The sequence below is a fragment of the Ciceribacter ferrooxidans genome (genome assembly GCF_004137355.1).
GTDB lineage: Bacteria > Pseudomonadota > Alphaproteobacteria > Rhizobiales > Rhizobiaceae > Allorhizobium > Allorhizobium ferrooxidans.
Map to the genome: position 1 here is coordinate 56,210 of NZ_SDVB01000391.1, position 55,742 is coordinate 111,951.

Genomic DNA, 55,742 nt, shown 5'->3' on the forward strand with positions numbered 1-55,742 from the left:
AAGTGACAGAGGGGGGTGAAGCTCAAAGCCTCTCGTTGTCCGTCGCGCCTGGAGTCGAGCCATGACCGTCTTTCACCGCAACGAGAAGAAGAAGCCCCTGCCGGAGAAGCTGAAGGGCGGCGTAATCGCCATCGGCAATTTCGACGGCGTGCATCGCGGCCATCAGAGCGTCTTGAGCCGCGCGCTCGAGCTGGCGAAGAGCCGCCACGTGCCGGCGCTGGTGCTGACGTTCGAGCCACATCCGCGCACCGTGTTCAACCCGGAGAAACCGGTCTTCCGGCTGACGCCCGCGCCGCTGCGCGCCCGTATCCTCGAAGCCATGGGCTTCCACTCGGTCATCGAATATCCCTTCGACCGCGAGTTTTCCCAGCGTTCCGCCGACGATTTCGTGCACTCGATCCTGATCGGCTGGCTCGGTGCGAGCGAGGTCGTGACCGGCTTCGACTTCCATTTCGGCAAGGGCAGGGAAGGCGGCCCGGCCTTCCTGATGGAGGCGGGACGGACGAACGGTTTCGGCGTCACCCTGATCGATGCCTTCCGCGACGAGAACGCCGAAGTCGTCTCCTCGAGCCGCATCCGCGCCCGCCTCGGCGAGGGGGACGTCTCTGAGGCGGCGGGCCTCCTCGGCTACCGCTACACCGTCGAGGCCGAGGTGATCGGCGGCCAGAAGCTCGGCCGCACCCTCGGCTATCCGACCGCCAACATGGCGCTGCCGCCGGAAACGGAACTGAAACCCGGCATCTATGCCGTTCGCCTGCGCCGCGCCGACGGTTCGCTGCACGACGGCGTGGCGAGTTTCGGCTACCGCCCCACCGTCACCGAGAACGGCGCGGCTCTGCTCGAAACCTTCGTCTTCGACTTCTCCGCCGATCTCTACGGCGAGGTCTGCTCCGTCTCCTTCTTCGGGCGCCTCCGGGACGAACTGAAGTTCGCCGGCCTCGAACCGCTGGTGGCGCAGATCCGCCGCGACGAGGAGGAGGCGCGGGCGCTGCTTGCCGGCGTCCAGCCGATCAGCGCGCTCGACCGCAAGATCGCGTTCTGAAATCGCTTCTTTTCTTCGCTTTGCCCGGGAGCCGCAAAAGCGTTTCCGCCTGAACGGCGGAAATATAAGGAAATTTCTATATCACGGCCGCCGCGGCCGATAGACTCCGACCAATCCCGCCGCGCTTTCCAGGATCGACCGCATGACCGAATTCACCCCCTTTCTCTCCTTTGCCGGAGGCCTGCTGATCGGCCTTGCCGCCGTGCTGCTGATGGCGTTCTGGGGGCGGATCGCCGGCATGTCGGCGATCGTCATCGGTGTCGTGCCGCCGCTTTCCGCCGACTGGGGCTGGCGGGCCGCCTTCCTTGCCGGCGCGATCGGCGCGCCGGCGCTTTTGCAGGCGACCGGTCACACGGTGAGCTTCTCGGCGCCGCTCTCGCTTGCCGCCCTCGTCGTCGGCGGTGTGGTGACGGGCCTCGGCGTCACCTTCGGCTCCGGCTGCACCTCAGGCCACGGCGTCTGCGGGCTGGCAAGGCTTTCGCCGCGCTCGATCGCAGCGACGGCGAGCTTCATGGCCGCCGCCTTCGTCACCGTCTTCCTGCTCCGGCACGTATTCTGAGGATCGCCGCCATGAAATATCTCGCCGCACTCCTCATCGGCGCCGTCTTCGGCCTCGGCATCGTGCTTTCCGGCATGGCCGACCCGTCCAAGGTCATGAACTTCTTCGACATCGCCGGTACCTGGGACCCGAGCCTCGCCTTCGTCATGGCGGGGGCTCTCCTCGTCACCGCTCCCGGCTATGCGGTCCTGCAGCGCCGGCGCAAGAAGCCGGTCTTCGACGCGCGCTTCCATATCCCGGCCCGCGGCCGTATCGACGGGCGGCTGATCGGCGGCTCCGTCCTCTTCGGCATCGGCTGGGGGATCGCCGGTTTCTGCCCCGGTGGTTCCATTCCGGCGCTCGGCCTCGGCCATCGGGAAGCCTACATTTTCCTTGCCGCGATGGTCGCCGGCATGCTGATTGCGCGCCGTCTCCTCGACATGAAGGTCTTCACGCTCGCCGAGCGGCCGGCGTGAAGCATTTGCCACGGCGGGCCTCTTCCTTTTCTCGGCAAAAACGCTTAAACAGCGCCCCATGACCAGGGTACGGCTGACCATGTCCCTTCGAATTATTGGCCCGGCCTTCCGCGCGCTTTGAAAGCTGCCGGAGGGTCCGGGTTTTCGGCGCTTGCAAAAGCGCCTTTTTCGTTTCCGCCTTTTCCAGGAACTTGGCGCCGCCCTTTGCCGGCGCATCTCTCGATGGCAAGATCATGACCGATACCGCAGAAAAGCAAGACTATTCCTCGACCCTCTACCTTCCCCAGACCGAATTCCCGATGCGTGCAGGCCTGCCGCAGAAGGAGCCGGAAATGGTGGCGCGCTGGCAGGAAATGGGCCTCTACAAGAAGCTCCGCGCCTCCGCCGCCGGCCGCGAGAAGTTCGTCCTCCACGACGGCCCGCCCTATGCCAACGGCAACATCCATATCGGTCACGCGCTCAACAAGATCCTGAAGGACGTCATCACCCGCTCGTTCCAGATGCGCGGCTACGACGCCAATTACGTTCCGGGCTGGGACTGCCATGGCCTGCCGATCGAATGGAAGATCGAGGAAGAGAACTACCGCGCGAAGGGCAAGGAAAAGCCGGATCTCAAGCAGCCCTCGGCGATGATCGAATTCCGCAAGGAATGCCGCGCCTATGCCGAAAAGTGGATCGGCGTGCAGTCCGGTGAGTTCAAGCGGCTCGGCATCGAGGGCGATTTCGAAAACCCGTATACGACGATGAACTTCCACGCCGAAGCGCGCATCGCCGGCGAGCTTCTGAAATTCGCCACCTCCGGCCAGCTCTACCGCGGCTCGAAGCCGGTCATGTGGTCGGTGGTCGAGCGCACGGCGCTCGCCGAAGCGGAAGTCGAGTATCACGAGGTCGAGAGCGACACGATCTGGGTCAAGTTCCCGGTGCAGCATGCCGGCGAACGGTCGGGCGACCTTCTCCACACCTTCGTCGTCATCTGGACCACCACGCCCTGGACCATCCCGGGCAACCGCGCGATCTCGTTCTCCTCGCGCTTCCCCTACGGTCTCTACGAGGTGACGGCCGCGCAGAACGACTTCGGTCCGCAGCCCGGCGAAAAGCTCATCTTCGCGACCCGCCTCGCCGAGGAGTGCGCCGCCAAGGCCAAGGTGACGCTGAAGCTCGTCCGTGACGTCGAAGGCGATGAACTTTCGACCGTCATCTGCGCACATCCGCTCGAAGCCCTCGGCTACACCTTCCAGGTTCCGCTTCTCGACGGCGACCACGTCACGGACGATGCCGGTACCGGCTTCGTGCACACCGCGCCGTCCCACGGTCGCGAGGACTTTGACGCCTGGATGGACAATGTTCGGGCGCTGGAAGCCCGCGGCATCTCGACGAAGATCCCGTTCACGGTCGGTGATGACGGCTACTACACCGATGAAGCGCCCGGCTTCGGTCCCTCGGCCGAAGGCGGCCCCGCCCGCGTCATGGACGACAACGGCAAGAAGGGCGACGCCAACAAGCGCGTCATCGAGGCGCTGATCGCGGCGAACCACCTCTTCGCCCGCGGCCGCATCAAGCACGACTATCCGCATTCCTGGCGCTCCAAGAAGCCGGTCATCTTCCGCAACACGCCGCAATGGTTCGTGTATATGGACAAGGACCTCGGCGACGGCTCGACGCTGCGCTCGCGGGCACTCGGGGCGATCGACGAAACCCGCTTCGTTCCGGCCATGGGCCAGAACCGCCTTCGCGGCATGATCGAGCAGCGTCCGGACTGGGTGCTGTCGCGCCAGCGCGCCTGGGGCGTGCCGATCTGCGTCTTCGCCGACAAGGACGGGAACGTGCTGGTCGATGACGAGGTCAACGCCCGCATCCTCGACGCCTTCGAGAAGGAAGGCGCCGATGCCTGGTTCGCGCCGGGTGCCAAGGAGCGCTTCCTCGGCAACGCCCACAATCCGGACATCTGGAACCAGGTCATGGACATCCTCGATGTCTGGTTTGACTCCGGTTGCACCCACGCCTTCACGCTGGAGGACCGCCCGGATCTGAAATGGCCGGCCGACGTCTATCTCGAAGGTTCGGACCAGCATCGCGGCTGGTTCCATTCGTCCCTGCTCGAAAGCTGCGGCACGCGCGGCCGTGCGCCCTATAACGCCGTCATCACCCATGGCTTCACCATGGCCGAAGACGGCCGCAAGATGTCGAAGTCGCTCGGCAACCAGGTCTTCCCGCAGGACGTGATGAAGGAATCGGGCGCCGACATCCTGCGCCTCTGGGTCATGACCACCGACTATTGGGAAGACCAGCGCCTCGGCAAGTCGATCATCCAGACCAACATCGACGCCTATCGCAAGCTCAGAAACACCATCCGCTGGATGCTCGGCACGCTCGCCCACGACAAGGGCGAGGAGATCGCCTATGCCGACATGCCGGAACTCGAAAAGCTGATGCTGCATCGCCTCGCCGAGCTCGACAAGGTGGTGCGCGAAGGCTACGACGCCTTCGATTTCAAGAAGATCACTCGCTCGCTGATCGACTTCTCCAACATCGAGCTGTCGGCCTTCTACTTCGACGTCCGCAAGGATGCGCTCTATTGCGACGCGCCGTCCTCGCTGCGCCGCCGTGCATCGCTCGCGGTCATCCGCAAGCTCTTCGACTGCCTCGTCACCTGGATGGCGCCGATGCTGCCCTTCACCACCGAGGAAGCCTGGCTGTCGCGCAATCCGCAGGCGGCGTCGGTGCATCTCGAACAGTTCCCGGAAATCCCGGCCGAATGGCTGAACCCGGCGCTCGACGAGAAGTGGGGCAAGATCCGGCAGGTTCGTACCGTCGTCACCGGCGCGCTGGAGATCGAGCGCAAGGACAAGCGCATCGGCTCCTCGCTCGAAGCGGCCCCGGTCGTCCATGTCGGCGATCCGGCGCTCTTTCAGGCGCTCGAAGGCCAGGACTTCGCCGAAATCTGCATCACATCCGATATCGCGGTCGTTGCCGACGAGGGACCGGCGGACGCCTTCCGCCTGCCGGAAGTCGGCAAGGTTTCGGTCGAGCCGAAGCTCGCCGAGGGCCGCAAGTGCGCCCGCTCCTGGCGCATCACAACGGATGTCGGGTCCGATCCGGACTACCCGGATGTCTCTGCCCGCGATGCCGCTGCCCTGCGCGAGCTTGCTGCGCTGCGTTAAGCAAAAGTTACCGGGTGATTTGCGCTTTTGCCTGTCATCCGGTAAAACCTGCCTGAAATTGGCCGAAATCCTCGTTCAGGCGAAGGTTGAATGGGTATTGCCGGCCGGATAGACTGTGCCGGCGAGGCTGGAAGGGCGTTTATGAAAGCGGCTGATGTGTTCAGAGTGGGTGCCGGGGCGACGGGCATCATTGCGGTTTGCCTGAGCCTGACGGGTTGCGTCGGGAGCCCGACATACGGCACCGACAAGACGGCGATGGAACAGCTCGTCGACGACGTCGGATCGGCGGTGTCGATCGGGTCGAACCCGAACAAGAACGCCGGCACCAAGTACAATCCGCGTCCCGCGCTGGTCATGCCGCCGGAAACCGCCAGGAACACGCTTGCCGAGCCGCAGCAGTCACTCGCCAGCAAGGAAAATCCCGAATGGCTGGAATCGCCGGAAGAAGCGCGTGAGCGTCTCGTCGCCGAGGCCGATGCCAACAAGGACAATCCGCGTTACCGCTCGCCGCTGCTCGCCGGCTACGGCACCGCCGGCACGATGACCGAGAGCCAGAAGTGGGCCGCCTTCCGCGAAGCGCGCCAGCTGCAGAAGGGCGCCTATCTCGACCAGCGCCGTTTCCTCTCCGATCCGCCGACCGAGTATCGTCAGGTCGCCTCCGCGACGACCCTCGACGATTTGGGCGAGCCGGAGCTCAAGAAGGAAAAGCGCCGCAAGAAGGAAGCCAAGGCCGCGCGCCAGACGTCTTCCTGGTGGATGCCCTTCCAATAAGGGTGCGCTCCCTCACAGTTTCGTAGCATGTCGCAGGCCGGAAACGGCCTGCAGCTCTGTTTGGCCCTTGAGATTTCCATGACCAGCTTCACCATCCGGAATGCCACGCCGGCGGATGTCGGTTCGATCCTGCGCTTCATCACCGAACTCGCCATCTACGAGAAGGCCGAGCATGAGGTCGAGGCGACGGAAGAAAGCCTGACCCGGACGCTCTTCGGGCCGGGCTCCGTCACGGGGGCCGCGATCCTCGAGGCGGACGGCGTTCCGGCCGGTTTCGCCATCTGGTTCTACAGCTATTCCACCTGGCAGGCGCGCAAGGGTCTTTATCTCGAAGATCTCTACGTCTCGCCCGACCATCGTGGTTCCGGCGCCGGCAAGCTCCTGCTGCGCCATCTTGCCAAGACTGCCGTTGAAGAAGGTTGTGGGCGCTTTGAATGGAGCGTGCTCGACTGGAACACCCCGGCGATCCGCGTCTACGAGGCCGTCGGCGCCGAGCCGCAGTCGGAATGGATCCGCTACCGCCTTTCCGGCGACCGGCTCAGGGATTTCGCAGCCGGTTGACGTGTTTCTATCCGGGATTTTGCCACCCCGGCGTCACATCCCGTTAACCGGACGGACCATAGTGTCCGGCCATGTTCAAGATCAGCAGGCAGACGGCGACCAAGGCGGCTGTCGTGACGGCACTGTCCGTCGCGGCCTCGGTTTCGATCGTGCTGCTGCTCGTGCCGATGCTCGGCGGCCATCCCGACGGGCCCGGCTTCTGGATGAGCGTCCTGTGCCCGCTCGTCATCGCCGCACCGGCGAGTGCCTGGCAGTTCCACCAGAAGGAGACGATCGAGCGCCAGCGCGACGAGATCGCGCGCATGCACGTCGAACTGGAGGACATGCATGCGGAACTCTCCGCGCTGCATGCGGACCTCAAGCAGCGGTCGCGGATCGATTCCCTCACCGGTGGATTGAACCGCGAGACCTTCTTCGCCACCCTCGACGCCGCGGCATCCGGGCCGCAGTCGTCCGCGCTGCTGATCGCCGACGCCGACCATTTCAAGAAGATCAACGATACCTTCGGTCATCTCGTCGGTGACGAGGCATTGCGGGTGATCGGCAGGACGATCGCCGCGACGCTCGGCTCCCGCGACTTCTGGGGCCGGATCGGCGGCGAGGAATTCGTGCTGTTCCTCGACGGAGCCGATCGGGCGAAGGCGCTGGCCGTCGCCGAGGCACTCCGCGGCGCCGTAGCCGGCAGCAAGGTCCTCGTCGAGGGCGCGCGCGTACCGCTGTCCGTCAGCATCGGCGCACGGTGTTCCTCCGGGCGCTTCGATCCGACGGAACTCTTCCGGCAGGCTGACGAAGACCTCTACCGGGCCAAGAAAGCCGGTCGCAACCGCATCGTCATCGATGGCGAGGAGGCCGGAACGGTCGTCGCCTGAGAGGTGCCGCTCAGAGCTCCTCGCGCCGTTCCCGGAAAAAGGCCTTGAGAATCTCCGCGGCCGGCCGCTCGCCGATACCGGAATAGACCTCCGGCGCGTGGTGGCAGGTCGGCTGCGCGTAGAAGCGCACGCCATTGTCGACGCCGCCGCCCTTCGGGTCCTCGGCACCGTAATAGAGTCGGCGGATGCGGGCGAAGGAAATTGCCGCCGCGCACATCGTGCAGGGTTCCAGCGTGACGTAGAGATCGGCGCCGGAGAGCCGCTCGTCGCCGACGCGCTGCGCGGCGAGCCGGATCGCGGCGATCTCGGCGTGCGCCGTCACGTCGTGCAGTTCGCGGGTGCGGTTCCCGGCGCTCGCGACCACCTCGCCGTCGAGCACGACCACGGCGCCGATGGGCACTTCGCCGCGTTTCCCGGCCGCTTCGGCCTCCGCCAGCGCAAGCTCCATGAAACGATTCGCCGGCGGCATGTGACATTTCCTCTTAACCAAGGCCCCGCGACCTGATAGGACACGGCCAAACCACAGGCAAACAACAAATGACATCCAAAGACAAGCCTAAGCGTCCCGGCGCCAAATCGTCCGAACGCGGCGCAAAGCCGTCGCCCCGCAAATTCACCCGTTCCGCCGAGAAGGGCGCGCCGAAATCGGCCGACAAGGCGGCACCGAAGGCTGCACCGAGACCCAGCAAGCCGGTGCCTGCCGTCGCGGCCGGCGCCGAAGCGGTCGTTCCCGAGCGCATTTCCAAGCTTCTCGCCCGCGCGGGCGTCGCCTCGCGCCGCGATGTCGAGCGCATGATCATGGAAGGCCGCGTCAGCCTCAATGGCAAGGTGCTCGACACGCCGGTCGTCAATGCGACCTTCGCCGACCAGATCGAGGTCGACGGCCTGCCGATCCGCGGCATCGAGCGTACCCGTCTCTGGCTCTACCACAAGCCGGCGGGGCTGGTGACCACCAATTCCGATCCGGAAGGCCGCCCGACGGTGTTCGAGAACCTGCCGGACGACCTGCCGCGCGTCATGTCCATCGGCCGCCTCGACATCAACACCGAAGGCCTGCTGCTTCTGACCAATGACGGCGGCCTCGCCCGCGTGCTCGAACTGCCGACCACCGGCTGGCTGCGTCGCTACCGCGTCCGCGCCCATGGCGACATCGACCAGGACCGTCTCGACAAGCTGAAGGAAGGCATCGCCGTCGAAGGCGTGCTTTACGGCGCGATCGACGCGACCCTCGATCGCAAGCAGGGCCACAATGTCTGGCTCACCATGGGTCTGCGCGAGGGCAAGAACCGCGAGATCAAGAACGTGCTCGGCGCGCTCGGCCTCGAGGTCAACCGCCTGATCCGCATATCCTACGGGCCCTTCCAGCTTGGCGATCTGCCGGAAGGCCAGGTCCAGGAGGTCCGCGGCCGGATGCTGCGCGACCAGCTCGGACCGCGCCTCATCGAGGATGCGAAGGCAAATTTCGACGCGCCGATCTATTCCCGCGATCGCGACGAGGACGAGGGCGAGACCGCCGAGAAGCCCTCCGAAAAGCCGCAGCGTGGCAAGCGTGAAAAGCCCGAAGATCGCCGCGAACGTGCGCTCGACAGGCTCGACACCCGCCGCTCCGGCCCGGCGTCCAAGGGAGCGCGCGGCGACAGGCGGGAGGACGGCGACTTTGCCGACCGCCCAAAGCGCAAGCCGATGGGACAGAGCCGCACTGCCAATGTATGGATGGCGCCGGGTGCCCGTCCGCTCGGCGAGAAGGCTGCTGCCCGCAAGGCGGCCTCCGGTGCCGGCAAGCCGGGCGGCCGCCCGCGCTTCGAGGACGCCTCGCGGAGCGGAAAGCCGGCGTTCGGCCAGCCCGACGCCCGCTCGCGCGTGACGATCAGCAAGACCCGCGACGAGGAAGGCGAATGGATTCGCGCCGAGGCGCCGCCGCGCCGCAAGGACGAGGACGAGGGTTTCGGCGGCAGGCGCAGTGCCGGTGGCCGGCCGGATCGCGGCGATCGTCCCCGCGAAGGACGCTCTTTCGAAGGTCGGTCGTTCGAGGACAGGCCTCGCCGCGAGCGTCCGCAGGAGGCGCGCGACCGCAGCGATCGTCCCCGTGGGGACAAGCCCTACGGCGATCGCCCACGCAGCGACAAGCCTTACGGTGATCGGCCCCGCAGCGGCGGCAAGCCTTCCGGCGACAGGCCGTTTTCGGGCAAGCCCGAGGGCAAGGGCGGCAAGAGCTTTGGCGACAAGCGTTTCGGCGGCAAACCCGGTGGCAGCAAGCCTGCGGGTGGAGGCGACAAGCCGCGGGGCGGCCGTCCGGGTGGCGGAAAGCCTTTCGGGGGCAAGCCTTCCGGCGGTGGCCGGGGTCCTTCGAAGGGCCGGAGGTAAGGCGCGGTGCGGATCGTCGGCGGTGAGTTTCGCGGTCGCAATCTGGCCACCCCGAAATCGAACGCGATCCGGCCGACCATCGACCGGACGCGCGAGAGCCTGTTCAACATCCTGACCCACGCGCATCCGGGCTGTCTCAATGGCACGCGCGTGCTCGACCTCTTCGCCGGCACAGGTGCTGTCGGACTGGAGGCGCTGTCGCGCGGCTGCCGTGCCGCGCTCTTCGTTGAAAACAGCGTCGAGGGCCGCAGCCTTCTCTGGGAGAACATCGATGCGCTCGGCCTGCACGGCCGGGCGAAGATCCTGCGGCGCGACGCCACCCTGCTCGGTCCCGCCGCCAATATCGAGCCCTTTCATCTGTTGTTCGCAGACCCGCCCTACAACAAGGGGCTCGGGGAGAAGGCGTTCGCTGCCGCCCATGAAGGCGGCTGGCTGGTGCCGGGCGCGCTCGCAATCCTGGAGGAGAAGGCCGAGGCGGTGATAAACATGCACCCGGCCTTCCGCCTCATCGAGGAGCGGACCTTCGGCGACACGAAGATGTATTTCTACGAATACCGTCCCGCCTGACGGTGACGGGCAAACGAGGACTGCCGGTGGAAAGCGAAACGACGCCAGCGATGCTCCCGGCTCCGGTCTCTTCCGGCGGACCCACGCTGGCGCTTGCGCTCGGGGCGGGCGGCGCCCGCGGACTTGCCCACATCCCGGTCGTCGAGGCGCTCGACGAGATGGGCATTCGGCCGGCGGCGATCGCCGGTTCCTCGATCGGCGCGATCATCGGCGCGGGCATGGCCGCCGGCATGACCGGCCGCGACATCCGCGATTATACGCTGGAGACGGTCGGCAAGCGTTCGGCGCTGGCAAACCGCCTCTGGAGTCTCGGGCCGGCGACCATGCGCGATGCGCTCGGCGGGTTCCGGCTCGGCCAGTTCAATCTCGAACGCATCCTCACGGCCTTTCTGCCGGAGCGCCTGCCGGAGCATTTTTCCGGCCTCGAAATCCCGCTCAAGGTCGTCGCGACCGACTATTTCGGCCAGACCGAGGTCGTCTGCGAGAGCGGCGATCTCCTGAATGCGCTGGCAGCGTCGGCGGCAATCCCCGCGCTCTTCATGCCGGTGCGCCTCGGCGGCCGCTTCATGATCGACGGCGGCATCTACAACCCCGTTCCCTATGACCACCTCGCCGGCACGGCCGACATCGTGATCGGCGTCGATGTGATCGGCGGGCCCGTCGGCGACGACGGCGAGCCGCCGAACCGCATCGACAGTCTGTTCGGCGCAAGCCAGCTGATGATGCAGGCCAATCTGACGCTCAAGCAGAAGCTCTCGCCGCCCGACATCCTGCTGCGGCCGGACGTCAACTCCTACCGCGTGCTCGACTTCCTGAAGGCGCGGCAGATCCTCGACACGGCAGAAGCCCTCAAAGACGACCTCAAGCGCCGGATCGAGGCACGGATGGAGGACGTCGTCCGCAGCTGACGGCGCTCAGGAATCCTCCGTTCCCGAATGCGCGCGAACGGCGGCCTCGACGTCGTCCGGCGTCGCGCGCTTCGGCTTCACCAGCGGTTCCGGCCGGACCGGACGATTGTGCAGCATGTGCCGTCCGGCATGCAGACCGTCCGTCAGCTGGATGCGCAGCCGTTCCTCGTCGCGGCGGCGGATATCCTCGCCAATCGCCAGCGCGTCCTCCTCGCTCATGCCGAGGGCTTCCAGGGTCTTGCGACCGAAGAGCAGGCCCGATTCCAGCGTCTCGCGCAGCTCGTATTCGACGTTGCGCGCTCTGAGCGACAGGCTGTGGATGCGATCGTAGGAGCGCACGAAGAGCCGCACGTCGGGGCATTCGGCGAGAATGAGGTCGACGATCCGGTCGGTCGTCTCCTTCTTCTGCGTGCAGACCGCGACGATCTTCGCCCGCTTCAACCCCGCCGCACGGAGCACGTCGAGCCGGTTGCCGTCGCCGTAATAGATGCGGAACCCGAAGGAGGCCGCCTGACGGATGCGGTCGGCGGAATCGTCGATGATCGTCACGTCGCGACCGCTTGCAAGCAGGATCTGTGCAGCGATCTGGGCGAAACGCGAAAACCCGATGATCAGCACGTCCGAGCCGGCGCCCTCGAAGTCCTCGTCGAGCTCCTCGCGGCTATCGCCGGAGAGCAGACGGCGCGAGAGCGCCGCACCGATCGGCGTCAGCGCCATGGTCAGCGTGACGATCGAAATCAGCAGCGAGGCGGTACCGTTCGAAAGCAACTGCTGAGCGGTCGCGGTGGTGAACAGCACGAAACCGAACTCGCCGCCCTGCGGCAACAGAAAGGCGATCCGAACGGCGTCGTCATGCGAAGAACCGGACGTCCGGCAGAGCGTGTAGAGGATCGCGGCCTTGATCACGATCACCGCCGGCACGGCGACCAGCACGAGAACGAAGTTGTCGAGGATGACGTTCAGATCGAGCGACAGCCCGACGGCCATGAAAAACAGCCCGAGCAGGATGCCGCGGAAGGGCTCGATATCGGCCTCGAGTTCGTGACGATAGGAGGATTCGGCGAGCATCACGCCGGACAGGAATGCGCCCATGGCCATGGAGAGCCCGGCGAGCTGCATCAGCACCGCCGATCCGAGCACGACCAGCAGCGCCGCGGCGATCATCACCTCCCGCGCGCCGGTGCGGGCAATGATCTGGAAGAGCGGCGTCAGAAGGTAGCGGCCGGCCATCACCATCGCGACGACGGCGAGCACCGCGACGATCGAATCGACGAGCACCGAGCCGTTCGCCGTCTCATGACCGCTCGAAAGGATCGAGACCATGGCGAGCAACGGCACGATCGCAAGGTCCTGCAGCAGCAGGATCGAGAAGGAACGCTGGCCGTAGCGGGTGTTCATATCGCCGGCGTCGTTCAGGAGCTGTAGCGCGAAGGCGGTCGAGGAGAGCGCGAGCCCGAAGCCTGCGACCAGGCCGCCGCGCCAGTCGACGAGGCCGGAAAAGACGGCGGCGCCCGTGAGCGCGAGGCCGGTCAGCAGCACTTGCGCCGTTCCGAGGCCGAAGATGTCGGCGCGCATGCGCCAGAGCCGCGACGGATTGAGTTCGAGGCCGATGATGAAGAGCAGGAACACCACACCGAGTTCGGCGACCGCGAGAATTTCGCCCGCACCCGTCAGCAGGTGAAGGATCGGGCCGATGACCACACCGGCGGCAAGATAGCCGAGCACGGTTCCGAGCCCGAGCTTGCGGAAGATCGGCGCCGCCACGACGGCGCCCCCGAGCAGAAGCAAGGTTTCCGTGAAGAGCGCGTCCGGTGCCGTCGTCAAGCCGTTATTCTCCCTTTTTGTCTGTCGTGACGGCTCTCGGGGAATCGGTGCCACGGCCCTTGATGCCTGTTGTAATGCACAATACATGGAGCCGTAATGAAAGGCCAAATCATGACCTCTGAAATCGATTCCGCCAGTCTTCTTTCCCGCGCCGGCCAGCTCGTCGATCTCGCCCTGAAGGCGGGCGCCGACAGTGCGGATGCGGTCGTCGTCCGGTCGCGCTCGAAGTCGGTCGGCGTTCGCCTCGGCAAGGTGGAGACGACGGAGTCTTCCGAAAGCGACGACTTCTCGCTGCGGGTCTTCATCGGCAGGCAGGTCGCGAGCGTCTCGGCCAATCCCGGCTTCGACCTGAAGGCACTCGCCGAGCGCGCGGTCGCGATGGCGAAGGTGTCACCGGAAGACCCCTTCGCCGGTCTCGCCGACGCGGCCGACCTCGCGCGGTCCTACCCCGATCTCGACCTTTTCGATCCGACCGAGGTGTCGAGCGATGCCTTGCGGGATGCGGCGCTCGCGGCGGAAGAGGCGGCCCTTGCGGTCAAGGGGGTCTCCAACTCGGTCGGGGCGGGTGCTTCGGCCGGCATGGGCGGTCTTGTGCTCGTCACATCCCACGGATTTTCCGGCAGTTTCCAGTCCTCTCGCTTCGGCTGCTCCGTCGGCGTCATCGCCGGCGAAGGTACGCGGATGGAGCGTGACCACGATTTCGACAGCCGGCTCTTCCATGCCGATCTCGATCCTGCCGCCGAAATCGGGCGACGGGCCGGCGAGCGGGCGGTCCGCCGTCTCGACCCCCGCCAGGTCGAAACCGGCCAGAACGTCACCGTCGTGTTCGACCCGCGCGTGGCGCGCGGCTTCATCGGCCACATCGCCGGCGCGATCAATGGCGCGGCGGTCGCCCGCAAGACCTCCTTCCTGCGCGATCGCATGGGAACGGAGGTGCTGAAGTCCGGGTTGAACATCACGGACGATCCGCTGAAGGTGCGCGGCTCCGGCTCGCGGCCCTTCGACGGCGAGGGCGTGAAGGGCGAGAAGCTGGTGATGATCGAGGACGGCGTGCTGAAGCACTGGTTCCTGTCTTCCTCGGCCGCCCGTGAACTCGGCCTCCATACCAACGGACGCGGCTCGCGCGGCGGAACGGCGGTGTCTCCGACCTCGACCAACCTGGCGCTCGAGCCGGGCAGTGTCGCGCCGGAGGATCTGATCCGTTCGGTCGGAACCGGCTTCTACGTCACCGAGCTGATCGGCCAGGGCGTCAACATGGTGACGGGTGAATACAGCCGCGGCGCCACCGGCTTCTGGATCGAGAACGGCGAGCTTGCCTACCCGGTTTCCGGCGTGACGATCGCCTCGAACCTGAAAGACATGTTCATGCGGCTGACCGCGGCGAATGACATCGACCGCAAGTTTGCCGTCGCCGCCCCGACCATTGCCATCGAGGGCATGACGATCGCCGGCCGTTGACGTGAGCCGCAAAACGCAGAGGATGGTGCCATCATGACCGCCGCTCTCATTTCCGACTGGCAGGCGGATCTCGACCTGATCGCCGCTGCGGCGCGCGAGGCGGCGGCCGTCGCGCTCACCTTTTTCGGCCAGTCGCCGCAGGTCTGGTGGAAGAACGAGGGCCGCTCGCCGGTCAGCGCCGCCGATCATGCCGCAAACGAGTGCCTCGAAGAGCGGCTGCGCACCGCCCGTCCGTCCTACGGCTGGCTCTCGGAAGAGACCGACGACGATCTCGGCCGGCTGAAGTCCGATACCCTGTTCGTCGTCGACCCGATCGACGGCACCCGCGCCTTCATCGCCAGCAAGCCGACCTGGTGTGTCAGCGTCGCCGTCGTCCATCGCGGCAAGCCGGTGGCCGGCGTTCTCGTCGCACCGGCGCTCGGCGAGGAGTATTCGACGGTCGAAGGCGGACCGGCGCTCAAGAACGGCAAGCCGATCATGGTCGCCGCCTTCGATCCGGTGAAGAAATTGCGCGTCGCGACCCCGATGGACATCGTCAATGTATTCGATGCTCCGTTGAGAGGACGTATCGAGCGTGTCGAGCATGTCCCGTCTCTCGCGTACCGGATCGCAATGGTTGCCGAAGGCCGCATCGACGCGACATTCGTCAAGCCGAACTCCCATGACTGGGACATCGCCGCCGCCGATCTCATCCTGCAGCAGGCCGGAGGGCGGCTGACCGATCTCGGTGGAAACGCGCTTGTTTACAACCGTCCAGAGGTTACCCACGGCGTCCTGTGTGCGGCGGTTGAAGGTGAGCTTCCGGGTCTCCTAGAGAGGCTCGCCGCCGTCCCGCGCGGTTGACGTTTCCGTCAAAATCGATCACAGGAAAAGGGGAGGCGAACACGAATGGAAAGAAACGTAGAATGACCGAATCCAGCGATCAGAAGCAGCTCCTCCACCTCGTCTTCGGCGGTGAGCTGACGAGCCTCAAGGACGTACACTTCAAGGATCTGAACGATCTCGACATCGTCGGCATCTTCCCCGATTATGCAAGCGCGCTTGCGGCATGGAAGGGCAAGGCCCAGGCTACTGTCGACAACGCCCATATGCGCTATTTCATCGTGCACATGCACCGCCTTTTGACCCCGGGCGAAAAGGTCGTGGGTCAGGACTGATGAATTTCGACCGGGCCGCATCCGGACTTTTCGATCGGATGCGGTGGCGGGACGTCAATTTTTGAACGCAGTTTTGCAGCATCGACAGTTTGAGCTTGGCCAGCCTGATCGAAAGGGCGTCATGGCACCGAAAGCTAAGAGAAGCGGTCTTTATTGATGGCGATGATCGACGGTTTCGCATCGATGGCGATTACCGGCTACAGCTGGGCGGGCATCGCTGCCTACCCGCTCGCCGGACCGCTGCTGGCATTGCGGACCGCCAAGGGCAAGGAAGACCGTGCGCGTCGCCTGGAGCGTTTCGGCTATCCCTCGGTCGATCGTCCGCACGGGCCGCTCGTCTGGATCCATGCCGCGAGCGTGGGAGAGACGCTCGCCGTCGTGGGCCTGATGCGCGAGCTGCGCCGCCGCGACATCAACGTCCTTTTGACCACCGGAACCGTCACCTCCGCCGAACTCGTGCGGCTGCGTCTCGACGGAGAGATCATTCACCAGTATGTGCCCCTCGACCTGAGGCCGGCGGTCCGCCGTTTCCTCGACTATTGGGGGCCGGACATCGCGATTTCCGTCGAGTCTGAGATATGGCCGACGACGCTCGGCGAGCTCGATCGGCGCCACATCCCACAGATCCTCGTCAACGCCCGTATGTCTGACCGCTCCTTCGATCGCTGGCACCGCCATAACTCGATTGCCGAGGCGCTGTTTTCCAAGCTGTCGCTGGTGATTGCGCAATCGGATGTCGACGCCGAGCGCTTCCGCGATCTCGGCGCATGGCCGGTCTCCGTCTCCGGCAATCTCAAGGTCGACGGTGATGCTCCACCCTGCGACGCGGCTGTGCTTGCGCGTTACCGCGAGCAGATCGGCCATCGCAAGACCTGGGCGGCCATCTCCACCTTCGAGGGTGAGGAAAAGATCGCCGTCATGGTGCACCGGGCGCTGAAGGCCCATGTCGGACTGTTGACCATCGTCGTGCCGCGTCATCCGGAACGCTGCGACGAGCTCGAGGCGATGATGGTCGAGAAAGGGCTGAAGGTCGCGCGCCGCACCCGCGACGACGCGATCACGCCGGATACCGATGTCTTTCTCGGCGACACGATCGGCGAGATGGGCCTCTATCTGCGGCTGACGGAGATCGCCTTCGTCGGACGCTCGATCACCGGACAGGGCGGCCAGAACCCGCTGGAGCCGGCGATGCTGGGCTGCGCCGTGCTGACTGGCCCGAACGTCGAGAATTTCCGCGACAGCTATCAGCGGCTGGTGCGCAACGGTAATGCCCGGATCGTGCGCGATGCCGAAATGCTGGCGAAGGCCGTGCACTTCCTCTCCGTCAACGACCTCGCGCGCCACAAGATGATCGACGCGGGCACCGAGACGCTGCAGGAAATGCGCGGCGCACTCGTCGCGACGATCAAGGGGCTGGAGCCGTACATCAATCCTCTCACCGTCAAGGCGCGGCTGGAGCCGCGTGCTGCACGGCAGCGCTGAAGAAAAGAGAACACGACATGGACCGGGGTGCGGGGATCGCTGGGATCCTCTTCGACAAGGACGGAACGCTTCTCGATTTCGATGCGAGCTGGGCGCCGGTCAATCGCAAGCTGGCGCTGCTGGCGGCCGACGGCGACCCGTCGCTCGCCGATCGCCTATTGCTCGCCTGCGGCATGGATCCGGTGACCGGTCACATCGTGCCGGACAGCCTGTTTGCCGCCGGCAACACGCGTGAAATCGCCGACGGTCTCGTCGCCGCAGGCTCGCCGATGACGAGCGAGGTGCTGGTCCCGGTCCTCGACGAACTCTTCGCCGATGCCGCCGATCTTTCGGTGCCGGTGATCGAACTGGCGCCGCTCTTCTCCCGCCTCCACGGGCGTGGCCTGAAGCTCGGCATTGCCTCCAGCGACAACGAGAGGTCGATCCGCCGCATCGTCGAGCGTTTCGGCATCACCGACTACGTCGATTTCGTCGCCGGCTACGACAGCGGTCACGGCTCGAAACCGGAGGCGGGCATGGTGCTCGGCTTCTGCCTCGCGACGGGCCTCGCGCCCGATGCGGTTGCAGTGGTCGGCGACAACAATCACGACATGCACATGGGGCACAACGCCGGCGCCGGCCTCAAGGTCGCGGTGCTGAGCGGGACCGGCTCGCAGGCGACGCTCGCCGGGGCCTGCGACGTCTGCCTGAACGACATCAGCGAGCTCGAAGCCCTGCTCGCCTGAAGGCGGTGGCGGCATCGCCCACGAGACGGGTTGACGAAGGCCATCCGCCTGCGGTCTGTTGCATCGTCGTAAACAGATGCTTTCCGTCAGGCGGGAGGCGCAGCGGGAGGACGTGATGGTATCGGAAGCCCCACCCTTCTGGTGGACGAAACCGGATTGGCGCGCCTGGGCGCTGTCGCCGTTCTCGTTTCTCTACGGTCAGATCGCCGGCCGGCGGATGGCGAAGGGCAAGCGTCTCTCCTCACCTGTTCCTGTGGTCTGCGTCGGCAATTTCACTGTCGGCGGTGCCGGCAAGACGCCGACCGTGCTGGCTCTGGTGCGCGCGGCCTGCGCGCAGGGCCTGAAGCCCGGCATCCTCAGCCGCGGCTATGGCGGCTCACTCGACGTGACGACCGTCGTCGATCCGGAGCACCATCGCTCGACCGACGTCGGCGACGAGCCGCTGCTGCTCGCCCGCCACGCGCTCACCGTCATCTCGCGCAAGCGTTTCGCCGGCGCCCGCCGTCTCGTGGACGAGGGGGTCGACCTGATCATCATGGATGACGGCTTCCAGAGCGCCCGCCTTGCTGTCGATTTCGCGCTGATCGTCGTCGACAGCGTCCGCGGCATCGGCAATGGCCATCTCGTGCCCGGCGGACCGGTGCGGGCACCGATCCGCGTGCAGATGCGCTATGTCGACGGATTGCTGAAGGTCGGCAACGGCACCGCCGCCGATCGCCTCGTGCGCCAGGCGGCGCGGGCCGGCAAGCCGATTTACGTCGCTTCGCTGACGCCGCGGGGCGATGCCGGCATCTCCGGCAAGCGCGTGCTCGCCTTTGCCGGCATTGCCGATCCGGGGAAGTTCTTCCGCACCGTCGAGGAACTGGGTGCGGAGCTCGTCGAGCGCCGAGCCTTGCCCGATCATCACCATATGGGCGAGGACGAGATCGACGACCTCCTCGACAAGGCGGCGGCGAACGATCTGGAGTTGGTGACCACGGCGAAGGATTTCGTGCGACTGCGCGCCGGGTCGGGACGGGCGGAGGAACTGGCGCGCAAGTGCAAGGTCGTGGAGGTGGAAATGATGTTCGACGACCCGAATGCGCCCGGAAAGATCATCGAGCGGGCGATCGAGGTGCACCGCGCCCGGCGCCTGAAGGAAGGTCGCTACTAGAGAAAAGGCCGGGCTTGCGGCTCAGCGCGTCTGGACGGGAAGGGCGCCTGCCCGCTTTTCCGCCTCGAACGAGGCGGCCGCATCCACATAGGGCTCCTGCCGGGCGACGCTCCAGTAGCGCAACTCGTCGATCAGGATCGGCTGGCCGGTGACGGCGCAAACCACGTAGGAGCCGGGGGACAGGATCTGGAAGTCGGCGTCGAGATACCGGATCTTGGCTTCCCGGTTGCCGCTGCCTTCGAAACGGTTCATGTCACACTGCTCCTTCGCACGTCATTGCCCTGCCATACTCCGCGACGCGCGGAAATTCCAGAAATATCAGCTGCGGCCGAATAGCCTTTCGATGTCGGAGAGCTTGAGCTCGACATAGGTCGGCCGTCCGTGGTTGCACTGGCCCGAACCCGGAGTCGCCTCCATCTGGCGCAACAGCGCGTTCATTTCCTCGACCCTCAGCACCCGGCCGGACCGCACCGAGCCGTGGCAGGCCATGGTCGCGGCGACATATTCCAGCCGCGCGGCGAGCCCGCCGGCCGTGTCCCATTCGGCGATCTCGTCGGCAAGCTCGCGAACGAGCGCCTGGACGTCCATTTCGCCGAGCATGGCCGGCGTCTCGCGAACGGCGACCGCACCAGGACCGAAGCGCTCGACCGAAAGGCCGAGTTGTTCCAGCGCCTCGGCATGGACCATCAGGCGATCGCAGTCCTCCTCGGGCAGGTCGACGATCTCGGGGATGAGCAATCCCTGCGACGGTAGCCGCCGGCCGGAAAGCGCCTTGCGCATCTGTTCGAAGACGAGGCGCTCGTGGGCGGCGTGCTGGTCGACGATGACGAGCCCGTCCTCGGTCTGCGCGACGATGTAGTTGGCGTGGACCTGTGCGCGGGCCGCACCGAGCGGATGGCTCTCGACCGGCGGGGCGGATGGCGGAGCGACGACCGGCGCCTCCGCGCGGGCCGTCGGCACGGCAACGGTGTCGAACCGGGCCTGTTGCGACTCGGCGAAGCCGGACGGCGCTGCCGTCGGCCGGTAGGGCGATGTTTCTGGGCTCCAGGCGTAACCGCCGGCGGGGCTCGGCGGACGGAAGCTGGGGCGAAAGGCGCGGAGCATGCCGCCGGCACCCGTCGTCGAGGCGCGGTCGCCCTCGCGCTGCAGTGCCTCGCGGATCGCGCCGACGATCAGGCCGCGCACCAGCCCGGGGTCACGGAAGCGGACGTCCGATTTGGCAGGGTGGACATTGACGTCGACGAGGGCCGGGTCGATGTCGATCGAGAGCACCGCCACTGGATAGCGGCCGTGTGGAACGGTCTCGGCATAGGCGCCGCGGATCGCCGAGAGGATCTGCTTGTCCTGCACCGGACGACCGTTGACGAAAGCATATTGATGGGCCGAGTTGCCGCGGTTGAAGGTCGGTACGCCGGCAAACCCGGTAAGCCGCACATCTTCCCGTTCGGCATCGAGCGCAATCGCATTGTCACGGAAGTCGCTGCCGAGCACCTGGGCGATGCGGGCGAGGGGATCGCCTGCCGACGGGAATTCGAGCGTCGAGCGGTCGCTGCCCGAAAGCACGAAGCGGACGTGCGGAAACGCGATCGCCATCCGCTTGACGACCTCGGTGATGGCGCCCGCTTCGGCCTTTTCCGTCTTCAGGAATTTCAGACGCGCCGGCGTCGCGAAGAAGAGGTCGCGGACCTCGACCACGGTTCCCGGATTGGCGGCGACGGGACGGACGGCCGAAACCCTGCCGCCTGAGACGCTGATTTCCGCGCCTTCCGCGCTGCCGGGCACACGACTCGCAATCGAGAGCTTCGCGACCGAACCGATCGAGGGCAGGGCTTCGCCGCGAAAGCCGAGACTGCGGATGTCGAAGAGTGATTCGGAGATCTTCGAGGTGCAGTGGCGGCGAATCGCAAGCTCGAGATCGGCAGGTTCCATGCCACCGCCGTTGTCGGTCACGCGCAGCAGGCTCTTGCCGCCGCCGGCGGTTGCCACCTCGATTCGCGTGGCGCCGGCGTCGATCGCATTCTCGATCAGTTCTTTCGCCGCACTGGCGGGACGCTCGATGACCTCGCCGGCGGCGATCTGGTTGATGAGCGTTTCGGAGAGCTGCTTGATGGCCATCCTGTTCTTTTCCCGGATTCGGACAGGTGAGGAAAGCCCGAAAACACCGGAAACGGTGGAAATCCGCCTGCGTCTACGGAAACGTTGCCGTTTGCCATTAAGTCCCCGTTAAGGACCTGCAACTAACTTCGGTTGTACTCCAATACGTTCGTAAGGGGCGGATGGTTGTTGACGTCGAAAAGGTAACCGGCAAGCCGGAACCAGCTCGAAAGCATCCATTCAGGCGCCGCCCCGGCGCCGGTCGGTTTTTCATGCGGAATGAAAGTGAAGGTTTTTTGGATTGGTGCTCAGGCATTCAGTTCCTTGAGGCGGTAATGTGAAGAATTTTCCAGCGGCGCCCGCAGAGAGCGGGTCGAAGGGGAAGCACGTGACGGGCGAGATGGCGGCGCGGGAAGCGCAGTTGCATACGGCCGCGCTCGACGCGGCATCCGAGGCCCTTTCTGCCGCCATCATGATCTATGACCGCAACGACGAACTGATCTATGCGAGCCGCCAGCTTGCCGGTTACGTACCGGTCTCTTCGCAGTTTCTCTCTCCCGGTACGCGGCTTCGCGAATTTCTCGGCGCCGCCTATGACGCTGGCATGCATTGCTGCACCCCGGCAGGTGGCACGGTGATCGGCACCCGCGACGAATGGATCGCCGAGAGCATTGCCGCCCACTGGCGAGAACGACTGGATTACCAGACGCGCGACAGTCAGCGTGGCTGGACGAAGGTGTCGATGCGTCGTCTCTCCTCCGGCCACGGCCTTTGCGTCATCACCGACATATCCGAGCAGAAGAAGCGGGAGGAGCAGTGGCACGCCGATCTCGAGCGCGTGCAACTCACCGAGGAAATCCTCGACAACCTGCCGCATCCCGTCTTCGTCCAGGATCGAAACCTGACGATCGTCGCTGTCAACAGGGCATTCTGCGCTCTCTTCGGTGCGGGGGCGGACGTCCTGCTCGGCAGTTCGCTGAACGGCCTTTTCGATACCACTCTCGCGACGAGCCTCGGGAATACCACCCGCCACGTCTTCGAAACCGGCGCGCCATCCCTCGTGTCGATGACGGTTCCGCAGCCGTCCGGACACGTCGTGCTCGCCGTGCGCAGCCGGCGCGTCGGCAAGCCGGGGCGGTATTTCGTCGTTACCAGCCTCGATCATCCCGCGGACATGACGCTCGCCGCCGAACGGGCAGCTGCAATTACTCTCGCGCCTGACCATGCAGCAGGCGAGGAAAGCGCCGCCGACGGCCCGGCCCGACCTGCGGACCTCTCGGGACGCCGCGTTCTGGTGGTGACTGCCGACAACGGCTTCGCCGGGACCGGTCTGAAAACGCTGGCGGCTCTCGGCCTCGACGCGTGTTCCGTGCAGGACGCGGGCGAGGAAGATGCCTTTCTCAGCGTCGCGAAAACGGCGGGAGTGGCGATCGATCTCGTCGTCGTGGACGCCGACATGGATGTGCGGTGCCTCGAACTCGCGCGTCAGTACGGCGTCGACGCGCTCGCGATCGACCGTTTCCAGATTTCCGGTGAACTCGCCGCTCTTGCGGTCGAACGCCTGAACCGCAGCCCGTCCGTCGAGGCGGACGACTGGGAGATCACCACCGGCGATGCCGTGCCGATGGGAAGCGATCCGCTGGTACTGGTCGCCGAGGACAATGCGGTCAACCAGATCGTCTTCGCCCAGATACTCGAGGGGCTCGGCTTTCGCTTTGTGATCGCGTCGGACGGCGAGGAGGCAGTCCGCCTCTGGCAGGAACTCGAGCCGCAGATCGTGCTGATGGACGTGACCCTGCCGGGGATTTCGGGATATGACGCCTGCCGACGCATCCGCGATCTCGGCCGATCGTCCGGGCGGACGACGCCGGTGATCGGTGTCCTCGCCCACGCCTTCGAACGCGACCGGGAAGACTGCCTCTCGGCGGGGATGGACGATATCCTGCAGAAGCCTCTGAGTTCCGAGGCGATCGAGGCGATCTTCCAGCGTTTCATCCCCGGCTACATCGCGTTTTCGCCGGTCTGAGCCGCCGTCAAGCCCCCCCAAAGTTGGGGAGGTGGAGAGGCTCAAGATCGCGAAAATGCTATTATTTTTTTAATCATTCGCCCACATCCTGACGGTCGTAACAAGAGGTTCTCAGGATATCGTCGATGCCGCCGGCCGATCCGACATTGCCGCAGGTAAGCCAGAACGAGCTTCAGGCGATGGCCTACACCGACCAGCTCACCGGGCTCGGTAACCGCTATCGCCTGCGCGACAAGGTGCGGATGCTCGCGGCCGAACGTGCCGACGACCCGGCCCCCTTTACCGTCGCCCTCGTCAACCTGGACGGCTTCAAGCCGATCAACGACCTGTTCGGAACGGTGGCCGGCGACGAAATCCTCTGCCAGGCGGCCCATCGGCTGAAGGCCTGCATTCCCGACGGTGCGACCGTCACCCGGCATGACGGCGACGAGTTCGCTGTCGTGCTCCCGCTGATCTTCGAGCGGGTGGCCGCGGAGCGGGTGGGCCAGATGATAAAGGACGTGCTGTCCGCACCCTACGATCTCGGCGACCGCAACGTCCGGCTTTCGGCGTCGCTCGGCTTTGCCATCTATCCTTTCGCCGGTGCCGATTTCGAGGAACTGATGAAGAGCGCGGAAACGGCGCTCTACCGTTCCAAGCGGCGGGGCCGCGGCCAGATCACCGTCTATTCGAGCGAAATCGCCCAGGAGATGCGGCGTTCCACCCAGCTCGAACAGGCGCTGCGCAATGCGATCATTTCCGACAATGTCGACGTCCACTTCCAGCCGATCGTCAATCTCGCTGATGGCCGGGTGAAGGGCTTCGAAGCGCTTGCGCGCTGGATCGATCCCGATCTCGGCTTCGTCTCCCCTGCCGTCTTCGTGCCGCTCGCCGAAGAACGCGGCTTCATCGACATGCTCTCCGAGACGCTGCTGCGCAAGGCGGCGGAGGCGACGCTTGCCTGGCCGCGCGACCTCTTCCTCTCCTTCAACCTGTCCTCGGCGCAGCTGATGGACCCGCGCACCACCTACAATACGCTCTCGATCCTCAACAGCGTCGGCTTCGATCCACGCCGGCTGGAGCTCGAGATCACCGAGACGGCGGTGATGACCTCCGCCGATACAGCGGCACGCATCATCAACGAACTGCGCGAGCTCGGTATCCGCATATCGCTCGATGATTTCGGCACCGGGCAGTCGAGCCTCGGGCGGCTTCGCGATTTCACCTTCGACAAGGTGAAGATCGACCGGGCCTTCGTTTCCGCCATCATGACGGACCGCACCTCCGAACACATCATCAAGGCGATCGTCACCATGTGTGAAGGTCTGGACCTCGCGGTCGTGGCGGAGGGTATCGAGACGGTCGCCGAGGCGAAGAAGCTGCGCGATCTCGGCTGCGGCATGGGCCAGGGCTATCATTTCGGCAAGCCGATGGATCAGGCGGCGACCCTGCGCTACCTCCACGATCACTATCATGAGTTTGCGATGCTCGACCGCGAGCGGCTCGGAGCAACGGCGCCGGGCGTCACGCCCGAGGCCTGATCTCGCCTGCAGACACGACGAAGGGCGGCGTTGCCGCCGCCCCCTTGCGAACCAGTCACGTCACTCGTTCCGGGATCAGTTGTTGTCCGTCGACGAGGTGGTGGTGCTGTCCGTCGGTGTCATCGTGCTGTCGTTCGCCGACTTCTGGTCGTCGAGGGACTGGAATTCCGGCGCCGCCTTCAGGGCTTCCGCCGTTTCCATCGTCGTCAGCTTGACGTCGTTCGAGTCAGCCTCGTGGGTGATGGTGATCTTGTCCATCGGCACGGCGACATCCTTCTCGCCGATCCCGAGGAAGCCGCCGACACCGACCACGGCAGCGACGATGCCGCCCTTTTCTTCGATGATCAGGTCGTTGATGTCACCGATGTTCTCGTTCTCGGCGTTGTAGATCGGCTGGCCGATGAACTCGTTGGCGCTGACCTGTGTGTCGGTCTGCTGGGTCAGGTATTCACCGGTCGCGCCGGTATTGGCCGCGCTGGTGTCCGGTGCCGGCATCGTCTTGGTCGTCGGCTCGGTGGTTGCGCCCGGATCAGCCGGGGTCTGCATGCCCGGCGATGCGGGAGCGGCCGGCGTGGTCGCATCCTGCGCGAAGGCGAGAGGTGCCACTGCCGAAGAACCCAGCAGCAGAGCCGCGGCCGCAATGTTCAGGGACTTCTTCATGTCGAACCTACCTTTCTCACTCGTTGGACTGTGACGCGGTCCCAGTCTTGGCGCCGCGCCGGTTCGAGTGAAAAATGCATAGGGGAAACAATCGTTCCCGAAAAAGGCGGCAGGATTTCTTTTGCCTGCCAGGGAACAAAAGGCGCCCGCGAGAGTGTGCGGGCGCCCTGTCAGTACGCTCAGAGACGGAAGAGCGGCTCCTGGCGCCCGGCGACCGTGACGCCCAGATCGAAGGTCGTCCCGGAGAGCGGATCCTCGGCGCGGCCGGCTGCATCCAGTCCCTCGTGGCAGGAGGTGACGAGCAGGCGATCTGCCGCCTTCCCGAAGAAGGCGGGGCAGGTGACGCGGCGGGTCGGCATTTCGTAACGCGCGAGATGCGTGCCGTCCGGGGCGTAGCGATCGACGCAGGCACCGTCCCAGCGGGCGTTCCATATCGTGCCCTCGGCATCGCAGACCGATCCGTCGAAGACACCCCGCATCGACGTGCCGTCGACCAGCACGCTCGCAGGTCCGACCGGCAGGCCGGTTGCCGGGTCGAGTGGGATATGCATCAGGTGGTTCACCTTCGAATCGGTGTAGTAGCCGATCGCTCCGTCCGGAGAGAAGCAGATGGCGTTCGGTATGCCGATCCTGTCGATGATCCGCGTCACCGTCGTGCCGGCGACGTGATAGATCGCCCCGGCCTCCGGTTCGGCCTTCTTGCTCATCGTGCCGATCCACAGCGCGCCGGAGGGATGCACGCGACCGTCGTTGGAGCGGTTTCCGGGTTTTTCCGGCTCCAGTTCCGCGTGGCGCGTCAGCGTACCCGTGGCGACGTCACGAAGAAAGAGCCCTTGGTCGGACGCGATCAGTTGCCGCTTGTCGTCGATGAGCGCCAGCACGCTGCCCATGAAGGGAAGTGCGTGGGAGCGGCGTTCGCCGGTCTCCGGGTCGTATTCCCAGAGCCGCTTGCCCAAAATGTCAAACCACCATGCGCGCCCGTGCAGGAAGTCCCAGACGGGACCTTCGCCCAGCTCGTGGCACTCGTCGCAGAGGACTTTGCCCTGGAAAGGATGGGTCTCGGTCACGTTGCTGTTCCTCCGTGGTTGCCGTTGCATGATCGCCTGGACTGCATGCGGCATTTGTTGGTTTCTAAAACGGTTTGCTACAAAAATTGGTCACCGCGCTGGACGGGCGATGCCTTCTGCGCTTATTGTGCACGCGGGGGACAGTCAATCGACATCGCAGTGCCCGCCGCGGGAACTCTTCCGCCATCCGCCAAATCGTAGTCGTTCAATCTGCATGGCTTTAGAAGGGGTGTAAGGCTGGCCGCGGGGGTAGACGCGTTTCCCGAGGTGAATTCTTGATATGCGTCAATATGTTCGGCACTGGGGTGCAGAACCTGGAGTTTCGTGGGGGAGCTCTGAACTCGGATCTTGCCGCGTTGTGGGGGTGAGGATCGGCTTCCGGCCGAGTCCTCCTGTTTCGTGCTCGAAGAAAACAAATGATGACGACATTGGAATCCGTTGCGAGAGCGGAAAGGGTTGCCGGCTTTGTCAGTGAGCTGACGGGCTTCAAGGCTCAGTTCGATCTCTTCCGTTTCATGCGGCGCCTCACCGAGAGCTACGGTGCGCGGGCCTTCATGGTCATGAACATGCCCGCGGCGACATCGCTCGATATCGCCAACAACTCCATCATCACCAACTGGCCCGCCGATCTGATCAGCGAATACGACCAGGTCCCGCTTCTCGCGACGAGCCCGATCATGCGGCGGCTGCGCAGTTCGTCGGCTCCCTTTTCTTTCGACATCGATAGCATCGTGCGCGAACGTGATGCCCGCACGACCGGCGTGGCGAAATCGCTCTTCGAGCGCTTCCGGATGATCCGCGGTGCCTATTTCCCGGTGCACGACGCGAACGGCGCTCGCGGGGCCATTTCCTTTCTGGGCGACCGGGCGCCGTTTTCTTTTCTGGAGATGATGGAGCTCACCTATCTCTCCGTCCACGTGTTCAACCGGCTGGCCGAAATTCGCGATCTCGACAATCGGACGACGGGGACATTGACCGACCGCGAGATCGACTGCCTGAACTGGACGGCGGCCGGAAAGACCAGCGTCGAGATCGCCGAAATCCTCAATCTCTCCGAGCACACGATCAACCATTACCTGAACCGGGCGACGAAGAAGCTCGACACCGTGAACCGCACGCAGGCTGTCGCCCGGGCGCTCCGGCTCGGCCTGATCAAGTAGCCGCATGTCGCCGCCGGTGCCGGTAAATTGTGCAGAGCACAATCGCCTGGTCAAAAATTTGGGCGCTGCACACTGAGCACTGGCGCCCGCTTTGGCCGATAATGCCTGAATACCCGCGATTCCGGCCCTCTGAGCAAGCTGGCACGCCGTATGCATCGAAGCAGCAGGTCCAGAGGGGACTGAACGAGACGCCCGGCAAGAGGCGTCTTTGAAAAGCGGAAGCCGCCGGTTCGTGGAAGCAGCGCCGAGGAAGAGCGCGCCGATCGATCCGGCGGCTTTCCCGTTTCCGGATGTCGGAGATGCCGCGGTGGGATGTTCGCGACCCGCGTCGCTCCGTCGCGGTTTCACTTGTTTCGCGCAGTTTACGGTTGGCGTCCGGCTGCCGCTCGACTATCTACGCTTCAGGCAAGTTAAAGCGAGGCAGGCATGGCTGGGTTCACGCGCGAACAGGTTCTTGAAACGCTGAAATCGGTCCGCGGACCGGGTTTCGATCGCAACATCGTCGATCTCGGCATGGTGTCGGACGTCTTCATTTCCGACGGGAAGGTCTACTTCTCGATCACGGTTCCGGCGGACCGCGCCCAGGAGCTCGAGCCGTTGCGCCTCGCCGCCGAGAGAGCCGTCAAGGCGATGCCGGGTGTCAAGGGCGCGCTGGTCAGCCTCACGGCCGAGCGCAAGGCCGGATCTGCTCCTTCGGCGCCCCCGCAAGGTGCGGGCCATGCCCATCATGCCCCCGGCCAGCCCCAGCCGCAGCGTCCCGCCAAGGCCGGCATTCCCGGCATCAAGGCGATCGTCGCGGTCGCCTCCGGCAAGGGCGGTGTCGGCAAGTCGACGACCGCCGTCAATCTCGCGCTCGCACTCAAGGCGAACGGCCTTTCCGTCGGCATTCTCGACGCCGACGTCTACGGCCCGTCGATGCCGCGACTGCTCGGCATTACGGGCAAGCCGAAGCAGATCGACGGACGGACGATCGTGCCGATGGAGAATTACGGCCTCAAGGCGATGTCGATGGGCTTTCTCGTCGACGAAGGAACGGCGATGATCTGGCGCGGTCCGATGGTCCAGTCGGCGCTGATGCAGATGCTGCGCGAAGTCGCCTGGGGCGATCTCGACGTCCTCGTCGTCGACATGCCGCCCGGCACCGGCGACGCCCAGCTGACCATGGCCCAGCAGGTGCCGCTCTCGGGCGCCGTGATCGTCTCGACGCCGCAGGACCTCGCGCTCATCGATGCCCGCAAGGGTCTCAACATGTTCAACAAGGTCGAGGTGCCGGTCCTCGGGATCGTCGAGAACATGAGCTATTTCATCGCGCCCGATACCGGCGCCCGCTACGATATCTTCGGACACGGCGGTGCGAAGGCTGAGGCGGAAAAGATCGGCGTGCCGTTCCTCGGCGAAGTGCCGCTCACCATCGAAATTCGCGAGACCTCGGATGCCGGTACGCCGGTCGTCGTATCCCACCCCGACGGGCCGCAGGCGAAGGTCTATCGTGATATCGCCGAGAAGGTCTGGCAGCAGGTCGGCATGCGCGCCGGGCGACAGGCACCGTCGATCGTCTTCGAATAGCAAACCGCACAGGCTCCGGTGCGCGCGTCAGCCGAAGGCTGCCGCCGCCCCGGGGGAGAAGGGGTGGCGGCAGGGTGCCAAGACCGCGTTACTTCTCGATTGCGATCTTGCGCTCCTTGGGAGCCGAGCCGGGCTTTTTCGGCATGGTGACGGTCAGGACGCCCTTGTCGAATTTCGCGGTGACCGCCGCCTCGTCCACGCTGGCGGGCAGGCTCATCGAACGCTGGAAGCTGCCGTAGCGCCGTTCGACCAGACGGTAGTTGTCCTTCTCGTCCTTCTTTTCGAACTTCTTTTCACCCTTGAGCGTCAGGACGCCGTTCTGGATGGAGACGTCGACATCGCTCTCGGAGATGCCCGGCAGCTCCGCCGTGAGCGTGATCGCCGTGTCGTTCTCCGCAACGTCGATCGATGGCGCCATGAAGCCTTCGGTCTTGTCGGCTCCCTTGAGGAGCCCTCCGCGACCGAAGAAGCCGTCGAACACCTTGTCCATTTCCTTGCGGAATTCGGCGAAGGGATTGTCCGACCAGAGACTTGGAAGAGAACCAGAAGACTTGTCGTTCATTGCATCCTCCTTTGGGCTTTTCGTCCACGGAAAGAATACTACGGATCGTGCTTCAGCGATCCTTGATTTAGGTCAAGCTTGAATAATGGCGCAGGTATCGGGTGGACAAGGCCTGCCGCTCCAACATTTCAAACGCCGTTCGGCGGACACCTTTTCCACAGCGCGGCGGGACAGAAATATGGCTCTTGCCATCCATGGGGCAGTTGTGATTGTCTCCGCCGTCGGAGCGGCCGGGCCCTCCGGAGCTGAAAGGCGTCTCGATTGATCAGAGCGTGCCGCAACCGCGGAGATGCGGAAATTATCCTGCCGGGCGAGCCCCCGCAGAGTCTCGACCCCGATATTCTCTGGCTCGACCTGGTCAATCCCGACCGCGAGGAGGAGTTGCTGGTCGAGGGACTGCTCGGCATTCCGTTGCCGACGCGGGACGAGCTGAAGGACATCGAACCGTCCAGCCGACTCTACGTGGAGGAAGGCGGCGTTTATATGACGGCGTCACTGGTGTGGAAGGTCGAAACGGGCCTCCCGGAACTGACGGACGTAGCCTTCATCCTGACCGGCAACCGGTTGGTGACGATCCGCTACGCCGAGCCCAAGTCCTTTGCGCTATTCACCGCCGCCCTGCATCGCGCGGGGGTCAATTATCGCACCGGTGCCGAACTCATGGCGCGTCTCCTGGAGACGGTCGCCGACCGGACGGCCGAAATCCTCGAAGTCACCGTGGCCCGCATCGACGCCCTTGCGGCAGACGTCTTCGTCGACCAGAAGACCGCGAAACGTCGGCCACCTCGCTACCTCGAGGACAAGCTGATCGACATCGCCGGCCACCAGCGCCTGGTCAGCAAGACCCGCGACAGCCTCGTCTCTCTTTCGCGCCTCGTCTCGTTCTTCCGGGCGCTTCCCCTGATCCGTCACGATCAGGAGGCGGGCGAACTCCTGCGGATCGTCAGCCGTGACGTCCAGTCACTGTCCGAGCACGCGGCGTTCGTGTCGGGCAACATCACCTTCATGCTCGATGCCTCGCTCGGGCTCATCAATGTCGAACAGAATGCCATCATCAAGATATTCTCGATCGCCTCGGTCGTCTTCCTCCCGCCGACCCTTGTCGCATCCGTGTACGGTATGAACTTTCAGTTCATGCCGGAATTGAACTGGAACTACGGCTATGCCCTCGCACTTCTGCTGATGCTGTTGTCCGCAGTCATTCCGTTCCTGTTTTTCCGTTGGAAAGGCTGGCTCTGAGGAGCCTGTGTCACTCATGCCTCATACCCATTCGGCTCTGCCCGCTGAGGGCAAGAACTTGCATCGTCTCCTCGGTCTCGCGATCGGTTCCGTCGGCGTCGTCTACGGCGACATCGGCACCAGCCCGCTCTACGCGTTTCGCGAGGCGCTGAAGCCCGTCGGCCACGACGGGATCACGCGGGTCGAGATCATCGGCATCATTTCGCTGATGATCTGGGCGCTGACGATCATCGTCACGCTGAAATACGTGCTGTTCCTCCTGCGGGCCGACAACGACGGCGAAGGCGGCACGCTGTCGTTGCTCGCACTGCTGATGAAACATGCGGGCCGTCATTCGACCGTGCTGATGGTTCTCGGGTTGATCGGTGCCGCGCTCTTCCTGGGCGACGCGATGATCACGCCGGCGCTCTCGGTCCTCTCCGCCGTCGAAGGTCTCAAACTCGCTGTGCCGCAGTCGGCGGACTACATCGTCCTCATTTCGGTCGGCATCCTGTTTGCCCTCTTCACCGTCCAGTCCCACGGCACCGGCGCCGTGGCGAAATTCTTCGGGCCGATCACCGTGCTCTGGTTCGTCGCCATGGCACTCGGGGGACTGCTCCACATCTTCGACGATCTCGGCATCTTCGCCGCCTTCAATCCCTGGTACGCCGTCACCTTCCTCTGGCGAGAGCAATTCCTGGGAGTCGTCGTGCTGGGTGCGGTGTTCCTGACGGTCACGGGGGCGGAAGCGCTTTATGCCGACCTCGGCCATTTCGGCCGCAAGCCGATCCAGCTCGCCTGGTTTGCGCTCGTGTTCCCGGCGCTGGTGCTCAACTATCTGGGGCAGGGCGCGCTGGTGCTCAAGCATCCCGAAACGGCCTCGGATCCCTTTTTCCTGATGTTCCCGGAGTGGGCGCTGCTGCCGATGGTCATCCTTGCGACGGCCGCGACCATCATCGCCAGCCAGGCGGTAATCACCGGCGCCTTCTCGCTGGTGCGCCAGGCAATCCACCTCGGTTTCCTGCCGCGCATGCAGATCCTCTTCACCTCGGAGACCCATACCGGGCAGATCTACCTGCCTTCGGTCAACGCGCTGCTTCTGATCGGCGTGCTCGGCCTGGTCCTGCTCTTCGAAAGCTCGGAAGCGCTCGCCACCGCCTACGGCATCTCGGTGACCGGCGCGATGGTCGTGACGACGATCATGGCCTTCGAATTCGTCCGCATCCGCTGGAACTGGTCGCGGGTGGTCGCAACCGTCGTGCTGCTGCCGCTGCTCACCCTCGAACTGGTCTTCCTCGGCGCCAACATGTTCAAGATCCACGACGGCGGCTATGTGCCGGTGCTGTTCGCCGCCGGCTTCACCGTCGTCATGTGGACCTGGCGGCGTGGCACGTCGATCCTCTTCGCCAAGACGCGCCACACCGACGTGCCGCTCCTGCCCTTCGTCACCTCATTGGAGAAGAGCGAGCATCCGCCCGTTGCCGTTGCCGGGACCGCCGTTTTCCTGACGAGCGATCCCGAGACGGGGCCTGCAGCACTTTTACATAACCTCAAGCACAACCATGTGCTCCACGAGCGCAACATCATCCTGACGATCAAGACGGTCAGCCGTCCGCGGGCGAGCGAAGCCGAGCGCTTCGTCGTGGAGCCGATTTCGGCCCGGTTCTCGCGTGTGGAAATCCGTTTCGGCTTCATGGAGACGCAGAATGTCTCCAAGGCGCTCGCGAGCCTGCGTCGCGGCGGGTTGAAGTTCGACATCATGTCGACCTCCTTCTACCTCGGCCGCCGCAAGCTGGTGCCGGATGCCAAGTCGGGGATGCCGTACTGGCAGGACCGGCTCTATATCGCACTCGCCAACACCGCGGCCGACCCGTCGGACTATTTCCGCCTGCCGGCGAACCGCGTGGTCGAACTCGGCGCCCACGTCATCATCTGAGCTAAAGACCGCGCACCTTGCCGGGTGCGGGGTGCGAAAGCCCGGTTCTGCCGGGTTTCCGCACCGTTGTCGCACGCGCCGGGCCCGGCCATTAACCGATCATCAAGGTTAACATGAGAGGTTTCTCTAATGTAAACCGATGTCGCGTATGGAGTTCCGGTCTTGCGTGCCACAAGCCAGAGTCGCCACAAATCCGCTTCCCGCTTCGAAAAATGGAAATCGCCCGCCGTGCTCGGCTTCGTCGCCTGGCTGGCCTTTCCCTCCGTCGCCGCAAGGGCTGACCTTGCGGGGCTCATCGCCGGAACCGATTTCGGCGGCAGCCAGTGGCGCATGGTGCTGACGGCCTCGCCGGCGGGTTCGGTCCACCAGGCGGAACTGCGCTTCGGCGAGACGCCGCGGGTCGCGGCGATCGCATCCGACGCGGGCATCCTGCTCCCCGACGGACGCAAGATCGCGCTGGACGGCGGGACGAAGGCGACTGAGGAACTTCCCGACGAGGCGCGTGTGACCCGCAGCCTCAAGAAGGGCCGCATCGTCGCCGTCGAGCCGATGCTGCCACCGAGGGCGTTCACCGCAGGCTCCATTCTCCAGCGCACGAGTTTCCTGTTTTCCCCGAAGGACGCTCCGGGTGACCTCACGGCCTTTGCCCGTTCGAAGCCGAAGAAGGTCGATCTCGCGAGCTTCTACTTCAAGAAGGAACCGAAGACCGATCCGGCGGTCCCGTCGATGCTCGCGGGTCTGGTCACCAATCGCGATGCCGACGTGCTTGCGACCGCCTATGCGCCGGCCGAGCCGGACTTCGCCCGCGTTTCGCCCTTCGATGCCATTTTGACGGACAAGCAGGAAGCCGGGCGTTTCCGGCCGGAGATCGGCCCGGACGACCATGCCTGGGCCGCCTCGGTGCTGCCGCCCTCCGTCTTCTCCGCCCGTGAACAGCAGTGCCTCGCCTCCGGCATTTATTTCGAGGCGCGCGGCGAGTCGGTGAAGGGGCAGGCGGCGGTCGCCCAGGTGATCCTGAACCGCGTGCGCAATCCGGCCTATCCCGACACCATCTGCGGCGTCGTCTACCAGAACGAAGACTGGCGCAACCGCTGCCAGTTCTCCTTTGCCTGCGACAATATCCGCGACCGGGTGAACTCCAAGTACCACTGGAAGGTCGCGCGCGAGGTTGCGATGGCCGTCACCGCCGGCAAGATCTGGCTGCCGGAGGTGGGATCGGCCACCCACTATCACGCCCTCTACGTCCGTCCGGCCTGGGCAAGGACGATGAAGAAGGTCGGCCGCATCGGTCTCCACGTCTTCTATCGCACATACGGCGGCGGCTGGAGTTGAAGCGCCGAAGACCCAGCCGGTTTGCGCCCGCCCGGTGCGATTCCCCGCCCGATTGGTGGGCGGATTCGTCGCGTTCAACTTAAGTCTATGATTTTCCGACATTAATTTGTGGTGAAACAAGCGCAGTCAGTGCCTTGACTATGCGGACACCTAAAATTATGGTGCGCGCGACTTCAAAACGGGTCGGAAGGGTATAAATCCCACCGTTTCTACATTCGTGACAGGCCCGAAGCGGCCTGCTGAGGCTGAAATGGAGGGGAGGACCATGACGGACAACCGCGGAGAGGGTCTGGAAGAGCGTCGCAGGCGCCTCGCTGCCGAACTGGCGGAGAGGAAGCGCGAGACGGGGATCGAAGAGGCTGCAGAGAAGAGCGCCGAGCAGAGCCGCAAGGGGTATGCTCAGGCGATGAAGCTCTCTAGCGAGTTCATTTCCGCGATCGTCGTCGGTGCACTTCTCGGCTATCTCTTCGACCGTTTTGTCGGCACGGCACCGTGGGGCATGATCGTGTTCTTGCTGCTCGGTTTCTGTGCCGGTGTGCTGAACGTGCTTCGTTCGGCTGGCATGGTTTCGGCGCCGCATCCGGCCGACCGTGCCGCACGGACGACAAACGAGCGTCAGGACGGCGACAGCCGTTCGGATCAAAGGTAAGGAAATGCCCGTCAGCGGCGGGCCAGAGCGAAAGAGACCCGAAGGTGTCAAACGATCCGACCCATCAGTTCCTGGTTCAGAAGATTGTACCGATCGAGATCGGCGGGATTGACTTTTCCTTTACCAATTCGTCGCTGTTCATGGTTGCGACGGTCGCCGCCGCGTCTGGCTTTCTCTACTTCTCGACCTCGAGCCGCGGCCTGATCCCGACCCGCATGCAGTCGGTCGCCGAGATGTCCTACGAGTTCATCGCCTCGATGCTCCGGGAAGGCGCCGGCAGCCACGGCATGAAATTCTTCCCGATGGTCTTCTCGCTGTTCATGTTCGTGCTGACCGCGAACCTGCTCGGGATGATGCCCTACTTCTTCACCGTGACGAGTCAAATCATCGTGACCTTCGCGCTCGCGATCTTCGTCATCGGTACCGTACTGGTCTACGGCTTCTACAAGCACGGCCTGCACTTCCTCAATCTCTTCGTCCCGAGCGGTGTGCCGGGTGCGCTTCTCCCGCTGGTCGTGGCGATCGAAATCATCTCGTTCCTGTCCCGCCCGATTTCGCTTTCCGTGCGTCTGTTCGCCAACATGCTGGCAGGCCACATCACGCTCAAGGTGTTCGCAGGCTTCGTCGCCTCGCTCGGAACCCTTGGCGCCCTTGGCATCGGTGGCGCCGTCCTGCCGCTGATCATGACCGTCGCGTTGACCGGTCTCGAGTTCCTCGTTGCCTTCCTGCAGGCTTACGTCTTTGCGGTGCTGACTTGCATGTACCTCAACGACGCAATTCACCCCGGCGGGCACTAAGGATAACCACATTGGTGCTCTCGGGCGCCAGTCATTCGCCGCAACAACCCATTCGAAGGAGTTCATTCATGGAAGCGGAAGCAGCAAAGTTCATCGGCGCAGGTTTGGCTTGCTTTGGCATGGCCGGCACGGCTCTGGGCCTCGGCAACATCTTCGGCAACTACCTGTCCGGCGCGCTGCGCAACCCGTCTGCCGCTGACAGCCAGTTCGGCCGTCTGGTATTCGGCTTCGCCGTTACGGAAGCTCTGGGCATCTTCTCGCTGCTCATCGCTCTCCTCCTCCTGTTCGCCGTCTGATATCGGCAGAGGTTCGGGATCACGGCACGCCCTGCGGCGGCCGTGATCCTTCGCATTCGTAGTACACCTGGAGGTGAGCATGTTTGTGACCCCCGCCTATGCCGAGGAAGTTCCGGCAGAGGGACAGACCCACACGGAGACCGGCGTCGCCCCTCAGACGGGCGAACTCCATACGGAGACTGGCGTCCCCTCCGAAGCGGGCCACGGCGGTGGCGTTTTCCCGCCATTCGACCAGACCACCTATCCGTCGCAGCTTCTGTGGCTGGTGATTACGTTCGGCCTTTTCTACATGCTCATGCAGAAGGTCATCGTGCCGCGCGTCGGCGGCATCCTGGAAAACCGGCACGACCGGATCGCCCAGGATCTCGACGAAGCCGCCCGTCTGAAGTCCGAGGCCGATGCGGCCATCGAGACCTACGAACGGGAGCTCAGCGCTGCGAAGGCAAAGGCCGGACAGATCGCATCCGAAGCGCGTGAAGCCGCCAAGGCCAAGGCCGACGCCGAACGGACCGCCATCGAAGCGGAACTCGCCGGCAAGGTCGCAGCCGCCGAAGCCCGGATCGCCGACATCAAGGCGAAGGCCTTCGCCGAAGTCGACGCCATCGCTGGCGAGACGGTGACCGCCATCGTCGAGAAGCTGATCGGTGCCAAGGTCGCCAAGACCGAGGTCAAGTCGGCCGTTGCCTCCGTTACCGGCAAGCAGGAGGGCTGATCCCATGCATTTCGACGCAACATTCTTCGCCTTCGTCGGTCTCGTCCTCTTCTTTGCCCTGGTTATCTATCTCAAGGTTCCGGGCATGGTCGCCAAGTCGCTCGACGAACGCGCCGACAAGATCCGCGGCGAGCTCGCAGAAGCCAAGCGCCTGCGCGAAGAGGCCCAGCACGTGCTGGCCGAATACCAGCGCAAGCGGAAGGAAGCCGAAGCGGAAGCAGCAGGCATCGTCGCTGCAGCCGAGCGTGAAGCGGCCATGCTGACCGCTGAGGCCAAGCAGAAGACCGAGGAGTTCGTGGCGCGCCGCAACGCGCTCTCCGAACAGAAGATCAAGCAGGCCGAGACGGATGCGATCAACGCCGTCCGTGCCGCAGCCGTCGATCTCGCGATCGCCGCAGCCGAGACGATCCTCGTCAAGAAGGCGGACGCCGCCGTTCAGGACGATCTGATCAAGGGCGCCCTCGGCGAGGTCAAGGCCCGCCTTCAGTAAGGCGACCAGACAAGACATCGGGGAAGCCGGGCTCAGTCCCGGCTTTTTTCATGCGCGAATTTCTATGGACGACATCGCGGTTCCGGCCGCAGCCGGCGCTCAGAGAGCGATCTCGACCTCGAGCTTCGTTTCGTCCTCGCCGTCGATGCGGAATGGCCGGAAACTCATCCGGTGCAGAAGGCAAGGGCCGTGGAGGGCGATCGCCATGCGATGCTTCTCGGTGCCGTAGCCCGCATGGGCCTCAAAGCCGTAATGGGGGAATACGCTTGCGGCCCGCGCCATCATCCGGTCGCGTGTGACCTTTGCGACGATCGAGGCGGCGGCGATCGAGAAGGAGCGGGCGTCGCCCTTGACGACGGCCTTGCCGCGGCAGGAAAGTCCGTCCGGCACGTCGCGCCCGTCCGTGAGCACGAAGCCGGCCGGCAGCGCGAGCCCGGCGACGGCCCGCCGCATCGCGTCGAGGCTCGCCTTGCGGATGTCGCGGTTGTCGATGTGACGCGAACAGGACGAAGCAATGGAGACGGTCGCGCAGGAGAGAATCGTCTCGAACAGCGCCTCGCGCTGCACCGCGGTCAATTTCTTCGAATCGTTGAGACCGGGCGGGATGTTGTCCGGATCGAGGATCACCGCCGCGGCGACAACCGGTCCGGCCAGAGGGCCGCGACCCGCCTCGTCGGTTCCGGCGATCCCGGAATAACCTTCACGGACGGCCAACCGTTCCAGCTCGAAATCGGGTCCGGCTGGCAGGTCGGCGAAAAGGCCTGGAGAATCGGGCGGCGTGCGACGCTTCATGGCGGCAGTGATCGCACGCCGACCCGACTTCCTGCAAGTCCCCGGCCCGGATACGGGACAGTATGTCCCGCATCCGGTGCGGCTCCGGGGACTTATCCGGCGCGTGGGGATAGGGGGCAACCCGCGCCGGAAAGCAAATGGCTCGCCCCAGGCGACGCGGAGGCGGCGTCGTCCGGGGCAGGGCACGGCGAGAAGGTCTCCCGCCATGCCGGACATCGTCTCAGAGCAGCGAGAGCTGTACGCCGCTTCCGTTCGGCGGCACGAAGAGGTCGTCGCGCAGCTGCATGCTGCGCCGCCCGAGCCCCAGCCGTTTCGTCGCCATCTCGAAGCGCCGGCTGATCTGCCAGGCGTAGGGACCTGCGCCCTTCATGCGTTTGCCGAATTCGGCATCGTAGTCCTTGCCGCCACGCATCGAGCGCACCAGCGACATCACGTGCCGATAGCGATCGGGATAGTTCTGCAGCAGCCAGTCGCGGAAGAGCGGGCTCACTTCGAGAGGAAGGCGGAGCAGGACGTAGCTTGCCTCGCAAGCGCCCGCGGCCTTGCCGGAATCGAGCACCCGTTCGATCTCGTGATCGTTGAGCGCCGGGATCACCGGCGCCATCATCACGGCCGTCGGGATGCCGGCTTCCGACAGCTTGCGGATTGCCTCGAGCCGTCGGGTCGGGGTGGAGGCGCGCGGCTCCATGGTCCGCGCCAGCTTGCGGTCGAGCGTCGTCACCGAAATCCCGACCTTCGCCAGCCCCTTCTCGGCCATCGCCGAGAGGATGTCGATGTCGCGGGTGATCAGCGCCGACTTGGTGACGATGGCGACGGGATGGTTCGCCTTCTGCAAGACTTCGAGCACCTGCCGCATGATCCGCCACTCGCGTTCGATCGGCTGGTAGGGGTCGGTATTGGTGCCGATCGCGATCGTCCGCGGCTTGTAGCCGGGCTTGGCGAGCTCCCGTTCCAGGAGCCGCGGGGCATCCGGCTTGGCGAAGAGCTTGCTTTCGAAATCGAGACCCGCCGAGAGGCCCATATAGGCGTGCGTCGGCCGTGCGAAGCAGTAGATGCAGCCGTGTTCGCAACCGCGATAGGGGTTCACCGAGCGATCGAAGGGAATGTCCGGCGACTCGTTGCGGGTGATCGCCGTGCGCGGCTTCTCCACCTGCACTTCCGTCCGGAACGGCGGCATGTCTTCGAGCGTCGTCCAGCCGTCGTCATAGGCGACCCGCTCGGTCGGCTCGAACCGGCCTCCTGGGTTCATGCCCGCGCCGCGCCCACGCCGCCGCTGGATGTCGACCCGAAGGCCCGACGCGTTCACCAGAGCATCGGCAATATCCGCCGTATTGGCAGGCTGGAAGGCAGCCTGCGCCACAAGAGACAATTCGTTCATTGTAGGCTCCAGAGGGGCCAGAGCCCCGTTCGATGAATAGATTCCTAGCGCGAAAAAGAGAACATTACAAGAACAAAAATGCGAAATGTCACAGTGGCAATATTTTGGGCAAGGCGATAATGTCGTGCCATGTTGACTGTCATCATGGAATGCCGGGACCAGGAACCGGAGCTTGCGCAGACGCTTGCCGTGCTCGTCGCCGGCGCGATCGACGGCCTCGTCAGCGATGTGGTCGTGCTCGACCACGGTTCGAGCGATGGAACGGCGCGATTGGCCGAGGCGGCGGGTTGCCGGTTTTATAGGCAGTGGAACATGGCGGAGATCCTGAATGCCGCCCGCGGCGACTGGATTCTGCTGGTCGAGCCGGGTGCGCGGCCGCAGAACGGCTGGATCGAGGAGATCTGCGAGTATGTGGTCTCGTCCCGCCAGCCGGCACAGTTCTCCGCCTCGCGTCTCCACCGCCGGCCGTTCTTGCAGCGGATCGGCCGTCGCCCGCCTCTCGAGCAGGGCCTGCTGATGACGAAGGGTGAGGCGCTTGCGGCGGCGACATCGGCTGGCGGCCTCGACCACATCGCCCGCGGCCGGAAGGCGCAGCGGCTGTCGAGCGAACTCGTACCGTCCTGGGTCGCAAGGCAGAACCGCCGCCCGGCAGTGTGAGCAGATAAGGCGGTCAGGCGAGGGTTGTCCGGCTCAGCCGCGGCGCAGGTGTTCGTCGAGCCGCGGCATGATTTCCACGAAATTGCAGGGCATGTGGCGGTAGTCGAGCTGCCATTTCAGAATGCCGTCCCAGGCATCCTTGCAGGCGCCGGGCGAGCCGGGCAGCACGAAGATATAGGTCGCGTTGGCGACGCCGCCGGTCGCGCGCGACTGGATGGTCGAGGTGCCGATCTTGTCGTAGGAGAGCCGGTGGAAGACCTCGGAGAACCCGTCCATCCGCTTCTCGAACAGCGGCTCCAGCGCCTCCGGCGTCACGTCGCGGCCGGTGAAGCCGGTCCCGCCGGTGGTGATGACGACGTCGATCTCCTGCGACAGCGTCCAGGCATGCACCTGGTTGTAGATGCGGTCACGGTCGTCCGGAACGATCGCCCGGTCGACCAGCCGGTGGCCGGCTTCGGTGATCCGCGAAACGAGCGTGTCGCCCGATTTGTCATCGGCCAGCGTACGCGTGTCCGAAACCGTGAGCACGGCGATCCCCACGGGAATGAAGGGTCGCGTCTCGTCGATTCGGTTCATGGGCTGTCTCCTGCAACGGTTCTGGTTGCCTCAAAATACCAGTGCGGCTCTTGCTGCGAAAGGTGGCGGACGGCGGCTCCTGCCGCGGCATAATCGCCATAGAGGCCGAAGCAGGTCGCCCCCGAGCCGGACATCCGGACGAGATCGGCGCCACTCTCCGCGAGCATGTCGCAAAGCGTGCCGATCTCGGGAACAAGGGCGCGCGCGGGCGCCTCCAGATCGTTGCGAAGGCTGGAGAGCCATGCGATCCACGCCTCGCGATCCGCGACCGGCGGAGGCGAGGAAATCGGCGGATTGTCCCTCCTCTCGAGCCGGCGGAAGACTTCCGGCGTCGAGACCGCCTTCAGCGGATTGGCGAGCACCATGACGAAGGATGGCATTGCGGGGAGGGGCGTAATCGCCTCGCCGATGCCGCCCGCGCGAAGCGGCTGCGCCGCGAGACACATTGGAACGTCCGCCCCGAGACGGAGCGCGATCGCCGCCAGTTCGCTCGCGGGCAGGTCCGCATTCCATAGCCGGATGAGGCCGCGCAGAGTCGCCGCTGCGTCCGCCGAACCACCGCCGATTCCGGAGGCGATCGGCAGGTTCTTTTCGAGAGCGATCGCGACGGGAGGGGTTTTCAGACCGTGGTCCCGCAACGCCTCGCGCAGAAGGTCGCGCGCCTTCGTGACGAGATTGTCGCCCGTCCCTTTCGGATCGGCTGCAAGCACAGGTCCGAATCGGCCGGAGAGCGAAAGACTATCCTCGGATGCGGCCGCAAAGGTCAGCCGGTCCCCCGCTGCGGCAAAGGTGACGATGCTGTCGAGCAGGTGATAGCCATCCTCGCGCCGCCCGGTGACATGCAGCGCGAGATTGATCTTGGCCGGGGCCTTTTCGACGATCCCGGCGGAGATCCGGGCTCCGGCGGACGACATGGATTACGACTTCTTGTCGGCTTCCGTCCGCGGCGGCTCGGGATCGGCTTCAGGCGCCGCCTTCGCCGCATCTTCAGCGAGCGGCGGCAGGCCCTTGTCGATCTTCGCCTGGATCTTGGCGACCTGGTCCTTTTCCGGATCGGAGGCGAGTGCGCGCTTCCACTGGTAGGTGGCTTCGAGCTTGCGCCCGACACGCCAGTAGGCGTCGCCCAGATGGTCGTTGATCGTCGCGTCGCCGGCCTTCAGCTCGGCCGCCCGCTCCAGCTCGGTCACGGCCTCGTCAAACCGGCTCATGCGGAAATAGGCCCAGCCGAGCGAATCGACGATGTAACCGTCGTCGGGCCTCAGCTCGACCGCCTTGCGGATCATCTCGAGGCCTTCCGTAAGATTGCGGTTCATGTCGACCCAGGAATAGCCGAGATAGTTGAGCACCTGCGGCTGGTCGGGGTTGAGTTCGAGCGCCTTGCGGAAATTGGGTTCCGCCTTTTCCCACTGCTTCAGCCGTTCATAGGCGATCCCGCGTTGGAAGAAGACCGACCAGTCACCACGGCTCGGCTTCGGGCCGATCACCCCGACCGCCTTGTCGTAGTTGTCGGCCATCGCGGCGTAGTCCTTCGCTTCGGAAAGCACGCTGCCGTAGGCGAGATAGCTGCGGATGTCGCTCGGATCGGAGTCGATCAGCGACTTCAAATGCTTGCGTGCCTCTTCCACCTTGCCGGTCTCGGCGAGCGTGAGGCCGAGCTGCAGTTCGGAGATGCGCCGCATCGGAGAGGTTTCGGGGACCTGCTTGTAGAAGCCGATCGCCCGTTCCGGCCGTTCGAGCTTTTCGGCGAGACCGCCGAGCAGGATCAGCGTGTCGGCGCTCTTCGGCTCAAGCGCATGCGCGAGCTGCAGGTAGAGCGTCACCGTCTCCTCGGCGCCGTCGCGGTTCAGTGCGCCCCCGATCGAGAAGAGGACGCCGGCCGCGCCTTCCGTGGCGCTGGTCACCACGGGTTCGACGGGCTCTCCCTTCGAGATATGGTCGCGCAGCGCCTTGAAGGGTGCGAAGTTTCCGACGAGAGCGTCACCGGCGGCGATGGCGTCGAGCGCCTTCTGCTTGTTGCCCTGCTTGGCTTCGAGTGCCGCAAGCGACATGACCGCGCGGACGAAGGTGTCGGGCGCTGTGGCGCCTCCTTCGCGGTCGGTCACCGCCTCGTTGAGGTTGCGCCGCGCGGCGTCCGTATCGCCGGTGAGCAAGGCGATCACGCCGGCATTGTAACGCTTGAAGATACCGTACCAGTCGGGGCCTTCGAGGCCTTCCACCATGGCGAGCGCCTTCTTGCCCTCGCCGGCGCCGACCTTCGTCCAGGCGACCAGAAGCGAGTTCATCAGCCGGTCCAGATCGTTCGGACCCTGGTACTTCAGGATATTCTCTGCGGTCGTGAACTCACGGCTGCGGATCGCGTCGAGGCCGCGGGCGACCGTCGTCACCCGCTCGACGGCAACGTCGTTCTTCAGGTCGTTGGCGAATTTCACGCCCTCGTCGAAATCGCCGTTCATGAACAGCGCGATCATCAGCCGTTCGCGGATCTCGACGTCGCCGGGGGCGAGCGCGAGTGCCTTCTTGTAGAGTGGGATGGCGATGTCATAGTCTCGTTCCGCGTCGGCCACCCGGCCGGCGAGGAAGGCGCCGGAGAAGGTGTCGACGATACCGGGATCGAATGTCTCCCCCTCGGTAGCGGGAGCGGTTTCCGTCTGCGCACTCGCAACCATACCGGGCGACAGCGACAGCAGGAGCGCAACGGCGGTCCCGGAAATGAGACGAAGGGCAAGACTTTGCCGCATGAACGAGCCTTTCAACAAAGATAGCCGGAACGATCCGGCCGAAAACTTTCATCCGTCGAGACGATTCACGTACAGAATGGCTTTTTTGAAGCACAGCCGCAAGGCAATGCCGGTCGCCGGTCAATTCACCCGCGCGATGCAGAAATCGATCACGTCGAGCAGTGCCGATTTCCATTTCGTATCCGGCAGCGGCGCCAGAGCGTCACGGGCGATGGTGCCGTAGTGCAGCGCGCGCGTGATGGTGTCGTTGAGGCCGCCGTACTTGGAGATGAGGCCGAGCGCCTTTTCGAGCCGCGCATCGTCGTTCTGTCCGCCCTCGATCGCCTCGCGCCAGAACTCGCGTTCCGACGGCGTGCCGCGGCGGTAGGCGAGGATGACCGGCAGAGTGATCTTGCCCTCGCGGAAGTCGTCGCCGACATTCTTGCCGAGTTCGGAGGCCTTGCCGCCATAGTCGAGCGCGTCGTCGACGAGCTGGAACGCGAGGCCGAGATTCATGCCGTAGGATTTCAGCGCATTCCGCCCGGCGCGATCGGCGCCGGCGATGATCGGGCCGACTTCGGCCGCGGCCGCAAAGAGCGCCGCCGTCTTGGCGCGGATCACCTCGAGATAGTCGTCTTCCGTCGTCTCCATGTTCTTGGCGACGGAAAGCTGCAGCACCTCGCCCTCGGCGATGATCGAGGCTGCGGCGGAGAGCACGTCGAGCGCTTCCAGCGAGCCGACCTCGACCATCATGCGGAAGGCCTGGCCGAGCAGGAAGTCGCCGACGAGCACGCTCGCCTGGTTGCCCCAGATCATACGCGCCGTGGACTTTCCGCGGCGCAGGTCGCTCTCGTCGACCACGTCGTCGTGGAGGAGCGTTGCCGTGTGCATGAATTCGACGCTGGTCGCGAGCTTGACGTCGCCGTCGCCGGCATAGTCGAACATCGCAGCCGAGGCGAGCGTCAGCATCGGGCGCAGGCGCTTTCCACCCGACGAGATCAGGTGATTGGCGACTTCGGGAATCATCTGCACGTCGGAACCGGCCTTCGAGAGGATCAACTGGTTGACCCGTTCCATGCCGGCCTTGGTGAGATCGACCAGCGGCTTGACGGACGCCTGTTTGTTTTTGTTTTCCTCAAGCGGTATGACTACGCCCAACGCACCGGACTCCTGTTTCAAAGCTGGCCCGACCATAAAAAGTGGCGCCTGCGACGGCAAGAGGCGAAATGGCTCCACGCGCTCTAATCGGCGAGGTTTTTTAGCAAAATGTACGAGATGATCCGTAGCAACGATCCGGTCCTGTTGTCCTTCGCCGAAAGCCTGATGAAAGACGCCGGAATCGCCTGCATGATCGCGGACCAGTCGATGAGCGTGCTGGAAGGATCGCTCGGCATGCTGCCGCGCCGGCTGCTGGTCGAGGAGGGCAGGGCGGACGAGGCGCGCAAGATCCTGATGGACGCCGGCCTCGCGGACGAGCTGCGTGACGAGAAGGATTGATCCGATGACGGTTGCCACAGGGGTCGTCGAGACAGTCGACGCCTTCCATCGCGGCCGCTTTCACCTCGTGCAGCCGAAGGGGCGCGGCCATCGCGCCGGCATGGATGCTATGCTGCTGGCATCCTTGGTCGACCATGCCGGGCCGTTCCGGCTCGCCGATCTCGGCGCTGGTGCCGGCGCTGCCGGGCTTGCGGTCGCCGCACGGCTTGCGGAAGCCGAAGTCACGCTCGTCGAGCGCTCGGCGGAAATGCTCGGCTATGCCGCAAAGAGCCTCGCATTGCCGGAAAACGCCGCGATCGCCCCGCGCGTCGACCTCGTCGAGGCCGACGTAACGCTGACGGGCAAGGCGAGGGTTGCGGCCGGGCTTGCCGACGACAGCTTCCACCATGTCATCATGAACCCGCCCTTCAACGACGGGCGCGACCGCCGCACACCCGACAGCCTGAAGGCCGAAGCCCATGCCATGACCGGCGGGCTCTTCGAAGCCTGGATACGCACGGCCGGCGCGATCATGGTGCCCGGCGGGCAATTGTCGCTGATCGCCCGTCCGGAATCGGTTGCGGAAATCATCGATGCCTGCGGCCGCCGCTTCGGCGGCATCGAGATCACACCGGTCTATCCGCGCGTGGGTGAGAACGCGGTGCGCGTTCTGGTGACGGCGATCAAGGGATCGCGGGCACGCCTTGCATTCCGCTCGCCGCTTCTCATGCACGACGATCCCGGGAGCCACGCCTTCTCGGCGGGTGTCGACGACCTGAACAACGGTCGCAAAGCCTATCCGCGCAAGGGCTAGGGCCGATCGTCACCCGATGAGGAAGTCGGAGGCGAGCTTCAGGTTCAGCACCGTGATGAGGAGCGCCATCGCAAGCGCGACCATGGTCAGCCAGCGGGGTGCGGTGAGTTCGCCCATCTTGTGCCGGTTGGCCGTGATCAGCACCAGCGGGAAGACGGCGAACGGCAGTTGCAGGCTGAGTATGACCTGGCTCAGGATCAGTAGCTCGCCGGTGCCGCGCTCTCCGTACCAGATGGCGACGAATGCCGCCGGCACGATTGCCAGCGCCCGCGTGGCGAGCCGGCGGATCCACGGCTTCAGCCGCATCCGCACGAAGCCTTCCATGACGACCTGACCGGCAAGCGTCGCCGTCGCCGTCGAGTTGAGGCCGCTGCACAGAAGCGCGATGCCGAAGAGGAGAGGCGCCACGGTCGAGCCGAGGAGAGGGGCGAGCAGCGCATGCGCGTCGCCGAGTTCGGCAATCCCGAAATTACCGGAGGTATGGAAGGCGGCCGCCGAGAGGATGAGGATCGCCGCATTGACGAGGAGCGCGAAGAACAGCGCCAGCGTTGAATCGATGGTGGCGAAGGAGAGCGCCTCGCTCCGGCCTTTCGGGCTCGTATCGTATCTGCGCGTCTGCACGATCCCTGAGTGCAGATAGAGATTGTGCGGCATGACGGTCGCACCGAGAATGCTGATGGCGATATAGAGCATCTGCGGATCGGCGACGATCTGCGAAGACGGCAGGAAACCGCGGGCGACGGCGCCGACGTCCGGCGCCGCGAGCCAGAGCTGGATCGCGAAGCTCGCGCCGATGACGGCGGTGAGTGTGATGACGAAGGCTTCGACCCACCGGAAGCCGAGCCGCTGCAGCAGGAGGACGAGGAAGACGTCGCTCGCCGTCACGATGACGCCGATCTCGATCGGCATGCCGAAGATAAGCTTCAACCCGATCGCGGTGCCGATCACCTCTGCGAGGTCCGTCGCGATGATCGCGATCTCGGCAAGGATCCACAGACTGTAGGAAAGCCATTGCGGATAGGAATCGCGACAGGCGAGCGCCAGGTCGCGGTCAGTGGCGATGGCGAGCCGCGCGGCCAGCGATTGCAGGAACATCGCCATGACGCTGGAGAGGAGCACGACGAACAGCAGCGTGTAGCCGTAGCGAGCGCCGCCGGAAAGCGACGTCGCCCAGTTGCCGGGATCCATGTAGCCGACTGCGACCAGATAGCCGGGGCCGAGGAAAGCGAGCGCCCGCCGCCAGAACGGCCGGCTGCTGCGGACCTCGATCGAGCCGTGAATCTCCGCAAGCACGGGTTCGCCGCGCTCGCTGCGCCATCCGGGCGACTGCGTCGGTTTCGCTGCCGTGTCAGTCATCCCGTTTCTTTCTTGCGATGCGTCAATTTTTTGATTGAGACTAATTTGCAAGAACCTAGTGGGCCAGTCGAAACCTGACAAGGGGCGGTAGGGGCCGGACCATTGTTGTTTTTCACCGGAAGACTTACATGGACGGCCTGACGACTTGTAAGCGCATATGAAGGGCTGCCCGATGCCGAAATTTCTCGATCGCCTGTTGCCGAAACGGTTCCGCAAGAAGGGAACGGTGATCCCGGTCGTCCGTCTGCACGGGACGATCGCCGCCGGCGGCTCCAGGTTCAAGCCGGCGCTCAATCTCGCAAGCGTGGCGCCGATGCTCGAAAAGGCGTTTTCGAAGAAGGATGCGCCGGCCGTCGCCATTGCCGTCAATTCGCCGGGTGGATCGCCGGTCCAGTCACGGATGATCTTCGAGCGCATCAGGGCGCTCGCCGAGGAGAAGAGCAAGACGGTCCTCGTCTATGTCGAGGACGTCGCGGCCTCCGGCGGCTACATGATCGCGCTTGCCGGCGACGAGATCGTCGCCGACCCGTCCTCGATCGTCGGCTCGATCGGCGTCGTTTCCGGCGGTTTCGGCTTCCCGGAGCTTCTGAAGAAGATCGGCGTCGAGCGTCGCGTCTACACTGCCGGCGAGAACAAGGTGATCCTCGATCCGTTCCAGCCGGAGAAGGAAAGCGATATCGAATACCTCAAAAGCCTGCAGGTGGAGATCCACACCATCTTCATCGAGATGGTGAAGGCCCGCCGCGCAAGCCGCCTCGCGGACGAGCCGGGCATCTTCTCCGGGCTCTTCTGGACCGGCCGTCGCGGACTGGAACTCGGTCTAATCGACCGCCTCGGTGGCATGCGCGAGGATATCAAGCGCCGCTACGGCAAGGATGCGAAGCTCGAACTGATCAGCGGCGCCAAGGATTTCTTCGGCCGGCGGCTTCCGGGCGTTTCCGCCTTCGCCGCACCGGATGCGGAACAGATCGCCGCAGCCGCCGTCGGCGGGCTTGCCGAAGTGCTGGAAGAAAAGGCATTGTGGGGGCGCTACGGCCTCTGAGGCCGCGAACAGGATACGGGAACGGAACGCATGGCGCAGTTGATCCTCCTGCTTCTGCTGGTCGGCGGCGGACTGCTGCTCTACCGCCGCTTCGTCGCGGATGCGGAAAAGCTCTCCGCCCGCTCGAAGCAGGCCGAGCAGGAACGCGAGACCGGCGCCATGCGAACGCTGGTCAAGGACCCCGAGACCGGCGAGTACCGCGTCAAGCGGGAAGGGGAATAGGGGGCGTCTCCGCCTCAGGTTGCCGGCACAGGTTGCCGCGACCAGCGGCTCCGCATCCGCGTCACCCCGGCCTTGAGCCGGGGACCAGCAACGGCGCGTCCGCGCCGTGAAAGAGCCTTTTTCGATCAAGGACTTGATCGCGCTGGATACCGGCTCGGAGGCCGGTATGACGGACGTCTTGCGCTTGCGCCGCAGATCGCCGAGAGCCTCGACTGCAGGTTTGCGAGGGGCCTGGAAACGCGGTCGCCCCTTACAATCCGAGATCGGACAGCGACGGATGGTCGTCGGGCCTGCGGCCGAGCGGCCAGTGGAACAGGCGGTCGCTTTCCTTGATCGGGAGATCGTTGATCGAGGCGTGACGGTGCGTCATCAGCCCGTCCGCGTCGAACTGCCAGTTTTCGTTGCCGTAGGAGCGATACCAGTTCCGCGCGTCGTCGTGCCATTCATAGGCGAAGCGCACCGCTATGCGGTTCTCCCGGAACGCCCAGATTTCCTTGATCAGCCGGTAGTCGAGTTCGCGTATCCACTTGCGCGTGAGAAACGTCACGATCTCGTCGCGGCCGGTCACGAACTCCGCCCGGTTGCGCCAGCGGCTGTCGAGGCTATAGGCGAGCGAGACGCGTTCGGGATCGCGGCTGTTCCACCCATCTTCGGCGGCCCGGAGTTTCTGGCGTGCGGTTTCCTCGTCGAAGGGCGGGAGGGGAGGGCGTTGGTTCGACATCAATAGCTCCTTTTGTTATGTAGACAGGTCTGTATATAAACTTGACCTGTACAGGTCTGTCTGTCAAGAATGGTTCATGACAAAAACGAAGACGAAATCGGCGGTGCCGGCGCGGGAGCGGATTCTCGAAACGGCCAAGCGCCTGTTCTATCGCAGCGGCATCCGTGCCACCGGGATCGACACGATCATCGCCGAAGCCGGCGTCGCCAAGATGTCCTTCTACAACAATTTCCCCTCCAAGGACGATCTGGTACGCACGTTCCTCGCCGCGCGCCACGAGAGCTGGATGGCCGCGTTCAGCGGCCGCGTGGAAAGACACATCGAGGAGCGGGGACTTGCCGCACTCGCCTTCGCGCTCGACGAATGGTTCGCCGAGCCGGATTTTCGCGGCTGCGCCTTCATCAACACGGTTGCGGAATTCGGGCAAGAATTCGAGGGCGCCATGGGCCACAAGGTCGAACTGGAGGACTACGTGCGGGGCATCGCCACCCGTCTCGGTCTCTCCGCGCCCGAGCGCGTCGCCGGCGAGGCGATGATCGTTATCGAAGGCGCGATCGTTCGCGCGCAGATGGGATTCCGTGACGGGCTGCGGAATAACGCGGTCTCGCTGCTGCAATCGATCGAACGGAATGCGAGGATCTGACCTCGCGGTCCAGACTCTTGACCCGACCGGCCGGGCGTGGCACTGACCCCGGTAACATCCTGATCCAGCAAAGACCGGCTTTCACCATGTCCGATACTCCTCCCCACATGGACCCCAAGCGTTCGTTCCAGGCGCTCATCCTGACGCTGCACAACTACTGGGCCGACAAGGGCTGCGCCGTTCTGCAGCCCTACGACATGGAAGTCGGCGCCGGCACCTTCCATCCGGCAACAACGCTGCGCGCGCTCGGGCCCAAGCCGTGGAAGGCCGCCTATGTCCAGCCCTCGCGGCGCCCCTCCGACGGCCGTTACGGCGAGAACCCGAACCGCCTTCAGCACTACTACCAGTACCAGGTGATCCTGAAGCCGAACCCGTCCAACCTGCAGGAGCTCTATCTGGGCTCCCTGAAGGCGATCGGCCTCGATCCGCTGCTGCACGACATCCGCTTCGTCGAGGACGACTGGGAAAGCCCAACCCTCGGCGCCTGGGGTCTCGGCTGGGAATGCTGGTGCGATGGCATGGAAGTCTCGCAGTTCACATATTTCCAGCAGGTCTGCGGCATCGAGTGCTCGCCGGTCGCCGGCGAACTCACCTACGGCCTCGAACGCCTCGCCATGTATGTACAGGGCGTCGACAACGTCTACGACCTCAACTTCAACGGACGCGACGGCGAGGAGAGGATCTCCTACGGCGATGTCTTCCTGCAGGCCGAGCAGGAGTATTCGAGGCACAATTTCGAATACGCCAACACCGAAATGCTGCACCGCCATTTCGAAGACGCGGAAAAGGAATGCCAGGCGCTTCTCGCCGCCGGCGCGCCGGACGAAAGCGACAACCAGCGCCTGCACAAATGCGTCTTTCCGGCCTACGACCAGTGCATCAAGGCGAGCCATGTCTTCAACCTGCTGGATGCCCGTGGCGTGATCTCGGTGACGGAGCGCCAGAGCTACATCCTCAGGGTCCGTACCCTCGCCAAGGCCTGCGGCGAAGCCTTCCTGCTGACCGACGCCGGCGGGGCGAATCTCGGCAAGGCCGCGTGACGCCGAGCCGGTCCCTTCCGGCTCCTGCCTTCGCCCGGCGGCTCGACCGGGCGCGCCGTCTCTGGGAGTGGCTTGCATTCGCCACCGGCGCGCTGATCGCCGTCAAGGTCGTTTCCTATCTCTATCGTGCGTTCGCGAGCTACGTGGTCGAACGCACCGGGTCTCGTGTCACTGCGGGCATCGACAGCCCGGTCGTACAGGCCTGGTTTTCGATCGAGACCGGGTGGGACATCGCGGTGATCCTGCTGGGTGGTGTGCTCCTGCTCCTCTGGCTCCGGCTGATCTGGCTTTCCGTCGTCCTTGCCGAGCGGATCTCGCCCGGCAGCGTGCGCTACGCGCCGTGGGTGGCAGTCGCCGGCTTCCTGGTGCCGATCGTCAGCCTCTGGATGCCGGTCTACGCGATGAGCGACCTCGGCGACGTTTCCGCACGGGAAGAGGGACGATCCACGGACGCGGTTCAGTGGCATCCCGCACTGATCGTCATACTCGCGCTGGTCTCGTTCGGGCTGGATACCACCAGTCTCGATATCTCCGGGTCCGCGCCGATGGATATGGCGAGTGCGCGAACAGCGCTGCACCTCGTCGCCGCCGGCGGTGTCGGCAAGCTTCTGCTGCTGCTTGCCTGCGACGGCTTCCTGCGGGCAATCCGTCCCGGGCAGGAGATCGCCCTCGCGGATCTTTCCAGCCGCGAACGGGCGTGGAGCCGGACGGGCGCAGATCGCGCAGATTCTCGATGACACCGGCCGCAAAGCCCTAGAATGGCTGGTGACTTTCCGCGCCGGGACGCATAAGGTCCGGCATTGTTCGCCCTCGCCGGAGCATGGAAGATGTATACTATTCTCGCGATACTTGCCGCCCTCGTTCTTTATGCAGTTTTCATCTACAACGGCCTCGTCAAGGCCCGGCAGATGGCCGAGGAGGCGTGGTCCGGCATCGACGTGCAGCTGAAACGCCGTGCCGACCTCATCCCGAACCTCATCGAGACGGTCAAGGGCTATGCCGGCCACGAGAAGTCGACGCTCGAGGAAGTGGTCGCGCTGCGCAACAAGGCGCAGGCCGTGCCTGCGGGTGACGTCGAGGGGCGTGCGGTCGCCGAAGGCCTGCTCGGCCAGGCGCTCGGCCGGGTGATCGCGCTCGCGGAAGCCTATCCGGACCTCAAGGCCAACCAGAACTTCCTGGAACTCCAGCGCTCGCTCGAAACCATCGAAGGCGAAATCCAGATGTCGCGCCGCTATTACAACGGGGCTGCGCGCGACCTGAACGTCAAGGTGGAGAGCTTCCCTTCCAATCTGGTGGCTGGCCAGTTCGGCTTTGCCAAGAAACCCTATTTCGAGATTGCCAACGAGGCCGACCGCGCCGTCCCGACGGTGAAGTTCTAAGTTGAGCGCTCCCGCAGGCGGAGCGCGACCGAGACAAGACGCATGAAGACAGACAGACTGACCATCATTCCGCCCGGCCATCCGCTCACCGGACGGGTGAGCCCTCCGGGCTCGAAATCGATAACCAATCGTGCACTGCTGCTCGCCGGACTTGCGAAGGGGACGAGCCGTCTCACCGGCGCGCTGAAGAGCGACGACACCCGCTACATGGCCGAAGCGCTGCGGGCGATGGGCGTCACCGTCGAGGAGCCTGACGCGACCACCTTCGTCGTCACGAGTTCCGGCGAGCTGAAGCCGCCGGCCGCCCCGCTCTTCCTCGGCAATGCCGGTACGGCCACCCGCTTCCTGACCGCGGCGCTGGCGCTCGGCCGCGGGCGCTTCGTGGTCGATGGCGACGAGCACATGCGCAAGCGCCCGATCCGGCCGCTGGTCGATGCGCTCCGTTCGCTCGGCGTCGCGATCGAGGCACCGACCGGCTGCCCGCCGGTCACCATCGACGCCACCGGCGCCTTTGCGGAAAACCGCGTGGTGATCGATGCCGGCCTGTCGAGCCAGTATGTCTCCGCGCTGCTGATGGCGGCGGCCTGTGCCGATGCCCCCTTCGAGATCGCCCTTGCCGGTGCCGATATCGGCGCGCGCGGCTATATCGACCTGACGCTTGCCGCCATGCGCGCCTTCGGGGCGAGGGTCGAGCAGCCGACGCCCGCCTCCTGGCGGATCGAGCCGACGGGCTATATGGCGACCGACTTCCATATCGAGCCGGACGCGTCGGCTGCCACCTATCTCTGGGCGGCGGAAGTGCTGACCGGCGGGACAATCGACATCGGCACGCCGGCCGGCGAGTTCACCCAGCCGGATGCGAAGGCGCATGATGTCATCGCCGCCTTCCCGTCCATGCCGGCCGTGATCGACGGCTCGCAGATGCAGGACGCGATCCCGACGATCGCCGTGCTCGCAGCCTTCAACGACAAGCCGGTCCGTTTCACCGGGATTGCCAACCTTCGCGTCAAGGAATGCGACCGGGTGCGCGCGCTGTCGACGGGCCTCAACAATATCCGCCCCGGGCTCGCGACGGAGGAGGGCGACGACCTTCTGGTCTTTGCCGATCCGGCGCTCGCCGGCCAGATCCTGCCGGCCGCGATCGATACCTTCGCCGACCACCGCATCGCCATGAGCTTCGCGCTCGCCGGGCTCAAGATCTCCGGCATCACCATTCTCGACCCCGGTTGTGTCGCCAAGACCTATCCCGACTACTGGGATGCGCTGGCCTCGCTCGGCGTCCAATACAAGGCGGGATAATCGACCGTGAAAACGCTCCTCGGCCTCCTCTTCACGATGTTCCTCTCGCTGGCCCTCGTGAGGGGGGCTGTGGCCGAAGAGGTCATCCGCTCCTACCATGCCGATATCGAGGTCGCGGCCGACGCGACCCTGACGGTGACGGAAACGATCACAGTCAATGCCGAAGGCAACGAGATCCGGCGCGGCATCTTCCGCGACTTCCCGCTCTATGCCGTCGACGATGCCGGCCGCCGCACCAAGGTCGACTTCGAACTCCTTTCCGTCGAACGCGACGGCGAGCCCGAGGCGAACCATACCGAGACCATCTCCGGCGGTATCCGTATCTATGCCGGCTCGGCCGACGTCTTCCTCTCTCCCGGGGAATACACCTACCGCTTCACCTATAAAACCGGCCGGCAGATCCGCTATTTCGAGGATCACGACGAGCTCTACTGGAATGTCACCGGCAATGGCTGGCAGTTCCCGATCGAGGAGGCGAGCGCCACGGTCTCGCTTCCGGACGGCGCGAAGCCGACGAAGACGGCCATCTATACCGGCCCGCAGGGATCGACGGAGAGCGATGCCCGCGTGGTACCCGGCAGCGGCGGGCTGGAGTTCGAGACGACCCGCCCGCTCGGCCCGCAGGAGGGACTGACCATCGTCCTCGGCTTCCCGAAGGGGCTCGTCGCCGCGCCATCGGCCGAACAGACACGCTGGTGGTTCCTGCGCGACAACATCAACGCGATCCTCGGCTTCGGCGGGCTCTTCCTGGTCTTTGCCTACTACCTGCGTTCATGGATCGCCGTCGGCCGCGATCCGGACGGGGGCGTGGTCGTGCCGCGCTGGGATCCGCCGGAGGGCATTTCGCCGGCGCTCGTCAATTACATCGACAACAAGGGCTTTTCCGGTGCCGGCTGGACGGCGCTCTCCGCCTCGCTGATCGATCTTGCCGTCCACGGCTATGTCGAGCTCGACGATCTCGAAAAGTCGATCGTCGTGCGGCGGACCGGCAAAGCCGCGCCGACGACGCTTCCGGCCGGGCAGGCGAGCCTGCTCGCCGAACTCGGCGAGGCGGGCAATACGTTCACCATCGACAAAGCGAACGGCAAGCGCGTCGAAAGCGTCGGACGCAAGTTCCGCAGCGCCATCGAAAAGGAGCATCGCGGCAAATACTACCGCGCCAATTCCGGCTATTTCGCCGGCGGCGTGGCGCTCAGCATCGCCGCGCTCGTCGCGCTCTTCGTCTTCGGAACGCTTGAGGAGGACACGATCGGGCTGATGTTCATCCCGACTTTCTTCTCCATCTTCTTCGGCGCTTTCGGGGTGGCGATCGGCAAGGGGATGAGCCGCAGTTCCTCGCTCCTTTCGAAGATCGTCGCGATCGTCGTGCTGACGGTGATCGGCTTTGCCGCCTTCACCATCCTCGTACTCGTCCTGGTGACCGCCGTCTTCGAGCTCGCCGATGCCGGGCAGACGGAAGTGGTGATGGCCGTCGGCGCCATCGTGCTGCTCAACGTCCTCTTCTTCTTCCTGATGGGCGCGCCGACGCCGATCGGCCGCAAGATGATGGACGGCATCGAGGGCTTGCGCACCTATATGACGCTCGCCGAAAAGGACCGGCTCAACATGCAGGGCGCGCCGAAGATGTCGCCGAGCCACTACGAAACCCTGCTGCCCTATGCGGTTGCGCTCGGCGTCGAAAAGCCCTGGACCAGCACCTTCGAGACCTGGCTTGCCTCGGCCGCAGCCGGTGCCGCCGCGGCGAGCTACCAGCCGGCCTGGTATCACGGCGATCTCTCGCGCGGTGTCGGTGACCGCATCGGCGGCTTCTCCTCGGCGATGGCTTCCACCATGGCCTCGACCATCCCGCAACCGGTCAAGAGCTCCTCCTCCGGCTTCTCCTCGGGCGGCGGCTTCTCCGGCGGCGGCGGCGGTGGCGGCGGCGGAGGAGGATGGTAGAACTCCCCCACCTCCCCCTTGAGGGGGGAGGTCGCCGCGAAGCGGCGGGTGGGGGGTGACCTTGGCGCTAACTGGCTCAGTAGTCAGAAATCGCGCAATGGTTGTATTTTTTCTTGCGTGCGCTAGTATTTCTCTCGCTGCCCACTCATTGATCGACCCGCGCGAGTGTCATGGCTAAGTCGACGTCCCCACTCGACCGCTTCAAACGTGCAAATGCGCGCCGCCTGCGAGCAACCATGACTGATGCCGAGCGCAGGCTCTGGCGACACTTGTGGCGTGTGCCGATCGAGGGAACCCATTTTCGTCGCCAAGTGCCGATTGATCGCTTCTTTGCGGATTTTGCATGCCATCAGGTCGGATTGATTATCGAGCTGGACGGTAGTCAACACGCGAACGATCCCGCGCGGCGGTATGATCTGGCAAGGACCCATGTACTCGAAGCGGCAGGGTATAAGGTTATCCGTTTCTGGAATCACGAAGTGCTGAACGAACTCGATGCTGTACTCGACACGATCTTTGCGGCGGTCGACGAGCGACGGGCCGCGCTCGCC

Annotated in this window: 55 protein-coding genes (1 of these 55 cut by a window edge); 40 read left to right on the forward strand and 15 right to left on the reverse strand. The window is 64.8% G+C overall.

Annotation, left to right across the window (positions count from 1 at the left end; all coding sequences use genetic code 11):
- Positions 1-61: 61 nt before the first annotated feature.
- The 7 genes from EUU22_RS23860 (at position 62) to EUU22_RS23890 (ending at position 7,418) form a co-directional block, all read left to right on the forward strand.
- A complete protein-coding gene (locus EUU22_RS23860; RefSeq protein WP_129334462.1) occupies positions 62-1,042 on the forward strand; it encodes a bifunctional riboflavin kinase/FAD synthetase in 981 nt (326 codons plus the stop codon).
- 142 nt (positions 1,043-1,184) lie between these two features.
- Positions 1,185-1,601, forward strand: coding sequence for a YeeE/YedE family protein (locus EUU22_RS23865; RefSeq protein ID WP_129334463.1), 417 nt, complete (start codon positions 1,185-1,187; stop codon positions 1,599-1,601).
- A gap of 11 nt (positions 1,602-1,612) precedes the next feature.
- Complete coding sequence (locus EUU22_RS23870; RefSeq protein ID WP_129334464.1) at positions 1,613-2,056, forward strand: YeeE/YedE family protein; 444 nt, start codon at positions 1,613-1,615, stop codon at positions 2,054-2,056.
- 233 nt (positions 2,057-2,289) lie between these two features.
- Positions 2,290-5,217: an isoleucine--tRNA ligase gene (gene ileS, locus EUU22_RS23875; protein ID WP_129334465.1), complete on the forward strand. Its 2,928-nt coding sequence runs from the start codon at positions 2,290-2,292 to the stop codon at positions 5,215-5,217.
- Between the two features lie 141 nt (positions 5,218-5,358).
- Positions 5,359-5,988, forward strand: a complete 630-nt coding sequence (locus EUU22_RS23880) for a hypothetical protein (RefSeq protein ID WP_129334466.1) — start codon at positions 5,359-5,361, stop codon at positions 5,986-5,988.
- 78 nt (positions 5,989-6,066) lie between these two features.
- Positions 6,067-6,549, forward strand: a complete 483-nt coding sequence (locus EUU22_RS23885) for a GNAT family N-acetyltransferase (protein WP_129334467.1) — start codon at positions 6,067-6,069, stop codon at positions 6,547-6,549.
- Positions 6,550-6,620: 71 nt separating this feature from the next.
- Complete coding sequence (locus tag EUU22_RS23890) at positions 6,621-7,418, forward strand: GGDEF domain-containing protein (RefSeq protein ID WP_129334468.1); 798 nt, start codon at positions 6,621-6,623, stop codon at positions 7,416-7,418.
- A gap of 10 nt (positions 7,419-7,428) precedes the next feature.
- Here EUU22_RS23890 and EUU22_RS23895 read toward each other — a convergent pair whose 3' ends face one another.
- On the reverse strand, positions 7,429-7,887 hold the full coding sequence (locus EUU22_RS23895) for a nucleoside deaminase (protein ID WP_129334469.1): 459 nt from the start codon (positions 7,885-7,887) through the stop codon (positions 7,429-7,431).
- Between the two features lie 68 nt (positions 7,888-7,955).
- Between EUU22_RS23895 and EUU22_RS23900 the strand changes: the two genes are divergently transcribed.
- The 3 genes from EUU22_RS23900 to EUU22_RS23910 are packed head-to-tail and all read left to right on the forward strand — an operon-like array spanning position 7,956 to position 11,257.
- Positions 7,956-9,782, forward strand: coding sequence for a pseudouridine synthase (locus EUU22_RS23900; RefSeq protein WP_129334470.1), 1,827 nt, complete (start codon positions 7,956-7,958; stop codon positions 9,780-9,782).
- A gap of 6 nt (positions 9,783-9,788) precedes the next feature.
- Positions 9,789-10,349: a 16S rRNA (guanine(966)-N(2))-methyltransferase RsmD gene (gene rsmD, locus EUU22_RS23905; RefSeq protein WP_129334471.1), complete on the forward strand. Its 561-nt coding sequence runs from the start codon at positions 9,789-9,791 to the stop codon at positions 10,347-10,349.
- 50 nt (positions 10,350-10,399) lie between these two features.
- Entirely contained in the window at positions 10,400-11,257 is an 858-nt protein-coding gene (locus EUU22_RS23910) for a patatin-like phospholipase family protein (RefSeq protein WP_129334472.1), read from the forward strand.
- A 6-nt stretch (positions 11,258-11,263) separates the two neighbouring features.
- On the opposite strand, the gene EUU22_RS23915 is transcribed toward EUU22_RS23910, so the two are convergent.
- A complete protein-coding gene (locus tag EUU22_RS23915; RefSeq protein ID WP_245485280.1) occupies positions 11,264-13,081 on the reverse strand; it encodes a monovalent cation:proton antiporter-2 (CPA2) family protein in 1,818 nt (605 codons plus the stop codon).
- 111 nt (positions 13,082-13,192) lie between these two features.
- On the opposite strand from EUU22_RS23915, the gene EUU22_RS23920 reads away from it, so the two are divergent.
- The 6 genes from EUU22_RS23920 (at position 13,193) to lpxK (ending at position 19,056) form a co-directional block, all read left to right on the forward strand.
- Positions 13,193-14,539, forward strand: a complete 1,347-nt coding sequence (locus tag EUU22_RS23920; RefSeq protein WP_129334473.1) for a TldD/PmbA family protein — start codon at positions 13,193-13,195, stop codon at positions 14,537-14,539.
- A 33-nt stretch (positions 14,540-14,572) separates the two neighbouring features.
- Entirely contained in the window at positions 14,573-15,382 is an 810-nt protein-coding gene (locus EUU22_RS23925; RefSeq protein WP_129334474.1) for a 3'(2'),5'-bisphosphate nucleotidase CysQ, read from the forward strand.
- 62 nt (positions 15,383-15,444) lie between these two features.
- Complete coding sequence (locus tag EUU22_RS23930; protein WP_129334475.1) at positions 15,445-15,696, forward strand: DUF4170 domain-containing protein; 252 nt, start codon at positions 15,445-15,447, stop codon at positions 15,694-15,696.
- A gap of 162 nt (positions 15,697-15,858) precedes the next feature.
- A complete protein-coding gene (gene waaA / locus EUU22_RS23935) occupies positions 15,859-17,178 on the forward strand; it encodes a lipid IV(A) 3-deoxy-D-manno-octulosonic acid transferase (RefSeq protein ID WP_439329188.1) in 1,320 nt (439 codons plus the stop codon).
- A gap of 17 nt (positions 17,179-17,195) precedes the next feature.
- Complete coding sequence (locus EUU22_RS23940) at positions 17,196-17,903, forward strand: HAD family hydrolase (protein ID WP_129334477.1); 708 nt, start codon at positions 17,196-17,198, stop codon at positions 17,901-17,903.
- A gap of 115 nt (positions 17,904-18,018) precedes the next feature.
- Entirely contained in the window at positions 18,019-19,056 is a 1,038-nt protein-coding gene (lpxK, locus tag EUU22_RS23945) for a tetraacyldisaccharide 4'-kinase (protein ID WP_129334478.1), read from the forward strand.
- 21 nt (positions 19,057-19,077) lie between these two features.
- Here the strand turns inward: lpxK and EUU22_RS23950 are convergent, their stop codons facing one another.
- Both EUU22_RS23950 and mutL read right to left on the reverse strand, forming a co-directional pair.
- Entirely contained in the window at positions 19,078-19,308 is a 231-nt protein-coding gene (locus EUU22_RS23950) for a DUF2093 domain-containing protein (RefSeq protein WP_129334479.1), read from the reverse strand.
- 66 nt (positions 19,309-19,374) lie between these two features.
- On the reverse strand, positions 19,375-21,171 hold the full coding sequence (gene mutL, locus EUU22_RS23955) for a DNA mismatch repair endonuclease MutL (RefSeq protein WP_129334480.1): 1,797 nt from the start codon (positions 21,169-21,171) through the stop codon (positions 19,375-19,377).
- A 316-nt stretch (positions 21,172-21,487) separates the two neighbouring features.
- On the opposite strand from mutL, the gene EUU22_RS23960 reads away from it, so the two are divergent.
- Positions 21,488-23,176 (forward strand): response regulator, encoded by a 1,689-nt coding sequence (locus EUU22_RS23960; RefSeq protein ID WP_245485282.1) that lies wholly within the window; start codon positions 21,488-21,490, stop codon positions 23,174-23,176.
- Positions 23,177-23,301: 125 nt separating this feature from the next.
- Entirely contained in the window at positions 23,302-24,696 is a 1,395-nt protein-coding gene (locus EUU22_RS23965) for a putative bifunctional diguanylate cyclase/phosphodiesterase (RefSeq protein ID WP_129334481.1), read from the forward strand.
- Positions 24,697-24,771: 75 nt separating this feature from the next.
- Here EUU22_RS23965 and EUU22_RS23970 read toward each other — a convergent pair whose 3' ends face one another.
- Entirely contained in the window at positions 24,772-25,356 is a 585-nt protein-coding gene (locus tag EUU22_RS23970; protein WP_129334482.1) for a PRC-barrel domain-containing protein, read from the reverse strand.
- A gap of 179 nt (positions 25,357-25,535) precedes the next feature.
- Positions 25,536-26,423, reverse strand: coding sequence for an SMP-30/gluconolactonase/LRE family protein (locus tag EUU22_RS23975; protein WP_245485284.1), 888 nt, complete (start codon positions 26,421-26,423; stop codon positions 25,536-25,538).
- Between the two features lie 416 nt (positions 26,424-26,839).
- Here EUU22_RS23975 and EUU22_RS23980 point away from each other — a divergent pair, with 416 nt between their 5' ends.
- Together EUU22_RS23980 and apbC are read left to right on the forward strand one after the other, a co-directional pair.
- A complete protein-coding gene (locus EUU22_RS23980) occupies positions 26,840-27,583 on the forward strand; it encodes a LuxR family transcriptional regulator (protein WP_439329186.1) in 744 nt (247 codons plus the stop codon).
- Between the two features lie 426 nt (positions 27,584-28,009).
- Positions 28,010-29,149 (forward strand): iron-sulfur cluster carrier protein ApbC, encoded by a 1,140-nt coding sequence (apbC, locus tag EUU22_RS23985; RefSeq protein WP_129334484.1) that lies wholly within the window; start codon positions 28,010-28,012, stop codon positions 29,147-29,149.
- 88 nt (positions 29,150-29,237) lie between these two features.
- On the opposite strand, the gene EUU22_RS23990 is transcribed toward apbC, so the two are convergent.
- Positions 29,238-29,711 carry an Hsp20/alpha crystallin family protein gene (locus EUU22_RS23990; protein WP_129334485.1) on the reverse strand — a complete coding sequence of 158 codons (474 nt, stop codon included), beginning with the start codon at positions 29,709-29,711 and terminating at the stop codon, positions 29,238-29,240.
- A gap of 264 nt (positions 29,712-29,975) precedes the next feature.
- Between EUU22_RS23990 and EUU22_RS23995 the strand changes: the two genes are divergently transcribed.
- From EUU22_RS23995 to EUU22_RS24030, 8 genes are all read left to right on the forward strand, one after another.
- A complete protein-coding gene (locus EUU22_RS23995) occupies positions 29,976-30,950 on the forward strand; it encodes a magnesium transporter CorA family protein (RefSeq protein WP_439329189.1) in 975 nt (324 codons plus the stop codon).
- A gap of 16 nt (positions 30,951-30,966) precedes the next feature.
- Positions 30,967-32,865 carry a potassium transporter Kup gene (locus tag EUU22_RS24000; RefSeq protein ID WP_129334487.1) on the forward strand — a complete coding sequence of 633 codons (1,899 nt, stop codon included), beginning with the start codon at positions 30,967-30,969 and terminating at the stop codon, positions 32,863-32,865.
- Positions 32,866-33,027: 162 nt separating this feature from the next.
- A complete protein-coding gene (locus EUU22_RS24005; protein ID WP_129334488.1) occupies positions 33,028-34,197 on the forward strand; it encodes a cell wall hydrolase in 1,170 nt (389 codons plus the stop codon).
- Positions 34,198-34,462: 265 nt separating this feature from the next.
- Positions 34,463-34,846 (forward strand): AtpZ/AtpI family protein, encoded by a 384-nt coding sequence (locus EUU22_RS24010; protein WP_129334489.1) that lies wholly within the window; start codon positions 34,463-34,465, stop codon positions 34,844-34,846.
- 44 nt (positions 34,847-34,890) lie between these two features.
- Positions 34,891-35,643, forward strand: coding sequence for a F0F1 ATP synthase subunit A (locus EUU22_RS24015; protein WP_129334490.1), 753 nt, complete (start codon positions 34,891-34,893; stop codon positions 35,641-35,643).
- A 68-nt stretch (positions 35,644-35,711) separates the two neighbouring features.
- On the forward strand, positions 35,712-35,939 hold the full coding sequence (locus EUU22_RS24020) for a F0F1 ATP synthase subunit C (RefSeq protein WP_046796018.1): 228 nt from the start codon (positions 35,712-35,714) through the stop codon (positions 35,937-35,939).
- 79 nt (positions 35,940-36,018) lie between these two features.
- Positions 36,019-36,651, forward strand: a complete 633-nt coding sequence (locus EUU22_RS24025; protein ID WP_129334491.1) for a F0F1 ATP synthase subunit B — start codon at positions 36,019-36,021, stop codon at positions 36,649-36,651.
- 4 nt (positions 36,652-36,655) lie between these two features.
- Positions 36,656-37,141 (forward strand): F0F1 ATP synthase subunit B, encoded by a 486-nt coding sequence (locus EUU22_RS24030; protein WP_129334492.1) that lies wholly within the window; start codon positions 36,656-36,658, stop codon positions 37,139-37,141.
- Between the two features lie 99 nt (positions 37,142-37,240).
- Here EUU22_RS24030 and rnhB read toward each other — a convergent pair whose 3' ends face one another.
- Together rnhB and EUU22_RS24040 are read right to left on the reverse strand one after the other, a co-directional pair.
- A complete protein-coding gene (gene rnhB / locus EUU22_RS24035) occupies positions 37,241-37,933 on the reverse strand; it encodes a ribonuclease HII (RefSeq protein WP_129334493.1) in 693 nt (230 codons plus the stop codon).
- Positions 37,934-38,153: 220 nt separating this feature from the next.
- The gene (locus tag EUU22_RS24040; protein ID WP_129334494.1) at positions 38,154-39,311 is read right to left on the reverse strand and encodes a PA0069 family radical SAM protein; all 1,158 of its coding nucleotides are present in this window, start codon (positions 39,309-39,311) and stop codon (positions 38,154-38,156) included.
- 129 nt (positions 39,312-39,440) lie between these two features.
- On the opposite strand from EUU22_RS24040, the gene EUU22_RS24045 reads away from it, so the two are divergent.
- The gene (locus EUU22_RS24045) at positions 39,441-39,968 is read left to right on the forward strand and encodes a glycosyltransferase family protein (protein ID WP_129334495.1); all 528 of its coding nucleotides are present in this window, start codon (positions 39,441-39,443) and stop codon (positions 39,966-39,968) included.
- 33 nt (positions 39,969-40,001) lie between these two features.
- Here the strand turns inward: EUU22_RS24045 and moaB are convergent, their stop codons facing one another.
- From moaB to EUU22_RS24065, 4 genes are all read right to left on the reverse strand, one after another.
- Complete coding sequence (gene moaB / locus EUU22_RS24050) at positions 40,002-40,544, reverse strand: molybdenum cofactor biosynthesis protein B (protein ID WP_129334496.1); 543 nt, start codon at positions 40,542-40,544, stop codon at positions 40,002-40,004.
- On the reverse strand, positions 40,541-41,458 hold the full coding sequence (locus EUU22_RS24055) for a 4-(cytidine 5'-diphospho)-2-C-methyl-D-erythritol kinase (protein ID WP_129334497.1): 918 nt from the start codon (positions 41,456-41,458) through the stop codon (positions 40,541-40,543). The genes moaB and EUU22_RS24055 overlap by 4 nt, the downstream gene beginning before the upstream one ends.
- A gap of 3 nt (positions 41,459-41,461) precedes the next feature.
- A complete protein-coding gene (locus EUU22_RS24060) occupies positions 41,462-43,282 on the reverse strand; it encodes a tetratricopeptide repeat protein (protein WP_129334498.1) in 1,821 nt (606 codons plus the stop codon).
- A 120-nt stretch (positions 43,283-43,402) separates the two neighbouring features.
- Positions 43,403-44,419 (reverse strand): polyprenyl synthetase family protein, encoded by a 1,017-nt coding sequence (locus EUU22_RS24065; protein WP_129334499.1) that lies wholly within the window; start codon positions 44,417-44,419, stop codon positions 43,403-43,405.
- A gap of 108 nt (positions 44,420-44,527) precedes the next feature.
- Here EUU22_RS24065 and EUU22_RS24070 point away from each other — a divergent pair, with 108 nt between their 5' ends.
- Both EUU22_RS24070 and EUU22_RS24075 read left to right on the forward strand, forming a co-directional pair.
- On the forward strand, positions 44,528-44,758 hold the full coding sequence (locus tag EUU22_RS24070) for a putative signal transducing protein (RefSeq protein ID WP_129334500.1): 231 nt from the start codon (positions 44,528-44,530) through the stop codon (positions 44,756-44,758).
- A gap of 4 nt (positions 44,759-44,762) precedes the next feature.
- Positions 44,763-45,551, forward strand: coding sequence for a tRNA1(Val) (adenine(37)-N6)-methyltransferase (locus EUU22_RS24075; RefSeq protein WP_129334501.1), 789 nt, complete (start codon positions 44,763-44,765; stop codon positions 45,549-45,551).
- A 9-nt stretch (positions 45,552-45,560) separates the two neighbouring features.
- Here EUU22_RS24075 and EUU22_RS24080 read toward each other — a convergent pair whose 3' ends face one another.
- The gene (locus tag EUU22_RS24080) at positions 45,561-46,907 is read right to left on the reverse strand and encodes an Nramp family divalent metal transporter (RefSeq protein ID WP_129334502.1); all 1,347 of its coding nucleotides are present in this window, start codon (positions 46,905-46,907) and stop codon (positions 45,561-45,563) included.
- 172 nt (positions 46,908-47,079) lie between these two features.
- On the opposite strand from EUU22_RS24080, the gene EUU22_RS24085 reads away from it, so the two are divergent.
- Both EUU22_RS24085 and EUU22_RS24090 read left to right on the forward strand, forming a co-directional pair.
- Positions 47,080-47,949: a S49 family peptidase gene (locus EUU22_RS24085; RefSeq protein ID WP_129334503.1), complete on the forward strand. Its 870-nt coding sequence runs from the start codon at positions 47,080-47,082 to the stop codon at positions 47,947-47,949.
- Between the two features lie 30 nt (positions 47,950-47,979).
- Positions 47,980-48,171 carry a hypothetical protein gene (locus EUU22_RS24090; RefSeq protein ID WP_129334504.1) on the forward strand — a complete coding sequence of 64 codons (192 nt, stop codon included), beginning with the start codon at positions 47,980-47,982 and terminating at the stop codon, positions 48,169-48,171.
- A gap of 250 nt (positions 48,172-48,421) precedes the next feature.
- Here the strand turns inward: EUU22_RS24090 and EUU22_RS24095 are convergent, their stop codons facing one another.
- Positions 48,422-48,892, reverse strand: coding sequence for a nuclear transport factor 2 family protein (locus tag EUU22_RS24095; protein WP_129334505.1), 471 nt, complete (start codon positions 48,890-48,892; stop codon positions 48,422-48,424).
- Between the two features lie 76 nt (positions 48,893-48,968).
- On the opposite strand from EUU22_RS24095, the gene EUU22_RS24100 reads away from it, so the two are divergent.
- The 7 genes from EUU22_RS24100 to EUU22_RS24130 all read left to right on the forward strand — a co-directional run.
- Entirely contained in the window at positions 48,969-49,535 is a 567-nt protein-coding gene (locus EUU22_RS24100) for a TetR/AcrR family transcriptional regulator (protein ID WP_129334506.1), read from the forward strand.
- Positions 49,536-49,621: 86 nt separating this feature from the next.
- A complete protein-coding gene (locus tag EUU22_RS24105) occupies positions 49,622-50,575 on the forward strand; it encodes a glycine--tRNA ligase subunit alpha (RefSeq protein ID WP_129334507.1) in 954 nt (317 codons plus the stop codon).
- A complete protein-coding gene (locus EUU22_RS24110; protein ID WP_165351286.1) occupies positions 50,572-51,312 on the forward strand; it encodes a DUF4328 domain-containing protein in 741 nt (246 codons plus the stop codon). Before EUU22_RS24105 ends, EUU22_RS24110 begins: the two co-directional genes overlap by 4 nt.
- A gap of 90 nt (positions 51,313-51,402) precedes the next feature.
- On the forward strand, positions 51,403-51,954 hold the full coding sequence (locus EUU22_RS24115; protein WP_129334509.1) for a LemA family protein: 552 nt from the start codon (positions 51,403-51,405) through the stop codon (positions 51,952-51,954).
- Between the two features lie 42 nt (positions 51,955-51,996).
- Positions 51,997-53,253 carry a 3-phosphoshikimate 1-carboxyvinyltransferase gene (gene aroA / locus EUU22_RS24120; protein ID WP_129334510.1) on the forward strand — a complete coding sequence of 419 codons (1,257 nt, stop codon included), beginning with the start codon at positions 51,997-51,999 and terminating at the stop codon, positions 53,251-53,253.
- 6 nt (positions 53,254-53,259) lie between these two features.
- A complete protein-coding gene (locus EUU22_RS24125) occupies positions 53,260-55,191 on the forward strand; it encodes a DUF2207 domain-containing protein (RefSeq protein WP_439329187.1) in 1,932 nt (643 codons plus the stop codon).
- 170 nt (positions 55,192-55,361) lie between these two features.
- On the forward strand, positions 55,362-55,742 hold the 5' portion of the coding sequence (locus tag EUU22_RS24130; RefSeq protein WP_129334511.1) for an endonuclease domain-containing protein. It continues 69 nt past the right edge of the window; 381 of the gene's 450 nt are visible here — the first part of the coding sequence; it begins with the start codon at positions 55,362-55,364; its stop codon lies off the right edge, out of view.

What these genes read in the sequence shown, in the direction of transcription:
- EUU22_RS23860 (WP_129334462.1), top strand. Translation starts at nt 62, where the DNA reads ATGACCGTCTTTCACCGCAACGAGAAGAAGAAGCCCCTGCCGGAGAAG.
- EUU22_RS23865 (WP_129334463.1), top strand. Translation starts at nt 1,185, where the DNA reads ATGACCGAATTCACCCCCTTTCTCTCCTTTGCCGGAGGCCTGCTGATC.
- EUU22_RS23870 (WP_129334464.1), top strand. Translation starts at nt 1,613, where the DNA reads ATGAAATATCTCGCCGCACTCCTCATCGGCGCCGTCTTCGGCCTCGGC.
- ileS (WP_129334465.1), top strand. Translation starts at nt 2,290, where the DNA reads ATGACCGATACCGCAGAAAAGCAAGACTATTCCTCGACCCTCTACCTT.
- EUU22_RS23880 (WP_129334466.1), top strand. Translation starts at nt 5,359, where the DNA reads ATGAAAGCGGCTGATGTGTTCAGAGTGGGTGCCGGGGCGACGGGCATC.
- EUU22_RS23885 (WP_129334467.1), top strand. Translation starts at nt 6,067, where the DNA reads ATGACCAGCTTCACCATCCGGAATGCCACGCCGGCGGATGTCGGTTCG.
- EUU22_RS23890 (WP_129334468.1), top strand. Translation starts at nt 6,621, where the DNA reads ATGTTCAAGATCAGCAGGCAGACGGCGACCAAGGCGGCTGTCGTGACG.
- EUU22_RS23895 (WP_129334469.1), bottom strand. Translation starts at nt 7,887, where the DNA reads ATGCCGCCGGCGAATCGTTTCATGGAGCTTGCGCTGGCGGAGGCCGAA.
- EUU22_RS23900 (WP_129334470.1), top strand. Translation starts at nt 7,956, where the DNA reads ATGACATCCAAAGACAAGCCTAAGCGTCCCGGCGCCAAATCGTCCGAA.
- EUU22_RS23910 (WP_129334472.1), top strand. Translation starts at nt 10,400, where the DNA reads ATGCTCCCGGCTCCGGTCTCTTCCGGCGGACCCACGCTGGCGCTTGCG.
- EUU22_RS23920 (WP_129334473.1), top strand. Translation starts at nt 13,193, where the DNA reads ATGACCTCTGAAATCGATTCCGCCAGTCTTCTTTCCCGCGCCGGCCAG.
- EUU22_RS23925 (WP_129334474.1), top strand. Translation starts at nt 14,573, where the DNA reads ATGACCGCCGCTCTCATTTCCGACTGGCAGGCGGATCTCGACCTGATC.
- EUU22_RS23930 (WP_129334475.1), top strand. Translation starts at nt 15,445, where the DNA reads ATGACCGAATCCAGCGATCAGAAGCAGCTCCTCCACCTCGTCTTCGGC.
- waaA (WP_439329188.1), top strand. Translation starts at nt 15,859, where the DNA reads ATGATCGACGGTTTCGCATCGATGGCGATTACCGGCTACAGCTGGGCG.
- EUU22_RS23940 (WP_129334477.1), top strand. Translation starts at nt 17,196, where the DNA reads ATGGACCGGGGTGCGGGGATCGCTGGGATCCTCTTCGACAAGGACGGA.
- lpxK (WP_129334478.1), top strand. Translation starts at nt 18,019, where the DNA reads ATGGTATCGGAAGCCCCACCCTTCTGGTGGACGAAACCGGATTGGCGC.
- EUU22_RS23950 (WP_129334479.1), bottom strand. Translation starts at nt 19,308, where the DNA reads ATGAACCGTTTCGAAGGCAGCGGCAACCGGGAAGCCAAGATCCGGTAT.
- mutL (WP_129334480.1), bottom strand. Translation starts at nt 21,171, where the DNA reads ATGGCCATCAAGCAGCTCTCCGAAACGCTCATCAACCAGATCGCCGCC.
- EUU22_RS23965 (WP_129334481.1), top strand. Translation starts at nt 23,302, where the DNA reads ATGCCGCCGGCCGATCCGACATTGCCGCAGGTAAGCCAGAACGAGCTT.
- EUU22_RS23970 (WP_129334482.1), bottom strand. Translation starts at nt 25,356, where the DNA reads ATGAAGAAGTCCCTGAACATTGCGGCCGCGGCTCTGCTGCTGGGTTCT.
- EUU22_RS23980 (WP_439329186.1), top strand. Translation starts at nt 26,840, where the DNA reads ATGATGACGACATTGGAATCCGTTGCGAGAGCGGAAAGGGTTGCCGGC.
- apbC (WP_129334484.1), top strand. Translation starts at nt 28,010, where the DNA reads ATGGCTGGGTTCACGCGCGAACAGGTTCTTGAAACGCTGAAATCGGTC.
- EUU22_RS23990 (WP_129334485.1), bottom strand. Translation starts at nt 29,711, where the DNA reads ATGAACGACAAGTCTTCTGGTTCTCTTCCAAGTCTCTGGTCGGACAAT.
- EUU22_RS24000 (WP_129334487.1), top strand. Translation starts at nt 30,967, where the DNA reads ATGCCTCATACCCATTCGGCTCTGCCCGCTGAGGGCAAGAACTTGCAT.
- EUU22_RS24010 (WP_129334489.1), top strand. Translation starts at nt 34,463, where the DNA reads ATGACGGACAACCGCGGAGAGGGTCTGGAAGAGCGTCGCAGGCGCCTC.
- EUU22_RS24020 (WP_046796018.1), top strand. Translation starts at nt 35,712, where the DNA reads ATGGAAGCGGAAGCAGCAAAGTTCATCGGCGCAGGTTTGGCTTGCTTT.
- EUU22_RS24025 (WP_129334491.1), top strand. Translation starts at nt 36,019, where the DNA reads ATGTTTGTGACCCCCGCCTATGCCGAGGAAGTTCCGGCAGAGGGACAG.
- EUU22_RS24030 (WP_129334492.1), top strand. Translation starts at nt 36,656, where the DNA reads ATGCATTTCGACGCAACATTCTTCGCCTTCGTCGGTCTCGTCCTCTTC.
- rnhB (WP_129334493.1), bottom strand. Translation starts at nt 37,933, where the DNA reads ATGAAGCGTCGCACGCCGCCCGATTCTCCAGGCCTTTTCGCCGACCTG.
- EUU22_RS24040 (WP_129334494.1), bottom strand. Translation starts at nt 39,311, where the DNA reads ATGAACGAATTGTCTCTTGTGGCGCAGGCTGCCTTCCAGCCTGCCAAT.
- EUU22_RS24045 (WP_129334495.1), top strand. Translation starts at nt 39,441, where the DNA reads ATGTTGACTGTCATCATGGAATGCCGGGACCAGGAACCGGAGCTTGCG.
- moaB (WP_129334496.1), bottom strand. Translation starts at nt 40,544, where the DNA reads ATGAACCGAATCGACGAGACGCGACCCTTCATTCCCGTGGGGATCGCC.
- EUU22_RS24055 (WP_129334497.1), bottom strand. Translation starts at nt 41,458, where the DNA reads ATGTCGTCCGCCGGAGCCCGGATCTCCGCCGGGATCGTCGAAAAGGCC.
- EUU22_RS24060 (WP_129334498.1), bottom strand. Translation starts at nt 43,282, where the DNA reads ATGCGGCAAAGTCTTGCCCTTCGTCTCATTTCCGGGACCGCCGTTGCG.
- EUU22_RS24070 (WP_129334500.1), top strand. Translation starts at nt 44,528, where the DNA reads ATGTACGAGATGATCCGTAGCAACGATCCGGTCCTGTTGTCCTTCGCC.
- EUU22_RS24075 (WP_129334501.1), top strand. Translation starts at nt 44,763, where the DNA reads ATGACGGTTGCCACAGGGGTCGTCGAGACAGTCGACGCCTTCCATCGC.
- EUU22_RS24080 (WP_129334502.1), bottom strand. Translation starts at nt 46,907, where the DNA reads ATGACTGACACGGCAGCGAAACCGACGCAGTCGCCCGGATGGCGCAGC.
- EUU22_RS24085 (WP_129334503.1), top strand. Translation starts at nt 47,080, where the DNA reads ATGCCGAAATTTCTCGATCGCCTGTTGCCGAAACGGTTCCGCAAGAAG.
- EUU22_RS24090 (WP_129334504.1), top strand. Translation starts at nt 47,980, where the DNA reads ATGGCGCAGTTGATCCTCCTGCTTCTGCTGGTCGGCGGCGGACTGCTG.
- EUU22_RS24095 (WP_129334505.1), bottom strand. Translation starts at nt 48,892, where the DNA reads ATGTCGAACCAACGCCCTCCCCTCCCGCCCTTCGACGAGGAAACCGCA.
- EUU22_RS24100 (WP_129334506.1), top strand. Translation starts at nt 48,969, where the DNA reads ATGACAAAAACGAAGACGAAATCGGCGGTGCCGGCGCGGGAGCGGATT.
- EUU22_RS24105 (WP_129334507.1), top strand. Translation starts at nt 49,622, where the DNA reads ATGTCCGATACTCCTCCCCACATGGACCCCAAGCGTTCGTTCCAGGCG.
- EUU22_RS24115 (WP_129334509.1), top strand. Translation starts at nt 51,403, where the DNA reads ATGTATACTATTCTCGCGATACTTGCCGCCCTCGTTCTTTATGCAGTT.
- aroA (WP_129334510.1), top strand. Translation starts at nt 51,997, where the DNA reads ATGAAGACAGACAGACTGACCATCATTCCGCCCGGCCATCCGCTCACC.